This is a genomic window from Mycoplasma struthionis, assembly GCF_003855455.1.
In the GTDB taxonomy this organism is placed as follows: Bacteria; Bacillota_I; Bacilli_A; order Mycoplasmatales; family Metamycoplasmataceae; genus Metamycoplasma; species Metamycoplasma struthionis.
Genome location: NZ_CP034044.1, coordinates 403,701 through 461,371, shown reverse-complemented (window position 1 = coordinate 461,371; position 57,671 = coordinate 403,701). Strand labels below are relative to the sequence as shown.

The window sequence follows — 57,671 nt, the reverse complement described above, 5'->3', positions numbered from 1 at the left end:
AAAATAACTGGTTTTTTATCATTTGTAGTTTTTAAATCAATATTCATAATTACCTCTTTTTATTTTCTTTTTAAATTCTTTTCTCTTTTTTTCTTTAATATAACCATTATTGTAATGTATAAAATTATTCCACCAATTGCAACAGTCGGAACAACATAACCTAAAATTTTAAAGACTTTTTTATATGTTGTTTCTGGAGTATTATATTCAGTATTAAACTGTTCTAATAAAAGTTCATTATATTTTGTAGCATAAAACTTAAAGTTAAAATATTCAATATTATCAAGTTCATTAACTCTTTTTGCTTCTGATTTAGGAATTAAAAATAGAAATAAAACTATTCTTAATTGTCTATATGCTGTTCTTAATCTAATTTCAAAATTTTCATTAAAAAACTCATATAAATTTTGTTTTTTTAATTCACCTATAAATTTTGAATTAGGATCTAAAAACTCAATTTTGTCTATTTTCTTAGCATCACTTATGTCTTTAAAATTCTCATCAAAGTATCATTTTTCAGCAAACTTTTTATAATAATCTTCTTGATGGTAATGTTCTAAATCTTTTGGAAATAAATTAGAAGAAAAATCATTAAAGTTTATTTTTGAAAATAGTGATTTTATAGCTTGAGATTTAGCTAAATTTCCATCTTTAGGTAATGGAATTTGATTTTCATTTAGTTCTTTTAATTCTTTATTACATGAAATTGCAACAGTAGGAATTGTTGCAATTGGTAATAAAGTGGAAGTTAATAATAATTTTTTTAATTTCATAATTAATTAAATTTTACTAAATTTAATCAAAAAAAATTATTTAAAAAACTATCATATATAATACAAACAGGAGGAAAAATAATGACTACAATATTTGCAGTTTTATTAGCTTTAATTGCTTTGCTTTTAGTTTCTTTAATTGTTTTTGTTACATTTAGCTTTATTTATTTTAAGAATAAAAGCAATAATTTAAATGAAACATTAACAAAAAAATTATTAGAAGTGCAAGAGTTAAAACATGCTGATTTATTGCGTGAAATTGAAGCTAAGATATTAAAAATTGAAAATTTAATAGACAAACAATACACACATTTAGATAATAAACTAAATAATGAGTGAAAAGATAAAATAAGTGAAAATCTTAAGATTAATTTAAAAGAAAATAATGAAATTATTTCAAATAACTTTTCTAATATAGTAAACCAAATTAAAACTCAAACTTTTAGTATTGAAAAGCTTAAAGAAAAGATTATAAAAACTATAAATGAAGAGTTTGAAAAGATAACTCAAAAAAATACTGAAACTCTTTTAAGAATAAAAAATGAAATAGATGAACATTTAAAAACTGAGTTAATTAAAAAATTAGAAAACGATTTAAACAAAATTTCAAGTGATATACAACAAGTTTATGATAAAGCCTCAAAAATTGATAACGTTCAAAGTGATATGACTTTAATGAATAAAATATTTATTGAAAATAAATCAAGAGGAAACTGAGGAGAAAGACAACTTAAAGGAATTTTAGATAGTTATTTTAGAGACACAGGAATTATTTGAAAAGAACAAATTGACTTAAAAAGTTCTGAAATGATTGAGAATCTAAGTGATTTAAGTGAAGAAGAAAAAGAAAAGAGAAAAATTGTAGATTTTGCTATAAAAATTGAAGCTGATAAAGAATTAGAAAGTGATATTTGACTTCCAATAGATTCAAAATTCGTTTTAGGTTCATTAATTGGGTCACTTGATAAAATAGATGATGAAAAAGTATATAGTGAAGAGATTAAAAAAATAGTTGATGCTGTTGTAAAACAAGCAAAAGATATACAAAAAAAATATATTATTCCTGGTTTAACAACTGATTATGCTATTTTATATATTCCAAGTCAAAAATTATTTAATGAAGTAATTAAGGATGAAAGATTTGAAAATGGAAAATTAGACAAAGTTTGAATAACAAGTCCTTTATCTATAATGCCATTTTTAGAATTAATAAGATCAAATGCTGCTATTATAAAAATTACCAAAAATGTTAATATTATTAAAAATTTATTTATAAATGTATTTGAAAACTATCAAATTATAAATGATAAATTTACTTCAGCTGGTAAACAAATGGATAAAGCCCGTGATAGTGTAAGAATAGCTCAAAACAAATTAAATTCAACAATAAAAGTATTAAATGATAAAGCTAAAAGAATTGGACTTAATAAAAAAATAGTAATACAAAAAAGTGAAGAAGAATTATCAGATTTAGCAGATATTGAAGAAGTAACTCCAGACTCTATAGAAGAAAATGAATAGAAAAAATATTGCAACAATAAATTGCAATATTTTTTTATGAGTATGAGTTTGCTTTTTTTTATTTGTTTAAAATTGGTTAAAATTCAATTATTTAATAATTTTAATAACTGAACCAGCCCCAACAGTTCTACCACCTTCACGGATAGAGAATTTTGTTCCTTCTTCAACAGCGATTGGTGAAATTAAAGTAACTTTTAATTCTACGTTATCTCCAGGCATAACCATTTCACGTCCTTCGTGGAATTCAACACCACCTGTAACGTCTGTAGTTCTGAAGTAGAATTGAGGTTTGTAGTTTTTAAAGAATGGAGTGTGACGTCCACCTTCTTCTTTTTTAAGAACGTAAACTGCAGCTTCGAATTCTGTGTGAGGAACGATTGATTTAGGTTTAGCTAAAACTTGTCCACGTTCGATATCATCTCTGTCAACACCACGTAGTAATAAACCAGCGTTATCTCCAGCTTGAGCTTCTTTTAAGTTCTTTCTGAACATTTCAATTCCAGTAACAACTGTTTTTTTGGTTTCTTTTAAACCAACGATTTCAACTTCTTCGTTTAATTGTAGAACACCACGTTCAACTCTACCTGTTGCAACAGTTCCACGTCCTGTAATTGTGAAAACGTCTTCGATAGCCATTAAGAATGGTTTATCTGTTTCACGTTTAGGTTCATCGATGTATGAATCAACTGCATCCATTAATTGCATAACGTTTTCTTCATAAACTGGATCACCTTGTAAAGCTTTTAAAGCTGAACCAGCGATAACAGGAGCGTTGTCACCATCAAAACCGTATTCTGATAGTAATCCACGAACGTCCATTTCTACTAATCCAACCATTTCTTCTCTTTCGTCATCTTTAAACATGTCAATTTTGTTTAAGAAAACAACGATTTTAGGAACACCAACTTGTTTTGCTAAAAGAATGTGTTCACGTGTTTGAGGCATAGGACCATCTGTTGCAGCAACAACTAAGATAGCACCATCCATTTGTGCAGCACCTGTAATCATGTTTTTAACATAGTCAGCGTGACCTGGACAGTCAACGTGTGCATAGTGACGTTTTTCTGTTTGATATTCAATGTGTGATGTATTAATAGTAATACCACGTGCTTTTTCTTCTGGTGCGTTATCGATAGAAGCGTAATCACGAGCTTCTGATAAACCTTTTTTAGATAAAACTGTAGCAATAGCAGCAGTTAATGTTGTTTTACCGTGGTCAACGTGACCAATTGTACCAATATTTACGTGTGGTTTTGAACGGTCAAAATCTAATTTTGCCATTTTAAATCCTTTCTTAAAAATAAAAATTTTATTATATTTTTTTATATGTTTGATTAAACGCGTTTAACCTACCTAAGCATAGCCTTGCATCTATGTCCTGTCCAAAAGCATTTTATATTTAAATATTTTAACAAAAATAAGAGTTTTATTTTAAAAAATATTAATATTATCTTTTGACTAAAATAATTAATTTCTTAATTAAATTTTTATATGTTAAAATTAAACTATATTTATTTTAGGAGCAATATGAAAATTAAACTTAAAACTGTGTTTTTATTAGCAATGCCCACATTAGTGCCTTTTGTTGCACTTTCTTGTATAAAAAATAAAGATAAAGAATTAAAAAAGGATTTAGAAAATAAAGAAATACAAAACAAAAGTGATTTTCTAGAAAAAGAAAATAAAGAAAATAAAGAAACTTTAACTTTTGAAAAATTTAGAGATGAAAAATTAAAACCAGTTTTTATTAAACTTAACAAATTAGTTCATATTTTTAATGAACATCCTGACGGAATTTTTATTCAAAATAAAAAAGATGGACAAATTGAATTTACATTTATATATAAACAAAACCAAGATCTTCCATTAGAACTATTTAATAAAGTAAAAGAAGTTTTAAGAGAATTAAAAGAAGCAGAAGAAAATGAAAATTTTGGAATTTATAAAGAACTAAAAAAAGCTATTTTTGAAGACAATACAGCCGAAAGAGTTCAACTATATCATACAAATACAATTGATGAAGTTTCAAGTGGTTCAAGAGAAATTGAAAGATATTATAGAGAACTAAGTTTAGATGAATATACTTTAGTAGAACAAATATTAAATAATGAAAAAACATCTTTAACAAGAAATGATTTAGCCAATATTTATATTTGATATATTAAAGCAAATAAAAAACTTAGAGAAAATAATAGCGACTGATTATTTGAAAATTTAGCTTAAAAAATTATTTAAATTATCCTTTAAAATTGTTTGAAAATACAATTTTAAAGGATTTTTAATTATTCATAATTAATAAAGTTACAAGTATAAAAAAATTAAGTAATTATTATGTAAAACAAACATAAATTAACTTATAAAACTTAATATAAAAGAATTAAAAAATGTAGCATAGAATTTTACAAACCATTACTTATTTAGTTAAAACAAATTAAAAAGTTTAAAAAAATATTTACTATTTTATTACTTTTATTTTTAGAGGTTGTTTTAATTAAATTTAATTAAATAAATACCTTATAAAAATAAAAAAGTTAAGAAATATTAATTTTATTTTAGATTTGTTTATAACAACATTAATATTTTTAATCTTTTTTAGTTGTTTATTAATTATTAATTGTTATAAAATAATGCAATCTTTTGTATTCAAATATATATTTATGTATTTTTAAATAGTATTTAAATTGTATTAGCCTTAATGTACATTTTTAAAACATCTTATACATTAAAAATAATAAAAGATACAGAAAATATTTAGTTACTTTTTTAGCTTTTATTTATATAAAAAAAGATTAAAAAAATATAACTTACGTAAAGTGAGTTATATTTTTAATCGTTTTCTTTAAATATTGCACCTAATGTTTCTTGTAAATTATCTAATAAAATAGGAGTAAAAATTCCACCTTTAGCAATAGTTATTCCACCATTTTCTTCGCTGACTACAATTGTAGTTGCATCACAAATTTCTGAAATTCCCATTGCAGCTCTATGTCTAGCACCATAACGGTTATCAATAGATTTTTTTGTTATTTTATAATATGTAGCTGCATAATATAATTTATTATTTCTTATTATTATTGCCCCATCATGTAAAGGCGAGTGTTTATTAAATATTGAAATTATTAAAGAAGATGATATATTTGCATCAATAATAATTCCATCAGTTCTTAACATGTCTAAATTATCTTTGTTTTCAATTGTAATAATAGCTCCAGTTTTTGTTTTAGCTAAAAATTTAATAGCTTCTTTTAATTGATAAACTATTCTCAACTTAGTTGATTCACCTAATGATCTTTTGGCAGATTTATTAACTTTTAAATCACGTCCCCATTTAATAGAATAATTAACCACCATTAAAATAGTGATTATTAAAACAATTGATAAGATGATATATAAAAGAATGTCTTGCATATTTTTTTCCTATAAGTATTTATTAAGTGCGATAATAAAAATTAACATAAGAATAATTATTGTTACTGAAATTGCTAAAATAGCTATTTTTCATATCATTGGTAATGGTCTAGTTTTTTGTGCCTGTGGAGAATCAGATCATTTTTCGTATTCAATGTAGCTATCATATTTTATTTTTAATTTATTTTGACGATTTGTTGATTCTAAAACAACATTTTCATTTTTTTCGTCCATTGTTTTCATTCAACGAATTTCTTTAAAATATGAAAAAACTTCTATTTCTGAATAATCTTTATAAAAATGGGCATCTTTTTTATAATGTTGAAATTCAGCTATAACTCTTGAAAGATTATCCTTTTCTGGGTCATATTTTAAAGTTCGTGTATCTTTTTGCTTTTGTGCATGTAAAATTTTAGCCATAATTTTTCTCCCATACATATTTTATAGAAAATATTATAATATTTTATTTAATAGAGTTTAAAATATATATGTAATTTTATAAGGAGAGAAGTTAAAATTATGAAAAAAACTATTAAAGATCTTAATTTAGCAAATAAAAAAGTTATTTTAAGAGTAGATTTCAATGTTCCTATTGCTGATGGCAAAGTAATGGATACAAAAAGAATTGATGCCGCTTTACCTACAATTAACTATTTATTAGAAAACGGAGCAGGAGTTATTTTACTTTCACATTTAGGAAGAGTTAAAGTAGAAGAAGATAAAGCAACTAAAACCTTAGCTCCAGTTGCTAAAAAATTAGCTGAAATTATGAATAGAGAAGTTAAATTCATAGCTCAAACCAGAGGTGATTTAGTAAATGAAGCTGCTAAAAACTTAAAACCTGGTGATCTTGTAATGCTAGAAAACACACGTTTTGAAGATTTAAATGATAAAGCTGAATCATCAAACAATGAAGAGTTAGCAAAATACTGAGCTTCATTAGCTGATATTTATGTAAATGACGCTTTTGGTACAGCTCATAGAGCTCACGCTTCAACTTATGGAATTCCAAGCTTTATTAAAGAATCTGCATTAGGATTTTTAATGCATGATGAAGTAAGTCATTTATCAAGATTAATGAATGATGTTAAAAGACCTTATGTTGCAATAATTGGTGGAGCTAAAGTAAGTGATAAAATTAAAGTTCTAGTTAAATTATTTGAAGTTGCTGATAAAGTATTAGTTGTTGGTGGAATGGCTTATACATTTAGAAAAGCTCTAGGCTATGAAATTGGTACAAGTATTTTTGAAGAAGATAAAGTTGAAATGGCTAAAGAATATTTAGAAAAATATGGTGATAAAATTGTTTTACCAGTTGACAATGCTTATACTAAAGATTTCGCTGATAATAAACCAGAATATACAACTTCAAAAAACCCTAACATTCCAGAAGGTTACATGGGATTAGACATTGGTCCTGAATCAGTTAAAGTATTTGAAGAAATCATTAAAGATGCAAAAACAATTTTCTGAAATGGGCCTGCCGGTGTTACTGAATTTTCAAACTATGAAGCTGGAACAAAAGGCATTGCTATTGCAATTGCAAATAATGAAGAAGCATATTCAGTAGTTGGTGGAGGAGACTCTGTTTCAGCTATTAATAAATTAGGTTTCCAATCTAAATTTAGTTTTATTTCAACAGGTGGTGGAGCATCAATAGAATTTGTTCAAGGAAATAAATTACCTGGCATTGAATTATAAATGATAAATAAAATATTAATTAAAATTAAAAATTTCATTCTGATTTAGAATGAAATTTTATTTTGGCAATTTAAGTTCTTTTAAAAGATTGAATCTAGAATTTAAATAATAAATTTTATCAAAACTTTTATTATTTAAATAGTAATAAAAAAGACCATATCCAAATAGTTGTGCTTTTGCTGTCGATCTTAAAAGAGGAGCATTTAAATTTTTAAAATCTATTAAACAGTTATTAATTAATAAATCACTATCTGCTAAAAGGTAAAAATTAATTTCTTCAAAAACTATATTCATTATAGGATGAGTATTAATAGTTTTAATTTCTTTAAATTCTTTATAAATTAAATTCAAGGAAATTTTTGACAAATATATTGCTTTTTTTAAAATTATTTCTTTATGGTCTAAAATTTCTTGAGTATATTTTTTTCCACATCTTCCAAGTAAAATAATATTATAAGTTTCAAATGCTAAATTAGCAAAAAAATTAAAATTAGTCTCTGCTTCTTTATATTGAATTTTATTATCAAAATTCTAAAAAAGGACGTTTTTTGTTAATTCTTCAACTATGCCTCCCAAAACTATGACATGCTCTTCTTTAAGAACATCAATATAAAAATCATGATTTAATCTTTTTTCTTCAATTAATGCATTTTTAAAAAGAAATTTTCTTAGTTTATCTACTACTTCATTCTTTTATTAAAAATAGAACATAATGAATAATAAAACTTATTTTCTTTAAAAAGATCTAATAATAAAAATACTAATTCTTTTGATTTAGATTTTCAAAACTCATTTTTATCCATAATTTAATTATATTTTAAAACTCATAATAAATATTTAATATATTTGCTAAAATTAATTACATGTATAAAAAAGATTATTTAGATTTAAAACAAACTCAATATGCAATTGAAAAGTTAAAAGATTTTTTTTCTCATAATTTAAGAAGAAAACTAAATTTAGTTAGAGTATCAGCTCCTTTATTTGTTAGAACTAAAAGCGGATTAAATGATGGATTAAACGGTGAAGAACCAGTTAGATTTAAAGCTAAAAATATAGAAGATAATTTAGAAATAGTTCACTCACTTGCAAAATGAAAAAGAGATGCATTATATCGTTATGGATTTAATGTTTATGAAGGTTTGTATACTGATATGAATGCTATAAGACGTGAAGAAGATTTAGATTATAAACATTCATTTTATGTAGATCAATGAGATTGAGAATTAGTAATAAATAAAAAAGATAGAAACATAAGATTTTTAAAAAGAATAGTAAATAAAATTTATTCAGCTTTAAAAATAACAGAAAAAAAGATTAATCATATTTATCCTTTTTTAAAAAATAAATTACCTGAAAAATTAGTATTTATTTCTTCTGAAGAGTTATATGAATTATATCCAAATGTAAATGCAGAACAAAGAGAGAATAAATTTATAAAAGAAAATAAAGCTGCTTTTATTTATAGAATAGGATATCCTTTAAAAGATGGAGAACCTCATTCAAAAAGAGCTAAAGATTATGATGATTGAGAATTAAATGGCGATTTAATTGTTTATGATGAACAAAACGACAAAGCTTTAGAATTAAGTTCAATGGGAATTAGAGTTGATTCAGTTGCTTTAAAAAAACAATATAAACTTTCAAATGAAGAAATTGAAAAAATCAGCCCTTTTCATAAACAACTAATAAATGAAGTTTTACCATTTACAATTGGTGGTGGTCTTGGCCAAAGTAGAATAGCAATGTTTTTATTAGAAAAAAAACATATTGGTGAAGTTCAAGTTAGTGTATGAGACAATGAAACTTTAGAAATTGCAAAAGAAAATCAAACAAAAATCTTATAGTTTGGTTATAATATATATTATTATTTATAATACATAGAGAGTTGCTGAGCCTAGCGGCGTTGAAGCATGCCAACCTGCATAAAAGTAAGGTGGATAGTGAGGGATTTATCTAACATGTATATTGTTAAATTTAAAACCTTTCTCTATGTAAGAAAGGTTTTTATTTTTATGAAAAAATTACTTACATCAGAAAGCGTCGGAGCAGGACACCCTGATAAAATTTGTGATCAAATTAGTGACGCAGTATTAGACGCTTTATTAAAACATGACCCACATGCTAGAGTTGCTTGTGATGTTTTAGCTAACAACAATATTATCTATATTGGAGGTCAAATTACAACTAAATCTTATGTAGACACAGTTAAAGAGGCTTGAAAAGTTTTAAAACCATTAGGTTATAGTGAAACTGATTTTACAATTATGAATGGAATTATTCCTCAAAGTAATGATATAGCTTTAGGTGTCAATAAATCAGAAGAACATGAATTAGGTGCTGGTGATCAAGGTATTTTATTTGGTTATGCAACTGATGAAAATAAATATTTTATGCCTTGAAGTATTGTTTTAGCTCATGAACTTGTAAAAAGGGCAGAAACTTTACGTCTATCACATAAATTTCTATATGCAAAAAGCGATATGAAAAGCCAAGTAACAATTGAATATGATGATGAAACAAATAAATTTGAAGTTAAAAAAGTATTAATGAGTATTCAACATGATAACAATTATGATGAGAAAAAATTTAAAGAATTTATTAAAAAAGAAATAATTGAGTATGTTTTAAAAGCTCATAAATTTAATAATGATTATGAAATTTTAATTAATCCAACAGGACGTTTTGTAATTGGAGGCCCAGTTGGAGATACTGGTTTAACTGGAAGAAAAATTATAGTTGATACTTATGGTGGTTTTGCTCATCACGGTGGCGGAGCATTTTCAGGAAAAGATGCAACAAAAATAGATCGTTCAGCAGCATATATGGCTAGATATATTGCTAAAAATATAGTAGCTGCAAAAATAGCAAAAAAATGTGAAATACAGCTTTCATATGCAATAGGTTTACCTCGTCCTCAATCAATTTATGTTGATACGTTTAATAGTTCAAAATATTCTGAAAAAGAAATTATTGATATGATTTATTCTGTCTTTGATTTAAGTGTTGAAGGTATAATTAAAACATTAGATTTATTAAGACCTATTTATTTACAAACTGCTTCATTTGGGCATTTTGGTAGATTAGATCTTAATTTACCTTGAGAAGAATTAAATGCTATAAACAAAATACAAGATTATTTTAAAAAATAGGAGATTATATGTCACAACTAATTAATAAAGAATTCCCTCAATTTGAGTTAGTATCTTTTTATGAAAATAAAATTAATAGAAGTTTTAAAAATGATGATTTAAAAGGGAAATGAACAGTGTTATGCTATTATCCTGCTGATTTTTCAGGAGTTTGTCCTTTTGAATTAATTGAACTTCAACAAAATTATGAAGAATTTAGAAAAGAAGGTGCTCAAATTTTAGTAGTTTCAAACGACAGCGTTTATACACATAAAGCATGACATGATTTTGATAAAGAAATTAATAAAGTAGAATATCCTATGTTAGCTGATAAAAATGCTAAATTATCTAAAGAATTAGGGATTTACATTGAAGAAAAAGGTATAAGTTATAGAGCTTCATATATTATAAATCCAGAAGGAATTATTAAAGCATTAGAGGTTAGCGATACACCAATTATTAGAGATAGTTTTGAATTAATTAGAAAATTAAGAGCTGCTAAATATGTTTCAGAAAACCATAATGCATGTTTAAATAACAACTTAATTAGAGTGAAAAATAATGCTTAAGTGCATTATTTTTTTAACTTAAAATTAATAAATTTTGCAAATTTTTTAAAAGCAAAAAAATTAAAACATTCTTAAAATTAGACAAAAAACTTTTTGTATAATAAAAATGATTACTACAATCAAAATTAAAATTTTATAAGGACTGATATGAAAAAATCTGCAAAATATTTATTATCTTTATCTACTCTAGGTATAGCTTTAACTACACCATTAATTGCCTTGTCATGCAAAAAAGAAACTAAAACAAAAATGCAAGAAAATAAAGAAGAAAAAGACGTGTTAGAATCATTAAAAAATAAAGATTCTATTACAGTTTTAAAAGAAATGTTTAAAGACAGCACTGAACAAATATTAGCAAATCAAAAACCTGAAGTAATTAATAAACTAAATGAATTATCATCTCAGGCAACCAGACCATATTTATACACTAAAAAAGTAAAAAATGAAACTGGAAACAATATTTACACTATTAAATTTTCATTAGATTCTAAATCTATTGATAAGGGTGATGAAAATCAAGTTTTAAACATTAATTTTAAAAACTCTAAATTAAACGAAAAATTATTAGAACCTTTATTTAACTCTATGTTAAATGTTGATAATCAAAAAGAAAATGTTGAAAGACCAAAAGTTAAATTTGCGGCTATCAAATGAGAAGAAGCAAATGGTTCAAAAAGATATTATTTACACGTTAAATTTGCTGGCGACGGAACAGTTGACGTAACAACTTTAACTGGTTCTGATGTTCCAAAAGTAGATGGCGAATATAAAGTTTATATTAACTAATAAATATCTTGCTTTATTACCAACCTTTAGGTTGGTTTTTTATTTCTTTGTTGTATAATTTATAAGATTATCTTTAGAAAAAAAGGAGCAAAAATGTTAGATGTATGTGGAATTAGTAAAATATTTCCTGATAAAAAATTATTTAGCAATGTTAATTTAAAATTTTTACCTGGGAATGTTTATGGAATAATTGGAGCTAATGGTGTTGGAAAATCAACTTTTTTAAAAATTTTAAGTGGCGAAGTTGAAGCTAGTGAAGGTCAAATTGTAAAAGAAAAAAATGCTAGAATGAGTGTTTTATCACAAAATCAAAACGAATATGATGCTTATAATGTTACTGACGTTGTAATCATGGGAAATAAAGAACTTTATGAATTAAATATAGAAAAAATAAAATTTATGAAAATCCTGAAGCAACAATGGAAGATTATGAAAGAGCTAGTCATTTAGAAGAAAAATTTGGTGAAATGGGTGGTTGAAATGCTGAAAATGATGCCCAAACACTTTTATCAAATTTAGGAATTGAACCTGAAAAATGAAATGTTCAAATGTCTGAACTTAAAGCAAATGAAAAAGTTAAAGTTTTATTAGCTAAAGCATTATTTGGAAATCCAGATATTTTAATAATGGACGAACCAACTAACAGACTAGATTTAAAAACAATTAAATGACTTGAAAACTTTTTAATGGATTACCCTAATATTGTTATTGTAGTTTCTCACGATAGTGACTTTTTAGATGCTATTTGTACAAATATTATTGATATTGATTATTCAGAAGCAAAAATGTTTGTTGGGAACTATTCATTTTGAAAACAATCAAGCCAGTTATTAATCGAAATGCAACAAAAACAAAATTTAAGAAAAGAAGAACAAGCTCAAAAACTTAAAGAATTTATTGCTCGTTTCTCTGCTAATGCTTCAAAATCAAAACAAGCAACAAGTAGAAAAAAATTATTAGACAAAATTGTGATTGATGAACTTAAACCTTCTTCAAGAAAATACCCATATATAAATTTTGAATTAAATAGAGCACCTGGAAAACAAATTTTATCAGTTGAAAATCTAACCTATGTAAATGATGCTGGTGAAACATTATTTGAAAACGTAAGTTTTACAATTAGACCTGGTGATAAAATGGTTATTATAGGAAATGATGACATTGCAAAAACTAGATTATTAGAAATAATAATGGGCAAAAGAAAACCAACTTCTGGAACAGTTAACTGAGGTATTACAATCAAACCTAATTACTTTCCAAACAATAACTCAGAATACTTTTTAGAATCTCAAACAATTTTAGAATGAATTAGTAAATGACCATTAAACAACTCAACTCAAGAAACTAAAGATAATAGTGATTCAAGAATGAGAGCCTTTTTAGGAAGAATGCTTTTCTCAAATGACAGTGTTTTTAAAAATGTAACAGTTACAAGTGGTGGTGAAAAAGTTAGATTAATGATGTCTAAACTTATGTTAGAAGAAAGCAACTTTTTAGTATTTGACCAACCATTAGATCATTTAGATTCAGAATCTATTGATAGTTTAATTGAAGCTGTAAAAAATTACAAAAGTTCATGTATTTTTACAACATATAATAGAGCCATGATAAAAGAATGTGCATCAGTTATTTTAGAAATTAAACCAAAACAAAGCTTTTTATTTTATGGTTCACTTGAAGAATATGAAGAAGCTATGGGATATTAAAAGCGAGGTTATTACAACCTCACTTTTTTTATAATAATTTTTTTGCTTTTTCAGTAGTTTTAAAAGATATTTTTGCAACTAAAGCAAGTTTAGATTCACCGTGTAACTTAATAAACTCAGCTGCTTGTTTATCAACTTCTAAAGAAGCACCTAATTTAAAGTTAAAGTTATATAGTTCATTTTGCCTTTTCATATGTTCAAGCAATAAATATCTTGCAATAATGGATGCACAAGCTACTGCTAAGCATTTGCTTTCACCTTTTGTTTCTAAATAAAGTTTAGAAACTGGGTTTGAAAAATTTAATCAGTCAATATTTTTGAGTTTAATAAAATGTTTTTCCAAGATATCTCAAGATACAACATATTGATCTATTAAAACTGGTATGTTTTCTAAATTATTTTTAGCTACTAATTGATTCAAGGAATTGCTATGAATTAAAGTCTTTATTTCATTGTTATTAATTTTTGAATTAATTAATTTGTTATATCCTCTTTGTGTTAATAGTGTTTTTGAATAATGAACTTTGTTTTTTAAAAAATCATAAAGTTCAATTATTTTTTTAGTAGAAAGTTTTTTACTATCTTTTACTTCTGAATTTAAAATTTCATTATAAAATTCAGGTTTTATATAACACGCTACAGAAACAACGGGTGTAAAATAATCTCCTACTCCAGTTTCATCTATACCAATAAAATTTTTATATTTTTCTTCGATACTTGTCATAATTATTTTTTTCTTTAGTGATTTTATTTTTTAGAATAAAAGTTTTCTGCTCCAACTGTTTTAACTTGGTTAGTTTTTAATTTCTTTTCGATTCCCATTTGAATGTATTTTTCAGGGTCATCTAAAAACGCATTAATAAAATGTCCTACTGCACCTTCTTTATTTGTTTGAGGCATAACAACTGTTGACATTTCTTTTATTTCATTAACTGCGTTTGCAGGTGCAACACCTATATTTCCAATACTATACATACTTAAGTCGTTATATGAATCTCCCATAACAACTGTATCATTTATATCTATATTGTAATATCTCATCATTAATGAAATAACTTTTCCTTTATCAACACCAATAGAAGTAATGTCAAATACAGGGCTTAATCCTTCACCTTTTGATCAAGATGAAAATTCTCCTAAATCTCCATATCTTCTTTTTAAATAAGTTAATAATTCTAAAACGTTTGTAGTTGGTTTAGCATCAAAAACAATTCCAGTTGGTTTAAGAGGTAATTTTTCTAAGTTAATACTTTCCCTAAATTTTGTTGCTTGATTAAAACCGAAAACTTTTTCTAAATGAGGGTCTCTGTGCATAAGTTGAACTCAGTCAGGACCTTCAATTGCATAGTTTGAAATTTCTTGTTTTACTTTTTGATCCCCTAATATGTATAAAACTTCATTTAAGTCTAAATAAGATATTGTGGGAATAAAAAATGGATCTGCAGGGTTGTGTATGTGTGCTCCATTATAATTACCAACAATAGCATTTAAACCTAATTTTTCATAAATAGGCATAGTACTACGTCATGGACGACCAGTAATTATTGAAACAATATGACCTTCTGCTACGGCTCTTCTAATTGCTTTTTCAGTTTCAGGATGAATTGTTCCTAAACCAGAATCAGCTAAAAGAGTTCCATCTAAATCAAGAGCAAATAAGAATCTTCTTTGATTTGAGTCTTTATTAAAAGCCATTTTTTCTCCTTAAAATAATTTATTTCATTAAAAATTGTACTATTTTTTAGTGCTTTTTTAACTTTTTTAAGTTTTAGAAAAGAAAAGAAGAAAGTTTTTTTCTTCTTTTTTTGAACTTTTAATATTTGTTTGAGTTATCGGTTCTGCCTTCCATAATCGCAACTGATTTAGAAGTACCTAAACGATTGGCACCAAGTTCGATCATTTTTAAAGCATCTTCTTTATTTTTAATTCCGCCTGATGCCTTAATAAATAATTTATCACCACATACTGATTTCATGATTTCAACATCTTCAAAAGATGCTCCTCGATATGAAAATCCTGTTGAAGTTTTTATAAAATCAGCTCCTGATTGCATTACTAACTCTGTAGCTTTTTTAATTTCATCTTTTGTTAATAAAGCTGTTTCTACAATAACTTTTAAGATTTTATCTCCACAAACATCTTTTATCGCTTTAATTTCATTTAATACATATTCGTATTGTTTATCTTTAAAACGACCTATGTTTATAACCATGTCAATTTCATCTGCACCATGTTCTAGAGCAATTTTAGTTTCAAAAACTTTTACCTGTGTTGTATTGTATCCTAATGGGAATCCAATAACTGTACATACTAAAACATCTGTGTTTTTTAATGCTTCTTTAGCATATTTGATGTATGAAGGAGCTATACAAATTGATTTAAAATCAAATTTTTTTGCTTCTTCAATAATTTTATCAATATCTTTATGAACAGACTGTGCAGAAAGCAAAGTGTGATCAATATATTTATTTAAATCCATATATCCTCGAGTAATTTTTAATTAATAATATTTATGATAATTTGGCGAAAACTTCTTTAATTTCGTGTATTTCTTTGCTAAATTCTATTGCATTTAGCAATTCGCCTTCTAATGATTTGTCAATTGGGTTTGATGAATAAAGAGTGAAAAGTACATCGCCTTTGTTCACAAAATCATTTGAAGCTTTATTTAAATAAATTCCAGCTTCATAATCTATGCCATCTTCTTTTTTAGCACGACCAGCTCCTAATTTCATAGCAACTAATCCAAAATCAATGGCTGACTTAATTTTTAAATATCCTTCTTTTTGTGAAACAATTTCATATTTATATGCAGGATTAAATCAATTTTCTTTTTCAATTAATTCTGCTTTTCCACCTTGTGATTTAATTCATTCAACAAATTTTTCATAAGCTCTACCGCTTGAGATGCTTTCATCTATTAATTTTCTAGCTTCTTCTTCGTTTTTAGCTTTATCTGCTAAAACTAATAAAGTTGAACCTGATGAATAAACTATTTCAGCAAAATCCTTAGGTCCTTTACCTTTTAAGGTTTCCACTGCTTCTAGAACTTCAATTTTATTTCCTATGCTACGTCCTAATGGTTGTTCCATATTGGTAATTTCAACAGCAATTTTTCTGCCTAATTTTTTACCAATTTCAATCATTAAAACTCCTAATTTTTTAGCTTGTTCTATGTCTTTCATAAAGGCACCGTTACCACATTTAACATCTAATAAAATGCAGTTAGAACCAGTAGCTAATTTTTTAGACATAATAGAAGAAGCTATTAAAGGAATTGATTGAACTGTTCCGGTAACATCTCTTAATGCGTACATTTTTTTATCAGCAGGTACTAATTTTTCATTTTGACCTACTAATGCTAAATTATGCTCTCTAACAGTTTCTTTAAATTGTTCGTCTGTTAAAGAAAAGTTGTAACCTTCGATTGATTCTAATTTGTCTAATGTTCCACCTGTATGACCCAGACCACGTCCAGACATTTTGGCTACCGTTAGACCTAATGATGCAAGAATAGGACATAATGCAATACTTACTTTATCTCCTACACCACCTGTTGAATGTTTATCAACAATGGTTTTGCCTAAAAAAGATCAATCTAATACATCTCCTGAATACATCATTGCATTTGTTAAATAAGCTGTTTCTAAATCGCTTAATCCGTTTAATCTAATAGCCATTAAAAATGCAGATGCTTGATAATCAGGAATTTCATTATTTACATAACCATTAATAAAGAAATCGATTTCTTCTTTAGTTAAAGGTAAATTTTCAACTTTTTTTGTAATTACATCTATTGCTCTCATTAAAAAATCCTATTGGAAATCTTCTGCAAGAGCAAGAGCTAGTTTCATCATTTCGTTAAATGAATTTTGTCTTTCTTCACTAGTTGTATATTCGTGAGTTACTAGGTTATCTGAAATTGTTAATAAACAAGCTGCTTTTTTGTTTAATCTTTCAGCTACTGAAAATAGTCCGTAAGCTTCCATTTCAACACATAGAGCATCTCCAGCTTGTTTTGCTCTATCTAATGCTGGTGTAATTGAGTAGAATGCATCTTCTGACATAATTCTACCTTCATTAATTTTCATTCCTAATTTGTCAGCATGTTTTCTAATTAAATCGTTTAATTTATTGTCAGGATATGCAACTGTTTCTTTTGCTCCTGCAATCATGTTTGATCTAAATGCTGTACTTTCACTGTAAGCTGAATCTGCTAAAACTATTTCGTAGTTTTTTAATTCTGCTCTAAATGAACCAGCTGATCCAATTCTAACGATTGCTTCAACGCCATATTGACTAAATAATTCGTATGAATAAATACCAATTGAAGGAACACCCATACCTGAAGCACAAACAGAAACTTTGTGTCCTTGGTATGTTCCTGTATACATGAATACGTTTCTAACATTTGAAACTAATTCAACATTTTCTAAATAATTGTCTGCAATGTATTTTGCCCGAAGTGGGTCTCCTGGCATTAATACTAATTTCGCAAAAGCACCATCTTTTGCATTTATATGTGGGGTCATTGATTCTCCTTAAATTTTTATTTTATTTACATACAATTTTAATTTTACTCTAATTTTTATTAAAAATTAATTTAATTTACAATTTTAAGGCGTCTTGAAAATTATTAATTAATTCTGCTCCAGAATTTATTAAATAAATATTATTGTCGTTTTTTTCATCTTTACTAATAAAAAAACATGCAATATTTTTACCAAGATCTAAAAACTGTTCTACTAAGGGATTATTTTTGTTTTCCTTAGTAGCAACTAAAACTAATTTTTCAGATAAAGCACTAGTTACTCTTTGCCTTGTAAAAATGCTTTTTTTAGTTGGATGATAAAAATTAGGATATTCAGTAATAATTAATACATTTGGATGATTAAATAAATGTGGTTCTAATAATTTGCTTTTAGCATAATCAAGACCACATGAAACAATAATGATTACCTTTCCTTTTTTATTAATTAATTCATTAACTAATTTTTTATCATACCCGCTTCAATATTCACTTATAAAAACAACATCTTCTTTTATTTCAGGTATATTATTTAAAAACTCTAAAGTATGTTCATTTTCTAAATTTCCTGTTAAACATATTTTGTTTGGATTTTCAAGAATTTTTAAATCACCTGAATAATAAAAAACAAAAGGTGGTTTTTTAAGAACAGAAAGACTTTTTGGATAATTTTCATCTAAAATTGAAAAAAATTTAACGTTAATAATATCATTTTTTTCTAAAAATTCTTTCATCTGTTCTTTTGGAATTATTTCTTTATTTCTAAAAGCGTTATAGATATTGTCTCAATCACCTTTGTATTTGTAATTAAAAAATAATATAAATTCATTCATTTTTTTGCTCCCGAAATTAGTTTATAAATAAAAAAAGTTAAAAAAGTAAAGTTAAGAAAAAGTAAAGAAAAAAGAGAGAAAACTCTCTTTTTTTGCATTATAAACCGCTTTCTGTACTAATTTCTTAGCGCTAACTATTTATCTAAGTATAAAAAATACCTTCGGACTTTCGTTTGATTCCTAATATCCGATTCCCCTACCAAAATTTGGGTTTCTAACTCATGGAGTTTACATCGTTTCATCTTAACTAAATAAGCTCGTCTCTGTTGCACTAGTCGTCAACTATAAGTTGCCTAAACTTCTTAGGTTTAGCATGAACACTACATACATCGCAGTATGTGTTAGAGCGGATTTTCCTCTATATTTCTATAGCAGTTAGCCATGCTATTTTATTTTATCATTAAAATTAATTAAATATCTTTTTTTATGTTAAAATAATAGTGTTAATGGCGTTCGTGGCGAAGTGGTTAACGCTCCGGGTTGTGGCTCCGGCATACGAGGGTTCGATCCCCTTCGAACGCCCCATTTTTTTTATTCTTTTTTTAATTAAAATAATGAAAAAAAAGCAGATTAATCTGCTTTTTTCATCCCCTTAACATGACATTTTCTACAACGCACTTCATATTCATCTTGATCACCTAATAAATGTTGTGAATTGTCTTTTATTTTTCTAAAACTTGTTGAAGCAGCATGTTGACATTTAACACAAATTGCAGCTAGTTTTGTAACTCTTTCAGCTATTGCTAATAAATTAGGAATAGGACCAAAAGGTTGTCTTAAATAATCTTGATCTAATCCTGCTACTATAATTAAATAGCCTTTATTAGCTAAATCATCGGCAACTTTTACTAAATCTTGATTAAAAAAGTGAGCTTCATCAATAACAACAGCTTTAATTTCTGGATCTTTTTTTAATAATAAATAAAGATCATTAATATCTTCAAGCACATGAGTTTCATGACTTACTCCTGATCTACTAATAATTTTTTCAGATGAAAATCTTGTGTCAAATTTGGGTTTAATTACAAGTGGTTTTAATTTAGCATATTCTAATGTTCTTAATCTTCTTAGAAGTTCTTCACTTTTACCACTAAACATAGGACCAGTGATAACTTCTATCATTCCTTCGTTAAATATTTTGTACATTTTTATCCATTTCTATAACCTTATTTTATCTAATATTTTTTTAAATTTTTGATAAATAAAATTATTTTTTATTTGTAAAATTTTTTATTTTTTTAGTTAAAATATGCATCTTAAATTTTGAATTTTTGATAAAATAAATAAAGTTAAAAATCTAAATAAATAAGAGGTGAATTATGTCTTTAAAAGCTGGTATAGTAGGATTACCTAATGTTGGAAAAAGTACTCTTTTTTCAGCTTTGACTTTAAATGAGGCTGAATCTGCAAATTATGCTTTTACAACAATTGAACCTAATGTTGCAATAGTTAATTTAGAAGATAAAAGATTATATAACTTAGCTAAATTAGTTAATGCTAAAAAAGTTGTTCCCGCTACTTTTCAATTTGTTGATATAGCTGGGTTAGTAGAAGGTGCTTCTAAAGGTGAAGGACTTGGAAATAAATTTTTAGCAAACATAAGAGAAGTAGATGCAATTGTTCATGTAATAAGATGTTTTGAAAATAATGACATAATGCATGTTAAAAATGCAATTAATCCTCTTGATGATTTAAAAGTTATTAATTTAGAATTAATCTTATCTGATTTACAAACTGTTGAAAACATTCTTTCAAGAATTTCAAAAAGAGCTCAAAATAGTAATGATAAAGAACTAAAATTTGAATATGAAACTTTATTAAAAATTAAAAAGGCTTTAGAAAATGAAAAATTAATAAGACTTCTTGATTTAGATGAAGAAGAAAAAAAAGTTGTGAAATTTTATCAACTTTTAACTGATAAACCAACTATTTACGTTGCTAATTTAGATACTGAAAGTTTTAAAGATTTAGAAAATGCTAAACATTATCAAACTTTAAAAACATATTTAGAAAAAGAAAATGAATTATTGATTCCTATATCAATCAAAATTGAATATGAAGTATCAAAATTCGATTTTGAAGAAAAACAAATGTTTTTAGCTGAATATAATATTTCTGAATCAGGTATTGATAAAATAATTAAAGAAAGTTTTTATTTACTAAATCAAGCTACATATTTTACAGCTGGAGAAATTGAAGCAAGAGCATGAGTATTTAAAAAAGGTATGAATGCTGCAGAATGTGCCGGTATCATTCACACAGATTTTGAAAAGAAATTTGTAAAAGCCGAAGTAATAAAATATGAAGATTATATTGCTTATCAAGGCGAAAAAGGTGCAAAAGAAGCTGGAAAAATGCGTTTAGAAGGTAAAAACTATATAATGGAAGACGGAGACGTTTGTTATTTCAAAGTTGCTAAATAAAGCAACTTATTTAGGGGATTAGTTTAAAGGTAGAACAGAGGACTCCAAACCCTCTTGTACGGGTTCGATTCCTGTATCCCCTGCCATATAAAAAAAGTTGGGACACGCCCAACTTTTTTTCATTATTATTAGTTAATGTAAATTTTTAGAATTTTGTTTGAAGCAGGAGAAACACCTTTTGTTTTTAGTATGTCATCGCTACCGTCGCCTGACAATCTAACATGTAAATAAAATCTTCTTGCTGTTGCTTCCCCTTCTCATTTTATTGGTACAAATTTTGATTTCTTTTCTGGCGCACCATCAACACCATTGTCGCCATGTACCATTGAATTAAATAAAATAGTTGATAGTTGTTGGTGATTTTCAACATCATCTTTTAAAGCAATTATTAACTGTTGATCTGCTCCCGCAGTTTGAGTATCCTTGTTTGCTTTACCAAATTTAAGAGTGTTATTGTCTCCTTTTATAGTATAAAGTCTCTCTTTACTTGCAACTCCTACTAATTCATTTAGCTTAGCTATAATATTTTCAGCTTGTGGTTTTAATTGAACTTCAGTAGAATCTGAAAATAGTTTTTCTAATTTTAAAATATTTTCATTATTATTTACAACTGCTGGTGTAGCAACAGTTTCTTCTCTTCGATCAGCTGTTTCTGCAGCAGGTTGGTTACTTCTTTCAGCAGGTGCGGGTGCTGATGCTGGTGCTGGCACAGCGCCTTCTCTTCTTTCTGCAGCTGGTTGAGTTTGTGCATCGGTACCAGTTGTTCCAGCGTTAGCATCATCGCCTTGAGGTCTATTTACTACATTTGGTTGTGAATCACCTGAACTTGTTGTTCCAGATGGTTGACTAGATTCTTTAGGAGCGGCTGGTGTTTTAGGAGTTTTTGGTTTTTTAGGGGTTTTTGGTTTCGGTGCAACAGGATCTGGTTGAGCATTTAAATCTACTTGAGGATCTGTTGCTGGGTCATTAATATAAATCTTGAATTTTCCTTCTGAAAGTGGAATTTTTCTAGCATCACTTATGTTTGAAGATCCATCACCTGCGAATCTTACATATAAATAAAATCTTTTTTTACCATTTTCTGCATCTTCTCATTTAATTGGAATATATTTTGCATTATTTGATGGACCATTGTATGGATTTATAATAGTATTGTATAAATAAGTATTCAACTGTTCTTTTTCAAGAATTTCATCTTTAAACTCTAAAACAAGCCCTTTTGATTCATCAGCATTTGCATTATTTCTATTAACACCGATTTTTAATTTATTGCTTCTTTTTGATCCATAAATATATTCTTGTCTTGCAACATCTTGATTTTTAATAAGTTTGTAAAGTTCTTGTAAAACTTCTTGACTTTGAGGTTTTAATTTTACTTCTTCATTTGTTAATACTGCTTTTAATTTTTTAACAGCTGCACTGTCTTCAGGAATTTCAGGTTCAGCTGGTGTTTTATTTTCTGAATTTTCACCAGAATTAGAAGCTCCTGAATTGCCGTTCCCGGCTGCTCCTGTGTTTGGAGTTCCGTTATTTGCATTTCCGTCGCTAGGATTTTCTTTGTTTGAAGCACCATCATTTGTATTTGCTGGTTCTTCTTTACTGTTTTCTGTAGTTTTAGTATCAATTTTTTTAACTTCTTTATCACATGAAGCTGCTATCATACCTAATGTAAATAAAGGTAAAGGTGTTGTCAATAATAACAACATTTTTTTAGTTTTTTTCATTTATTTTTTCCTTTTATTTAATTCAAATTACTATAAAATTTTTGTCTTTTATAACTTAATTATACAAATGCAAAAAGAGTGAAATTTTTAAAATAAATTTATTTAAACAATTTTTTTTAATTAAATTACATAAAAAATATCAAAATATACTATTAACCTTGACAAACCTTTATTTTTATGTTAAAATATTAATTGTAATTTTTTATTTATATTCAAATCACTTTTGTTATAATTAAATATATATGCATCCTTAGCTCAGTTGGCAGAGCAAGGGACTCTTAATCCCTGGGTCGTGGGTTCGAGCCCCACAGGATGTACCATATCTTAAAAAAGCTTGTAAAATCAAGCTTTTTTTGTTCTTTAAAATCAAAAAAAGGACTTAATAAAAGTCCTTTTAATTTAGTTATTTATAATAAAATCTACATATTTTCCGTTATATAAAATTTGAACATTATCGTCTTCTTTTAATTTTCCATCTATTATTTCTAAAGCTAATTTTGTTTCAATATTCTTTTGAATAAATCTTTTTATAGGTCTAGCTCCAAACATTTCGTCATATGAAAATCTAGTTACATAGTCAATTATTGAATTATCAAAATTTAAAATAATCTTTTTATTAATAAATAAACGTTCTTTTAATTTATTTAATTCTAAAGCTACTATTTGTTTATAAAGATCAACTTCTAAAGCATTAAAGCGAACTATTTCATCTATTCTATTAATAAATTCAGGTCTAAAATGTTTTAATAAAAGTTTTTGTAATTTTTCATCATCTAATTTATTTTCAAGAATTTCTAAAGCTCCAATATTTGAAGTCATTATTATAATAGTATTTCTAAAATTAATTTTCTTACCTTTTGAATCATTAATATATCCATTATCTAAAATTTGAAGTAATATATTTAAAACATCACTATGTGCTTTTTCAATTTCATCAAATAAAACTATTGAATAAGGATGTTGTCTAATTTTTTCAGTTAATTGACCTCCATTATCATAACCAATATATCCTGGAGGCGAACCTATTAATTTAGAAACTGAATGCTTTTCTAAATATTCTGACATATCAATTCTAATTAAAGCATTTTCATTATCAAACAATAAATCAGCTAATGATTTAGCTAATTCAGTTTTACCTACGCCAGTTGGACCTAAAAATAGAAATGAACCAATTGGTCTATTAGGATCGTTTATATTTGCTTTAGATCTTCTTATAGCTTCTGAAACTAATTCAATTGCTTTATTTTGACCTATAATTCTTGATTCTAAATGTTTTTCTAAATTTAAAAGTTTATTTTTTTGATTTTCAAGCAATTTTGAAACAGGAATTTTAGTTCATTTTGAAACAACATTTGCTATTTCTTCAGCATCTACTATTTCTTTAATTAATGGATTTTTTCTTTGTTGAATTTTTTCTTCTAATGCTTGTTGTTTTTGTTTTAAATCAGGAATCAAAACATATAAAATTTTTGAAACTTCAACATAATTTCCATCACTTTGTAAAAGAGGTAATTGTCTATTTAATTCTTCTAAATTTTCTTTAATTGAAGATAATTTTTGAAGATCAGATTTTTCTTCTTTTCATAATAAATTCAATTCGTTTTGTTTTTGTTTTAAAGTCTTAAGTTCATTTTCTATTTCTAAAATTCTTTGTTTAGTTTTTTCTTGATTTTTATCTTCATTTTTTAAAGCTGCTTTTTCAATTTCTAATTTTGCTATATCATGATTTATATTTTCTAAAGGTTCAGGAATATAATTCATTTCAGTTTTAATATTAGCAGCTGCTTCATCAACTAAATCAATTGCTTTATCAGGTAAAAAACGATCTGAAATATATCTAGCTGATAAATTAGCGGCAGCTACTAAAGCTTCATCATCTATTTTAACTTCATGATAAGTTTCAAAACGTTCTTTAATTCCTCTTAATATAGTAATAGTATCATTTACTGATGGTTCATCAATAATTACTTTTTGCATTCTTCTTTCTAAAGCTGCATCTTTTTCTATATATTTACGATATTCATCTAAAGTAGTTGCTCCTATTAAATGAAGCTGACCACGGGCCATCATAGGTTTTAAAATATTAGCAGCATCCATATTACCTTCACCAGCTGCACCGGCTCCAACTAGCATATGAATTTCATCAATAAAAACAATTATTTGACCATTTGATTCTTCTATTTTTTTAATTACATTTTTTAATCTTTCTTCAAATTGACCACGGTATTGAGTTCCTGCTAATAATGAAGCTAAATCAAGTTCAATTAATTCTTTATTTTTTAAATTTTCAGGCACTTGATTTTCAATTATTTTTCTAGCTAGTCCTTCTACAATAGCTGTTTTTCCAGTTCCTGGTTCTCCTACTAAAACAGGATTATTTTTTGTTTTTCTTGATAATATTCTTACTAAAGATCTTATTTCTTCATCTCTGTTAATTACTGCTTCTAATTTATTTTTTTTAGCAAGTTCAGTTAAATTACGTCCATATTCTTTTAATGGATCTTTATTTTCTTCATTTGGTGTTCATGATGCGTTCATTTTAACCTCCTTAATTATTTATATTTAAATTATACCATATTTTTTAGCACTCAAATAAAAAGAGTGCTAAATTTTTAGTTTTTTTTATTGGATTTTGAAGATAATATATAAATTTTTATTTAAAAATATCTATAAAAATTAAAAATTTTTAATTTTATTTATTAAACAACAACAAAAATTTTTTTTGTTCTATAATGTTAAAAGGTTATTTTGATATAACCTAAACGAGTTAAAATGAAAGAAATTATTAACAAAAATTTTTGAACCATAAATTTTGTATTAAACATTATTATCTTTTTGGGCTATTTAGCCTTTTCATTTATAAGATTTGACCTTTTTTTAGGTCATATTTTTGGAATGATAACTTTTGTTAATCATATAGCTTCAATATATCTGATTACAAATTACATGTTTAATAAAACAAGTTCTATTAAAAAAAATAAAGCACTGTCAGTTTTAGTTTTTTTAGCTATGGGACTAGTAAATTTATTTATTATTGGTTTAGCAATTGGACTAAATTTAATTTATTCAAGAGAACATGAATTGAATTTATTTAGTTTTAAACCAGTAAACATTTTAACCATTATGACCCCTTACGTACTACTTGTTTTACATTTAGTCGCAATCGGTTTTATATCTTTAATCAAAGTAAAAAAATTAAAAACTATTGCTAAAAAGGAGGACAATGGATCGACTATTTCGTCTTAACTGATTCGGTGGACCTACAGATAAAATCTTTAAACCTACAGTTAATGAAAACCATATCTTCAGTCTAGCTGCTTTAATAGTAATTGTTTTGATTTTATCAGTACTAATTTATTTAGCTGTTAAAAGACAAAGCGTTCAAAAAAGTACTAGTGGTGGTCTTTTATTAGTTGAGGTTATGATTGATGGTTCAGATCAATTTATAAGCGAAATTCATGAAAGTAAATTTGATAAAATGAATCCATATTTTATATCAATATTTGTTTTCTTTTTATTTGGAAATTTACTTTCTTTAATAGGACTGACACCAATTGCAACAAATATATCGATTATATTTGCAGCCACTTTTATAACTTGAGTGGGAACAATGGTTGTCGGTTTGGTATTTAATAAATTTGCCTATCTATTTGAAAAAATGCTAAATCCTTTAGAATTAGTTTCAAACGTTTCACCTTTAATTTCTTTAACATTCCGTATGTTCGGAAACATTATTGGAGGAACTGTTCTAGTTACTTTAGGAACGCTATTTTTCAATTACATTTGATCAAAAATTATCGGCGTTTCATCAGATTCAGTAGCAGCACAAATAAATCCTTTAGGTGTGCTACTAATTCCTGCCTTTAATTTGTATTTTGATTTATTTGACAGCTTTATTCAAGCCACAGTCTTTATAATTTTATCAATTTCATATTGGAGTCAAGCGGCAAGTGGTGAAGAAAAAGAAAATCACAAAAAACACATTAGAGCATGAAAAAAAGAAGTTATTAAAAATAAACATAAAAAAGAGTTACAAAACTCTGATTTACAAACTAATAGTATTCAAACAGTTTAAGGAGAAAAAATGATTGATAATCTATCAAACTTAGCAGTTAATGCTTATAATAGTACAAAAATTGGAAATGGTAACCAATTAGCATATGGTTTAACTATGTTAGGTGCTGGTTTAGCTATTGCCGGTGCAGGTTTCGTTTCAGTTGGTCAAGGTATTGCCGTTGGTAAAGCCTGTGAAGCTGTTGGAAGAAATCCAGAAGCATTATCAAAAATTCGTACTTTATTAATTCTAGGTCTAGCTATTGTTGAAACTGCAGCTATTTATTGCTTTATTATTTCACTTTTATTATTCTTCGTTTAATTTCAAAAAATTATGCAATACGCAATTAATTTAGAAGAAGTTAGCCAAGCAAAGCCAACAATAAGTGATGAACTTGGTAAGGCATTTGACGGTTTAACTTTCAGTTGACCTTTCTTTGTATTTTCACTTTTAACTTTAGTTTTATTAACTTTAATAATTACTTTTTTAGTATATAAACCTATTAAAAAAATGCTAAAAAATCGTCAAAAATTTATTCAAGATAATATTGATGAATCTATTAAAGTTAAAGAAGAAGCTTTAAAAGCGCGTGAAGAAAATGATAAAAAAATTCTTGATGCTGCAAGTCAAGCTGCTACTATTATTAATAAAGCAAGAGTAGAAAGCGAAAGAATAATCCAAAGCGGTGCAGATGCTGCCAAGAAAAAAGCAGATATGATTTTAGAAACAGCTACTGTTTTAACAAACAAAAAAGCTGCTGAATTCGAAAAAAATCAAAAGAAAATAATAATGGAAAATGCTATCGATATTGCCAAAAAAATTATTGGTAGAGAAATTAAAGATAAAGATAATTTAAAACTTATTAAACAAGTTCTAGAAGAACAAGAATAATTTTATGAACTTTGGTGATTTAATTTACAATTGAGCTTTTGCTTTGTATGATTTATCTCGTTCAAGTAAAAAATTGAAAGAAATAACAGATGAAGCAGCTGAAATTGTAAGAGTTTTGAAAAAAAATAAAAATTATCTAGAAATTTTAAATTCTTATAATATTGATGACAAAATCAAAAATGATTTAGTTGACGAAGCTTTTAGTGGATACAATATTTATATTGTTAACACAATAAAATTAGCTATTAAACAACACTATATTAAATATATTATTTTTATATTAAATAAATTTGTTGAACTTTCAGATAACAAATTAAATATAAAATATGGAACAATTTTTACAACTAAAGAATTAAACCAAGAAGAAATTAAAAAATTTGAATTAAAACTATCAAAAGAATTAAATTCAGAAGTTCACTTAATTAATGAAATTGACGAATCATTAATCGGTGGAATCAAAATTAAAGTAGAGGATTACTTAATTGATAATTCTATTGATGGGCATTTAAGAAGATTAGTAAAAACAATTAAATAACGAAAGGAGGAATTATGTCTTTAAAACCTGTTGATTTATCAGCAATAATAAAATCACAAATCAAAAACTTTAATCAAACAGTTTCAACAGAAGAAGTTGGTAGAGTTATTACCGTTGGTGATGGGATTGCTTTAGTAAGTGGTCTAACAAACGTTGAATATGGTGAACTTGTTAAATTTGATTGTGGTATTTATGGAATGGCTTTAAATTTAGAAGAAGATTTAGTCGGTGTCGTTGTTATGGGTAATGACCGTAACATTGTTGAAGAAAGTATTGTAACAAGAACTAAACAAGTTATTTCTGTTCCTGTTGGAGACAAATTATTAGGTAGAGTAGTTGATGCTTTAGCAAACCCAATTGATGGAAAAGGTAAAATTGATTTTGATGTTACAAGACCTATTTTTAAAATAGCACCTGGAGTTATGACTCGTAAAGAAGTTAATGAACCTTTACAAACTGGTATTTTAGCAATTGACGCCATGATTCCTATCGGAAGAGGACAACGTGAATTAATTATCGGTGATAGACAAACCGGTAAAACTGCAATAGCAATCGATACAATAATTAACCAAAAAGGTAAAAATGTAAACTGTATCTATGTTGCAATTGGACAAAAAAATTCAACTATAACTCAAATAGTTGATCAATTAGATAAACACGGCGCTTTAGCTTATACAACAGTTGTTGCATCTTCTGCATCTGAAAGTGCTCCTTTACAATATATAGCACCATATTCAGGAGTTACAATTGCCGAAGAATGAATGGCTAAAGGAAAAGATGTTTTAATAGTTTATGATGACTTATCAAAACATGCTGTTGCTTATAGAACACTATCTTTATTATTAAGAAGACCACCTGGACGTGAAGCTTATCCTGGAGACGTTTTCTATTTACACTCTCAACTTTTAGAAAGAGCTGCTAGATTAAATTCAGATAATGGTGGTGGTTCAATTACTGATTTACCTATTATTGAAACTCAAGCAGAAGATATTGCTGCATATATACCTACAAACGTAATTTCAATTACAGACGGTCAAATTTTTACAAAAGAAGCCTTATTTAATTCAGGACAAAGACCTGCAATCGATATAGGTTATTCAGTTAGCCGGGTAGGTTCAGCCGCTCAAACAAAACTAATTAAAAAAGCTGTTTCAAGTTTAAAACTAGAATTAGCTCAATATAATGAAATGCTTGCTTTTGCACAATTTGGTAGTGATTTAGATGCTGCTACAAGAACAGTTCTAGAACACGGTGCTAAGGTTTATGAATTAGTAAAACAACCTCAATATTCACCATATTCACCTATTCAAGAAGCAATTCTACTATTTTGTACAAAATATCGTTTAATAAACGTTATTCCAAAAACATCTATTATTAATTACAAAAATGAAATTTTAACTTATTTTGCAACTGAAGCAGAAGCATTTGAAGTAGCAAGATTAATTTCTGAAAAACAAGATTGAAGTGAAGAATTAATCGAAATGCTTTATGATAAAATAATGAAATTTAATGAATCATTTGTAAAAACTATTCCACTTTACAACCCAGATTCATATCAACCAGTTCCAGAGTTGCCATGGAGAGCTTACAAAAAATAAAAAATAGAATTAATTCAATTAATTCAACTAAAAAAATCACAAAAGCAATGCAACTTGTTGCAACTGCTAAATTTGCAAAAATAAAAAATAAATATGAGAATATTGAAAACTATTACAAAAGCGTTCAAAGAGTTTTTATTAATTTAATTAAAAGCTCTGAACAAAATATTGATAAATTATTAAACTCACATTCTTGACATTTCAAAGCTAAAAGAAACTTATATATAGTTTTTGGAAGCGACTTGGGTCTTTGCGGATCTTATAATTCTGAAATGTTAAAAACTATTAATAAAGAAATAACTGGCGAAGATATTGTTATAGTAATTGGTTCAAAATTATTAAGTTTAATATCAAGAAATAAAAAATATCAAATTATTCAAACACTAACTCAAATAGGAGATAATCCTAGTTATGAATTAGCCCAAATAATATCTAAAAAAATCTATGATGTTATGCAAATTTCTTTATTAAAATCAGTGCGTTTAATTTATACACATTATGTAAATCCAATTAAAGCTGATCCTGTTATTAAAGAGATTTTCCCTATTTCAAAAGAAACAATTTCTCAAATACAGCAAGAAAACACATCAGCTGACATAATTGATCCAGATTCATTTGAACCTGATGCTGATACCATTTTGCAAAACTTCTTTGAAATCTTTTTTGAGGCATCTATTTATAGTGCTTTAACAAGTGCTAAATTAGCTGAAACGAGTCAAAGAAGAACCGCAATGGAACAAGCAAGTGATAATGCTGAAGATTTAATTGGAAAATTAAAAGTTCAATATAACTCATCACGTCAAGCTAAAATAACACAAGAATTAACCGAAATAATAAATGGTTCTAATTCTTAGAAAGGGAAAGTATGGAAAAAGAAGTTAAAAAAACAACTAGAAAAACTACTAAAAAACAACAACCTGCTTCTCCTGACACAAACATGGAAACAAAAAAAGAAATTAGTAATAATGTCGGTGTAATAACTCAAATTTTAGGAGCTGTTATTGACGTTAGATTTGAAGAAGGTAAAGCACCTAAAATGCTTAACGCTTTAAAAGTTTTAGACGTAACAAATGAACATGGCGGTGACCAAATTCTTGAAGTTGCTCAACATATAGGAAATGATACCGTTAGAACAATTGCCATGAACTTAACAATTGGATTAAGAAGAGGAATGAAAGTTTTAGACTTAGAAAATCCAATTATGGCTCCTGTTGGTAAAAAAATTCTTTCAAGAATGTTTAATGTTTTAGGTGAACCAATTGACTTAGATACAAATAAAACATTTGAAGAAAAATTACCAATTCACCGTGCTGCTCCAAGTTATGAAGAACAAAAATCAACAATGGAAATTTTTGAAACTGGAATTAAAGTTATCGACTTATTAATTCCATATATCAAAGGTGGAAAAATTGGTTTATTTGGTGGTGCCGGAGTTGGTAAAACAGTTTTAATTCAAGAACTTATTAATAACATTGCTAAACAACACGGTGGTTTATCAGTTTTTGCTGGAGTTGGTGAAAGAACTCGTGAAGGAAATGACCTTTACTATGAAATGAAAGCTAGTGGTGTTTTAGATAAAACTGCTTTAGTTTTCGGACAAATGAACGAACCTCCTGGAGCCAGAATGAGAGCACCTTTTACTGCTTTAACTATGGCCGAGTATTTCCGTGATAGCATGGGACAAGATGTTTTATTATTTATTGATAACATCTTCAGATTTACTCAAGCAGGTTCTGAAGTTTCAGCTCTATTAGGACGTATGCCTTCTGCTGTTGGTTATCAACCTACATTAGCTGTAGAAATGGGACAATTACAAGAAAGAATTACTTCAACTAATAAAGGTTCTATTACATCAGTTCAAGCAGTTTATGTTCCTGCCGATGACTTAACTGACCCTGCTCCTGCTACAACATTTACTCACCTAGATGCTAAAACAGTTCTAGACCGTGACATAGCCGCTTTAGGTATCTATCCAGCTATCGATCCTTTAGGTTCTAATTCAAGAATGATGGACCCAAATGTTATTGGTTTAGAACATTATAATACTGCTAGAGAAGTTCAAAACATCTTACAAAGATTTAAAGAATTACAAGACATTATCGCTATTTTAGGTATGCATGAACTTTCAGAACAAGATAAAAAAGTTGTTGCTAGAGCAAGAAGAATAAGAAACTTTTTATCACAACCATTTTTCGTTGCTGAAAAATTCTCTGGAATCAATGGTCAATATATTAAATTAGAAGACACTATAAGATCATTTAAAGAAATTTTAAGTGGTAAATATGATGAATTACCTGAAGAAGCTTTCTTATATGTCGGAACAATTGAAGATGTGGTTGAAAAAGCAAAAAAATTAGGAGCTGAAATTAAAGAATAATGGCTCAAGAAAAATTAATTCATGTCATAATCAGCACACCTTTAGGTAATTATTATGATGATTATGTAAGAATTTGTACTTTTCAAACAACAGAGGGAGAAATAGGATTAATGGCTGACGCCACATCATTTACTGGTTCTATTGTTCCTTCAAAAATATTATTAACAAAAGAAAATCATGAGCAAAAAACTTTTTATGTAAATACTGGTGTTGCTCAATTTCAAAATAATACTCTTTCATTTATAGTTTCTAAAATAGATGAAAAACCTCTTGATTTAGAAACTCAATTCGTTAAGGAAGATCAAAAGAAATACACAATTATTGAAGAAGTGGTATTAAAAAAGAAAATTCTTGACAAAAAATAATCTGGCATATCGCCAGATTTTATTTTTTTTTAAAAAATATATTAAAATTAAGATATATATAAACAAAATAAGGAATAAAATGAAGAAAAAAGTCAAAATTTTATATACATTATCTTTTTTAGCTTTTGCTATGCCTGCAACTGCAATATCTTGTATAAAAACAGATAAAAAAGAAGAGATTAGTAAAGATTTAAATGAAAAATTAGATAAAACTAATTTTATATATGAAAATAAAAATAATGTAGACGTTTTAAATAGTAATGAAGACGCAATAAAAATTGAAAACAATGATGAAGATTTAAGTTTTAAGATATCTAATTTTAAAAAACAACCAAAACTTAATTCAGTTTCTTTTGATGTCTATATTAAAAAAGACAACAAAATATCAGAAACAAGAAAAATGGTCATTAATGATTTTGCAATTACAGAAAATTATTTAAATGCATTATTAGATGACACTAAAACAACTTTAAAGTTAGGTGATGCTTCAAATGATGGTTCAGAAGAAACAGTAAAACAATTAAACGTTTGACATTTAGTAGAAGGTCAAGGAGCAATTCAAATTAATATAAAAAATCCAGATATGTACATTCCAGAAAATTTGGATTTAATAGTTGATTATAGCCCATTTGATGATTCAACTGAAGTTAATTCAAAATTTAATGGTACAGTTGATCTCGAAGTTCAACTTAATTATGAAAAAGAAAATAAAAAAGTTTCGTCAAAGAAAAAAATGATTAAATTTGAAAATCAACTTCAACCAGGTTTTTCTGTTGATTATTTAACTAAATTTAAAAAATTAACTTTTACATTTGATAATTTAGAAAACATATCAGTTTCACAAATTCAAGAAGGAAATTTATCAGATGAATTGAAAAGTCATTTAAAACCAGCTTTTGATGGCAATTTAGAAGCTGCAAAAGCATTTTTTGATAAACACAATATAACTTTTGAAAATATTAGAGTTGATGGAGTTTTAGCAGAAGAAAGAAAAATTAATTTATTAATTGATCTAAAAATGCCTAATACAGATGAAGAATGAGGAAAAGACACTCAATTTGAATTAACTGGATTAAAAGAAGTTCAAAAAGCTACAAATGAACAATTAGCCGAATTTGTTAAAAAATTAACTCATGGTGATTTTTATTTTGGTTCACTTTTAAATGAAAATAATAATGAAATACCATTAAGATATTCAGATAATAATAATATTACTCAAGAAAGTCCTATTTTAGATCAAGAACTTTTAAGTTTAAAAGGAATTACTGACTTTAATGTTGAGGAGTTAAACAAAGCTAAATATGATCAAAGCTCTCATAAATTAATTACTACTTTACATTTAAATGGTCAAGAATATACAATTGAAACCACTTTATCAAAACCAACTGTAGATATGGGTGTTTGAGCTAACGAAGTTGGTGACCAATTAACAGCTAAAGCAAACACAATAAATGCTATTTCATTAAATGTAACAAATTTAAATTTAAAAATTAAATTAAATAATAATTTAAGCAGTTTACCATTTATTAAAATTATTAGCATTACTAGAAAAAAAGGACCTGAAGTTGAAGCTGAACTTCAAAAAGGAACTGCAACATTAGTTTATACATTTAGAAATGAATTTTCAAATCAAATGTATAAATATGAAAAACAATTTACAGGTTTATTAGTAATAAATGATGAAACTATTAAACAAAAAATTAAAAGCAAACAAATAGTAAATGGAACCTTATCTGCTGATACAATTAATAAAATAAAAGCTTTACAAACAAAGAAAAATACCGAAACTCCTTTTGGAAGAGTTGAAGTAAAAAACAAAGTTTTAAAATTTGGAAAATCAGCTAAAACAGTTAAAAATGAATTTACAGGTTTAACTTTTGATAACGATTTTTTAGAGTTTGTTAACACTGATAGATTAATTAGCAATTCAGGAAAATTTTTAACTTTTAAAATTAAAAACAATAAATTATATTTACATTTTTACTTTGCAAGTGATACAAGCAAAACCTCATATGACGTTGAAGTTGCTAGTTTATAATGCTAAACAAAAAATCTCGCATTTGCGAGATTTTGTTTTTAAAAGAAATCATCTGGGTTGTGATGGTTTGCTAAACCACTTCAAACAGAAGAACCACCTTTTCTATTTAATTTCATAAAGCGACCATATCCACCTTCTTTTAAGGTCATCATTATATAATCTTTTTTAGAAACTCTTTTAGATTTGTTATTTTCATCAACTGCATATTTAAATTGAGTGTTTCTACTGGTTGTTTCATTTTTATTATAACCACTTGATTGAATTATGTATATTATTGATTCTGGCGTGTAATTGTTTTCATCATAGTAATAATATCTAGCACCTAAACCAAAGAAACCACCATATCAGTCTCTTATATAATTAGTAAATTCTCTTCTTCTTCAATCTGAAGTAAAATATGTGGCCATACCTGAGAACTTAGCAGCTATGCCAGGAATGAATTTTAGGTTTGTTCCTTCTTGTAATTCTCATAAAATAGATCTTGTACCACTATATAAAGCTAAAGTAGGTCCTTTTTCTCTATCTTTTACAAGACTTTCACGACCAAACATTTCAAAAATTATTCAGTCAACTGCAACATTTAAACGATAAACAGCCTTTCATTCTGGTTGAGCAGCTCTTACTTTAAATGACCCATTTTCTGTTAATTTCTTTTTATTAATTTCTTTAGCCAAAATTCTATATATTGTATTAAAAGTTGCTAAAGGATCAAAATCAACAGTTATATTGTCAGGATCATTATTAGTTCCTCTTTTAGATTTAAAAGCTGAACTAATTGCATCTGAAACGAAATTATTTAAAGTTCTCATGTTTGTTCTTGCAGAAAGATTAGAATCATTGTTTAGATTTCTTAAAGCATTATACAATAGTGAGTCAGATAATTTACTTTTGCCAAACAATAAATTGATTAATTTTACAAGGTTAGGACCATTAATTACATTGTCTTCGCCAATGAATTGAGCTAAAACAGCCATATCACCCATACTAAATACTTTGGTAATTTCATCTATTGCTTCAGTTATTCATTTAGTTGGTTCTGCTAGTGTAAAATCTTTTGCTTTTTTAGATAAAACAGTTAATCCACGATTTAATAATTTTCTTTGGAAAAGAGGAGTTGTAACTAATTTTGGTAATAGTTGTTTTATTAAATTTTTAGCAAAATCTTTGTCAGCTTGGTCTGTATTCTCTAACTTCATGTAGTTAAATATATCCCCAACTACCGCTGTAAGTACTTCATCATCGGCCAAGGCTTTTTTAAGAAAATTAGTAAAATTATTCTTTAAATTTTCTTTGATTCTATCGATTGTTTTTGAAAGCATATCTCCAAGACTCGTGCTCGTTATTCTATCACCAGCCAAAAAGTCATTTACTACAGATTTTATAATATCCCTCACTTCGGGATAATCAATAAATTTAGTTGTAATTCATTGCAATCTTTTTTGAGGTATAACTTTTTGTTTTAATGATGATCAATCAATCTTTTTAACTTGATCTTTTAAAACAGTGTATAAGAAGTTGGTTAAACCTTCTTTTCCATTATTATTGCTTCTGTTAATAGAGTTATTTAATCCTGAAAGTATATTAAATAATAATGATTCTAGATTCTTTAAAAATTCTTGTTTAGCTTCAGCAGAAGCATTTTCAGTTGGAGCTGCTAAGTTATTTGCAGCCGCTGATTCTTTTGCTACAGTAATATTTTGAAGTTTGTCTTTATTAGCAACAAAATATTTATATGTGCTTGTTAATTGGTTTTCAATTTGTTGTTTAGTCAAACCGTCGTCTAAAACAGTAGATAAAACTTCTCTAATATTGCTTGATGTAATATAATCGGCATATTTAATTGATCTTAAAGCAGAAATGAATTTTTGTTGTAATTTTTCTTTATCAAAATGACCCTGAGCATCTAAGATTCTAAAATTATCTGCCATTAAATCTACAAATTTTGTTAATAATTGTTCAACAACATTTAATTGGTTAAATTTAACTAAAACTCTTGTAAAGAAATTGTACACATCTTCCATTTGAATACCGGTACTTGTAAAGTTATAACTTTTATTTAAAATACCAAAAGTAAATTTAACAGCTTCTTTTACAAATTCTTGATCTGTTAAAATATCTTTCATTAAACTTCTAATTAAAGATTTTATACCTTCTTTATTTTTTGAAACTAATGTCGCAATTAAATCATCAAAGTTATTTATATTCTTAAATGCAGCCTCATCTAAGTCTAATAATGAATCAATTAAAGGTCTAATAAATTTTTCTGTTCCATCAGATTTAAAAATAATTCTTACTAATAAATCAACCACTTGATTTGCAAATTTAGTTGCATCAGGATTTGCTTTTAAAATAGCTTCTCTAACAACTCCTAGATTATTTCTTACATATGAATGAAGTTTTGTATCTGTTTTCATTCAATCTATTAAAGTCCCTAAAGCTTTTTGATTTCGTTTCTATCTTCAGTAGATTTTAAAATTGTAAAAGCTGCTTTAGCTAATTCAAAATAAACATTAATATTTTTAGTTAATTGACCATTTGCAAATACAACATTTCTATTTGCATTTGTTCTATTAGTTGAAGTTGATGAAGAACTTGTAGATGATGTTGAAGTTGTTTCTTCAGGCAAGATATTTGTAAATAATGGAGCATTTTTAATTAATATTAAAGCAAGGTTTTTAATTTCTTGAGATGTTAATGAATTTAAAAATTCTTTAATTTTGTCATAATTTAACCCATTTAAAATATCTATTATATTGATTGTATTATTAAAGTCATAATCATTGTAATCAAATGAATGAGTTCTTATATTATTTGCTAATTTTTCTAATGCTGGATTTAATAAATTATCCATAATATTAAAGCTTGGAATTGCTTTAATTAATTTGTTAATTGCACTTTTTAAAAGATCTTCTGAACCCGGTTCAAAACGAACATTTTTTAAATCTTGTTTCATTAATTCAACTAAAAATGAAGTTAATGAAGTTCTTACATTTTCATTGTCTTCTAAATATAACTTAAATAATTTTTTTGTTTTTTCTAATAACATTGATTTATTTAATTCAATAAATTTAGAAATTCATTCTGGAATTGAGTTAGCGTTTTCAACTGTTTTATCAGCAAATAGTGATTTAATCAATTCTTTTAACATTGGCAATAAATCACTTTGATATTTACTATCAACAAATGCGTTTGTGTAATTTATAAATTTTTGAAGTTCTGTTTTTGTAGCACCTTTAAATCTACCATTATTTAAATCAATATTAGCTAAGAATTTTTTAAATAATTCTTTTAAATTAATTTTTTCTATTATTCAATTTACAAAACTTTCTTTAGTTAATAAAACTTTTGCTACTTGAATTAATTCACCGTTTTGTAGATTTACACGGCCATCGTGAGTTGTATCAAAAAATAGTGCTTGAATATTGTTTATTAAAGTTTTATTACTCAAATCAAAGTAAGCTTTAACTGTGTTTAAGCTGAAGTCTTTTAAGCTTTCTAGATTTTGACCTGCAAAACCTTGTAATTGAGTTAAGAAATTATCTTTAAATTGTGTATATAAAGCTGAAGTTGGTAATTTATTCATTATTTGGTCATAATAATGTTTTAATTTTTTAGTTTCAGCTTCTGTAAATGTAGTTTTTGCTTCTACTTTTAAATAACTGATTAAGAATATAAACAAGTATTCTTTAGTTAAATTACTTTTTAAAATAGTATCTAACATTTTATTTAGTAATTCTTTTAATTTATTACCATTATTATTTTTTAGGATCTTAATTAATACTTTTTCAAATTTAGTTTCATCAAAAACTGTGTCTGAATTTAAAATCCCGTTTACAAATTCTTTAAAAATTCCAATAACTTCATCATTTAACACATTGTCAAATAATTCATTTATTACAGCTTTTGAAAATTCTTCATAATCATTTCCATTATTAGCAGCAACAAATTCATTTAAAACTGAATTATTTGTAGAAATTAATTTATTTGATATTCATCTTGCAAAAAATGATCTTAATTTTTCATTTTTTCTTGCTTTTTTAACTGCTTCAACAATAGCTTTTGAAACTTGCGTTTTTTGTGACCCATCTAATTTTTTAAGAATAGTTTTTATTAGTTTTAAAATATCGTCTTCATCTAATAAAAATGCTTCTTTTGTAGTTTGAACATTGTTTTGAATATCATTATTAATTTCATTTACAGTTTTTACTTTTGCTGGAATAACAAGTAAATTATTTATGAAATAATCAGCATTGTTAACTAAAACATCAATAATAGTTTTAATATCCTGACCACTGAATAGTGATTCTAATGATTCTGAATTAATAACGAATTTTGTTATGTTACTAATCAAAATATCTTTTAAAGTTCCACCATTAAAGTTTAATCCATTAGCTTCAATATGTTTACTTAATGTATCTGCAAAATTATCTACTAATTTTGAAGCCACATTATCAGATTTTATTCAATTTAAAATACTTGTAAATAGACGTTTTATTGACTCTCTTTGATTGTCTTCTATTACAAATCCATTTTTAGATTTTAAGACTCCATAAAATACGTTAACTAATAGGTTTTTATTTTCTTCTTTTAATAAAAATTCATTAACAAATAATTGAATAATCCCCTTAATTCCATCTTTATTTTTCTTTATTGCTTTAGATAAGAATTCTTTAGGACTTCGAGCATTAGCTAATTCAGTATTGTTTGAATTAAATGTATCCTTAATTAATTTTTTTATTTTATCTCTAACTTCGGTTTGTCAATTTGTATTGATAAATGATTTTACATTGTTAATTAATGTTCTTAAAGAACTTTTAGCTGATTGATCATCACTAAAATTATCTACATTAATACCATCTAATTTTTGAATAATACTATCTTTAAGATCTATTTTGTTAATTAATCAATCAACTGCTTGATCTTTGCTTAAAATGTCTTGAGCTACTTTTATTAATTCAGAAAAAGTTACAGCTTGTGTGTCGCCTGTTTTTGCTAATAATAAATCAAAAATATCATTTAAGAAATTTGGATTTTGAGTTGAAGAAAAGACATCTAATATATGGTTTTTAATTTCTTCAAATAATTGAGAAAATTCAGTTTGTTTTTTCACTTTTGATTGATTTGCACCAGCCACTAATTGATTAACTAGTTTGCTAAATAATGTGCTTTTATCAAATGCTAATAAAACCTTTTTTAAATAAGCTTTTAAACGATTTATTTCATCTGAACTGAAGTTTACTTTTAATTCATTTTGAATATAAACAATTCCAACATTTACAGCTTTAGTTAAAACTGAATCTTGATTTGTAAAGTGTGTAATTAATTTAGAAACTAAATCAATAAGCCCATTTTCTTTTGCGTTAATTAATAATGATCTAACAAATGCCATTGGACTTGAATAATCATAATTATCACTATGTAAAACAATATTTAATAAAACATCTCTTAATTTATTAATGATATTTTGATCGTTAAAAACAGTCATTATATCATTTCATATTCCACTTACATATTGTTCTATTGTTTGATCTTTTGGAAATAGATTTCTTAAATTACTTTCTTTAATTAATTTACTAATTGGTTGAGTGAAAACAAAGTTTCCTATTTGTTGTAAAGTTTGATTAATTAAACTTCCTTTAGCTAAACCTTCACTTATTAAATTACTTAAAATAATAGTAATTGTTTGTTTTCCTTCATTATTTAATTTATTGTTAGGATTTTTTAAAATATTGCTAAATAAATTAAATATATCATTTCTCTTTGATGCGTTTAGCAATGAACTAATGTTTTTTGCTTCTAAAACATTTGCAAATTTTGCAAGCGCTAAAGCAAGAGCTTGTTTTCCGGCTCTAAATTTAACAGCATTAGTTTCTGATTGAGGAACAAAAGATAATAAAGAGAATAATAAATCATGTTTTTTAGTTTCATCAAATTTATCTGAAACTATATCACTTATTAAGTTTTGCATTAAATTATCTTGATTACTATATCCATTTTCAATTAATTCTTGTAAAACAAAATCAATTAATTTATTGTAATCAGGCATTTCTGGAATATTGCTAATAAATGATGATAAAAAGTATTTAATGTCATCTTTTTTAGATGAATCAATTTTATATTTAGTCATTAAATTTTCAACTAAGCTATCTAAAACAGATCTAAAATATTCAGGGTTATTGTGTAATGCTTGAATTAATTTTTCAGCCACACCTCTAAAATCTTCTTTTAAATCTTTAACAATTAAACTAATAACTTCTTGATAATTGTCTGATTCAAAATATTTAGGTTCATCTAATAATTTATTGCTAATTGTTTCAAGTAAATTTTGAATAGCTATTTTTAAATCAGTATTTTCTAAAATTTTGTCAGTTAATGTTGAAGATGACAATGAAAAGATTGCTTTATAAGGTTTAGAAAGCAATAGATCTGAGACTAAAGGTTTAATATATTTTCTTAATTTTTCACGATTTGCAGCGTCTTTAAAATATGGATTTTGTAAGATTTCTTTTAAAAAGCTAAATAAATTTTGTAAATCAAAAACATTGCTTTGAATAGTTCCAACAATATCATTTAAATTAATAGCTTCATATGATTTTTGTCTAATTAATTCATTAATTTTGTAATTAATTTGGTTTATATTTCTATTTAAAACTTTTGAATCTAAAATGATATTTAAAAACTTAACAAAATCAGCTTTTTTATCAGGATCTTGTAAATCGGTTTTTAATAATAAAACTGATTTTTCAAAAAATGCTGAATCAATTCCAAAAAATGAAAGAATTCTATCGCCAAATCTTAATAGTTCTTCAGCACTGAAATTTTTACCATTATTTAAATAAGTTTTAAAATCTTTTAAATAATTAATTGTGTAATTATTTTCAAATTCAGAACTAATGCTTTCTCTAACTGCATCTAGAGATTCAAAAGAATATTCTTTAGTAAATGTATCAACATTAGCTCCACTTAAACCTAAAATATTAGATTTAATTTCTGAAGGTAAAGTTTCAAATTCAAAAACTTGTTCATAAGCTTTATAATCACTATCATTTACGTTTTTGCCTACTAAAGAATCATAATCTTTTTCACTTAAAGAAAGCTTCATAAATAAATCTTGACCTAATTTTTTATAGGCATTATTTGAAGGTAAATAATCAAAAACATTTAAAGCATATTTATCAACATCTTCTGATATTTCTTTTTCACCTGAAAACGAAGCATAATTAACAGTTTCAGAAAAAGCGACTGATCTAATTGTTGCATTTAATTGATTTGTAACTGCTTCTAAATAGTCTTGTCCATATTCATTTTTAATAATTTGAGCAAGTTTTAAATATGGTTTTAAATAACCAACTAATGTAATATTAACTTTAGGATTAATTTTTTTAATATCTTTGATCAATTGACGATAATTTTCTTCTAATAAAACCATCTTTCTATTAGAAGAAGCCACTCAATTTTCTAAAGTTTGTTTGATCTCTTCTTTGTTTTTATTAGAACCTAAAAGACTAATTAAATTATCAAATGAAAAATCATCTTTAAAAATGTCATTAAGACCTAAAGAAATAGTTATAAAATTTGCATCTTCAATTTTAGCTTGTAAAGTTGAGGCTCTTAAATTAAAAGGGAAACTTTCTTTTTTAGGTTCTTCATAATCTAAATTTTCATTATAAGCAATTAATCTTTGAGTTTTTGAACTGTCGCTATATAAATTTGGGTTTAATAAATAAAGTCAGTCTTCAACTGTAGCATTTATTAAAGCTTCATTTTCATATGTAACTAATTGAGTTTTATCATCTGAAATAGTTCTTAAGGCATTAGCAAAATATGAAGGATAAGAAATACCCTTAACAATACCTGTGTTTGTCTCAAATCTATTAAAGAATTTTCAGTTATCACTGTTGTTTTTACCAACAGCATAATCATCACCAATAGCGATGTAATTTACATCACCTTGAATTTTAGGTTGAAATTGTTTTTTCAAAGTAGGCTCTGACTTTTTTTGACAAGCCAAAGTTGTTATTGCACCAAAAGATGCTATTAAAGGTGTGCACAGTAAAAGTGACACTTTCTTAAACTTCTTTTGATTAATCATAATTAACTCCTATCCAATTGAAACGTCTTCATATATAAATTGATAACGTTCTGGAACAGTTCTTCATTTGCCTCAAATTTTAATTGTTTGAGGAATACCGAATTGGCCAATAATCATCATAATTATTAATAATATTTTTCCAACTACTCCGGTTTCTTTAGTAGCTCCGACACTTAAACCAGAATTACCGAAAGCTGAACATATTTCAAATAAAACATATGTCATTGGATATTCAAATTCACTTTTATTTGGAATATGGTTGTTTATATTAACAAAAGTAATTAAAGTAAAAACTGTTACCAAAAGCATTCCAATAGTTAAAACATTGGTTGCTTTAATTAATGTTTCTTTACCAATTTGTCTTTTAAAGGCATTTATTCTTTGACGTCCTGTGATCATAGTCATTACGCTTAAGAATATAACTGCTATAGTTGTGTTTCTAATTCCCCCAGCTGTTGAAACAGGTGAGAAACCTATAAACATTAAAATACCATGTAAAACGACTGTTGGTTGTGTAAAGTTTGTATAGTTAACTGTTGAAAATCCTGCTGATCTTGTTGACTTAGTTTGGAAATAAATTGCAAATATTTTATCTCAAGTGTTTCCATATTCTACTTGATTTCAAATAGTATTTGGATTACTTGAAGTTAATTCAAAAACATATGTTAATGCTAGAGCAATTGCAGTTGTAGCAAAATAAGTTACAAGAGTGAATTTAGTAAATAAACTAAAACGGTGTACTTTATTTTTTTTATTAGTACTTTTAATTTTTAGTCAAATATCATAGATTACTGGAAAACCAATTCCACCTATCATAAAGACAATAATAGTCATAATTTGAAGACCATAATCTTTATAATAAGGCTGTAAACTTTTATCTCCTATGATATCAAAACCAGCATTATTTATTGAACTTATAGAATGGAAAAATCCATATCTTAAAGACATAAAAATATTTCTATAAGGATTATATTTAGCTGCTAAATAAGGATTAAAACGGTTACCTGTAATTTCTAAAGCCTTAGTGTCATTAAAATAACCATAAGGATTAAAGTAAAACATAAGTGTAAAAATTATTGAGGAAATAATGGTTGCTAAAATTATAAAAGTAATAGACACTTTAATCATTTGTTTAGTTTCAAAGGCATTTTTTCCACCTCTTTCAGTTTGTGAAACTTGACTGCTTAAAACATCTGATTTTAAATTAAGAAGTGAGTGAAATACATAAACTTTAATAGTGAATATTCCAACTCCTCCAACAAAAATACAAAATGCAATTAAAGCCTGCCCAAATATATTAAATGTATCCGTGACCGTGACCGTCGTGAGCCCTGTATCGCTAAATGCAGAAGCCGCTATAAATAAAGCATCTAAATATTTTACTGTCACTTTTTTTCCATGTTCATCTGCATTATGCGAAATATTTCAAAATAGTAATAAAGACATAACAACAGTAAATAAAACATAAATAAAAAAGATATATCTTATTGTTCCGATTTTTTTGAAAATCTTCGTAAAAATACTTTTACTTTTAAAATTTGTCTTTTCCTTTTTCATAAGAGAGAATTATACACTAAAAATACTATAATATTATTAATATAATAATAAATATAGATATACGCACATTATTACTAATTTTTTAACTATTTAGTTGTAAATTTTTGCATTTTTAAGGCAAAAATTAATAATGCTATATAATTTTATTTAAACTATTAAAGAAAGGAATTTATGAGAAAATATTGAAATGCTGGACAAATTTGCATAATCGGTTTAGGTCGTTATGGTTCTGCAATTGCAAAGCAATTATTATCAGAAAGAGAAAATAATTTAAGATTAATTTTAGTTGATCAAGATGAAAAACATTTAACTCCATTTAGAGATGAAGTTGACATGATTTATGTAGCTGATTGTGCTGAACAAAAAACTTTAGAAGCAATTAATGTTATCGATTTTGACGTTGTTATAGTTGCGACTTCAGATAATATTGAAATTATTGCAGCATTAAAAGAAATGGGTGTAAACTCTATAATTGCAAGAGCCTCATCAAAAAGACATGCTCAAGTTTTAAGACAAATTGGTGTTAAATTAATTGTTTCACCAGAAGAAGAAGCTGGCAAAAAAACTGCTATGTTAGTTACATATCCAACTCTTACAGCTCATTCTGAATATTTTGTTGAATTGCAAGATGGGTTTGTTTCTACATCAGTAATTGTTAAAAATCCTAATATTTTTAACAAAAAAATTAGTGAACTACAATTTAGAAACAAATATGATGCATTAATAACAATGATAAAAAGAAATGGACAATCATATATTCCTGAAGGTGACTTCACAATTGAAGAAAATGATTTAGTTACATTTATCGGTCTTTTAGATAATGTAGCAATAGTTTCAGAATTCTGTGCAACTCAAAAAAAGCTTTAAAATAAGAACAATTTTAAAAAATATAAATATATATAATCGGAGATTTTATGAATAATATAGATGAAAAATTATTAGAAAAATTTGAAAAAAATTATGACTCAAAATTAGAAAATAAAGTAATTGAAAATGCTATTTTTAAAAATGGAATTAAGGCAACATCAACAGTTAATGAAGTAGTTAAAAAACACAATTACCAATTTTCAGTTGAAGTTAATACACCTTCTGTAACAAATCAAAAAAGTAGTGGACGTTGCTGAATATTTGCTGCTTTAAACTCAGTTAGAATTAAATTAATGAAAGAATTAAATCTTGAAGCTTTAGAACTTTCACAAAACTTTTTACACTTCTATGATAAATTAGAAAAAGCAAATGTTTATTTAACATGAATTTATGAAAAAGGTTTAGAGTTAGATAATGAAGATAGATTATTTAGACATTTTAATGCTAACCCTATTTCAGATGGTGGTTACTGAGAATTCTTTACTGGATTAATTAAAAAATATGGAATTGTCCCAAAAGGAATAATGAATGAATCATTCCACAGTGAAGCAACAAACGACATGGTTATTCAAATTAACTGAAGATTAAAAGCTTACACAATGAGAATGAGAGAAGAATTTTCAAAAAGTAAAGATCTTAAAAAAGTTGCTTTATTAAAAGAACAAGCTTTAGAAGATGTTTACAATATTTTAGTTAAAGCATTAGGAAAACCACCTAAAAAATTCGTATATGAATATACAGACAAAGACAAAAAATTTGTTAGATTAGATGAACAAAGTCCCAAAGAATTTTATGAGAAATACGTTGGTGATTTTATTGACAACAAAGTTGATTTAGTAGCTGATCCAAGACCTGCACAACCTAAAAATCGTTTAATTGTTTCAAAAGACACTAAAAACATGGTTAACGGTCAACCATTAGAAATGGTTAACGTTTCAATTGAAGATCTAAAAAAGGCAATGATTGAACAACTAAAAGCTGGAGAAAGTGTTTGATTTGGTTGTGATGTTAGCACATTTTTAGCTTCAAAAGAAGGAATTTTAGACCTTAAAGTATTCAACTATGATTTAACATTAACAAAAACTCCTGAATTTTCAAAAGAAGAAAAATTCTTATCAAGAGCATCAGTAATTAGTCATGCTATGAACATGGTTGGAGTTAATTTAGACAACAACGGAAAACCACTAAGCTGAAAAGTTGAAAATAGCTGAGGTGAAGATTTAGGTAAAAAAGGATTTTTCTCAATGAGCGATGAATGATTCACAGAATACAATTACATGGCTATTGTTGATAAAAAATACTTATCAAAAGAAATTTTAGAAGCTTATGATAAAGAAGTTATTGAAATTTCTCCATTTGACCCTCTATGTGAAGAATAATAAAAAGCCTGCTGGCTTTTTTATTTTGTAATAACAAAGTTATTTCAAAATTTAGTCTTTAGTATATAATTTAAAACGATTAGGACTAACATGATAGGAATTGATATAACAAAAATTAAGAGATTTAGAAACTTGAAAGCAAAAGTAATTGAAAAGATTTTGCATTTAGAAGAGTTTGAAGAATTTCAAAAACTACAAAAAAAAGACAAACCTCAATTTTTAGCAACTAGATGAGCTTTAAAAGAAGCAATATTTAAATGCGATAACAAATTTATTAACTTCAAAAAAGTTCGAATCAATAAAGACCCTTCAGGTCGCTACATTTTTGAAAATTTTAATTTGTCAACTAGCAACGACTGTGGATTAGTTGTAGCAGTGGCAGAAAAATAAGGAGTTTTATGACATTAAAAACTAGAGTATTTTTTAGAATGCTGCCTATTTTATCAAATATTTGATCTTTAGAAATTAAATCTAGAAGATTCAAAAAAATGCCTGATTACTATAAAGTTGAAGAAAGAAATCACTTTTTACAAAAGCATTCAGCAAAAATTTTAAAACATTTAAATATTGAATTAGACATTAAGGGTGTTGAAAATGTTCCAAACAGCCCATGTTTAATTATTCCAAACCACTCAACATATTTAGACCCATTTTTCTTATGATCAGCTTTATGAAACCATGGAGATGGAAATAAAAGAAGTAGAATAGTAAACTTTTTAGCAAGAAAAGAAACAAAAAATAAAAGATCAGTTAAATTAATTTCATATTTAGGTGATACATATTTTATTGACACTCAAAAGCCAAGAGAAGCGCTTGAAACTTTAACAGCTTTTGGACAATTTGTTAAAAGAAATAAATCTTGTGGTGTTATTTATCCCGAAGGAACTAGAACTAGAGATGGAAAATTAGGTAACTTTAATACCGGTGCTTTTAGAGTGGCTCAATCTACATTTTTACCAATTGTTCCAGTTACAATAAATAATGCTGCTAATTCATTAGATTGAAAAAGAATAGGTAAATTAGTTGTTGAAATTATATTCCACAACCAACTTAAACCTGTTCAGTTTCATACATTAGATCCAAAAGCCTTAACAGAAAGAGTTAAGGAAATTATTCAAAAAGATTATAAAGAACAAGTTATCACTTCTAAAGAAACATTAAAAAATAATTACACAAAAAGAGAAAACAAAAACTAATAAGGAAAAATGATGCTAGAAGAAATTAAAAAGCCTGAAGTTAGAGAAATCTCTATTGAACCAAATTTAACTGAAGAAAATGAAAATGAAGTCAAAAAAGACGATTTAAGAGAACACAATATTTTTCACTTAGAGAATTTTGATGGTCCTCTTGATTTATTATCTACTTTAATTCGAGAGAAAAAAATTGATATTTTTGAAGTTAACTTATTAGAATTAGCAAACCAATATTTAGAAATTATTAAAACAATGCAATCATATGAATTTGATATAGCTTCTGAATATTTAGTTATGGCGGCTTCATTATTGCAACTTAAAGCAAGAATGATTTTACAAGACCCTGAAGTAGAAGAAGAAGTTAAAGAGCAAAAGAAAAGATTACTTGAACAAATTGCTGAATATGAAAAGTTCAAAGAAATTTCTGAAGTTTTGAGAATTCAAGAAGAAAAAAGAGCTTTACTTTATGAAAAAGCAGCTGAAGATTCTGAAGATTTTATTAGAGAAATCGATAACAGTGTTTTAGATGGTCATTCTAATAGTTCAAAATTAGTAGCAACTATAAGAAGAATGTTTGAAAGAGTTCAAGCAAAATTCATTAGAAAAGTTACTATAAATACAATAGCAATTAGTCCTGAAGAACAAAAAAAACGTATTTTAAAACTATTTGAAAATAGAGAAGAAGTAGATTTTGAAGAAATATTTGATGTTCCAAGTAAAGGTCATTTCGTTATTACATTATTAGCTCTTCTTGATTTAGCAAGACAACAAAAAGTTGAAATTTACCAAGAAGAAAATGAAGGCCCAATAACTTTTAAAAGAGGAGTAGAATATGAAAAATAAGATTTTAGAAGCATTTTTATTTATGCAAGGTAGCGAAGGTGTTAGTTGTGAGCAAATTAAAGAAGTTTTTAAACTTAACACAATTAATGAAGCTAGAAAAATGTTAAGAGATTTTAAAGAAGAATTTAATAAACAAGAACATGGCTTTAAAGTACATGAGTTTAATGATATTTTTAAATTCTTAACAATCGAAGCTGTAAAAGATTATGTTTCAGATTTAGTAACAATTGCAAGAAAACAAAAATTATCAAATGCCGGAATAGAAGTTGCTGGTATAGTTGCATATAAACAACCTGTTACTCGTTCAATGATTTCAAACATTAGAGGTGTTGTTAGTGATGGAATTGTTTCAAGTTTACTAGAAAAAGGAATTATTGAAGAAGTTGGTATTGCTTCAACTCCTGGAAATCCAATTTTATATGGAATTACAAATAAATTCTATGACTATTTTAAAATTAAAACTTTAGCAGAATTACCTCCATTTCCTGAATTTAATCAATTTGAATTTGAAGAAAATGAAGAATATGAAAAAGACTTTAACCTTTTTGATTCACAAAGACAAGACACAGACAACAATGGTGTTTTAATGTCAACTGATGGTGGAGAAGATGATTAAACTTAGAGCAAAAAAAGACGATATTAATCGGATTTTATTTAAATATATAATCAAAATTTGTGACAATGTCCCTGTTTCAAGAATTGAACGGATTTTTCGTCAAAAAGATATTAAAGTAAATGGCAAAAGAATAAATGATAAACAATACAAAATTCAATTAGGTGATGAAATTGAAATATATGGAATAACTGAAGTTTCAAAACCTAAAGAACAAAATGTTTCAAAAATTAATTTTAAAGTTATTTTTGAAGATAAAAATTTATTAATAATTGATAAAGCAGTTAATATAGCTATGCATTCAGAAGAAAATAGTTTAGACAATCAAGTTCTAAAATATTTAAACTATAAAAAAACATCTTCATTTAGACCTGCTTCAATTGGAAGAATCGATAAAAAAACAAGTGGTCTAGTTGTTTATGCAAAAAATTATGCAACATTAGTAGAGTTTGAAAATAAACAAGCTGAATTTGAAAAAGTTTATCAATTTGTTTCTGATTTTAATGAAGAATTATTAGATATAACTGTAAGACTTAAAAAAGATATTAAAAATGAAAAAATGGTAGTAGACCCTAATTTTGGAGTCAAAGCGCATACAATTTTTTATAAAGAAGGCAATAGAAAATATGCCAAAATTTTAACAGGTAGAAAACACCAAATAAGAGCAACATTAGCATATTTAAGATACCCAATTTTAGGAGATCTAAAATATAATGGAAAATTCGCTAAAAGATTATATTTACATTCATATTCAGTAACTTTTCACGGTTTAAGTGAAGAGTTTAATGAATATAATGATCAAATGTTTATTTCACATCCAAAATGATAGGAGTTTTTTATGAATGATGAATATTTAAAAAACTTAGCTAAAAATTTATTGTTTGAGCCTAATGAAGAAGTTATTGCACTTGCTAAAAAATTATTAAAATCAATTGAAATTGGTTTAGATGAATTACATGAATTTAATTTAGACGACATAAAACCATTAGCAAGAATTAATGAAAAAGCACTTTCATTTGATGAACTAAGAGAAGATGAAATAGATAAAAGTTTTTATTTATCTAAAGAAACAATTTTAAAAAATGCTGCAAATAATAATGAAGACTTTGTTATTATGAAAAGAGTTGTAAATGAAAAATAAAGGTAATTTATCAAATGCAATTTTAGAACTTAAAAACGATAAAAATAATGCAATATGCCATGTTTTTGAAAATGTGAAATTAAAGAATGAAGGACTTTTAGCTAATACTGTTTTTACTGTTAAAGATAACTATGCTGATTTAAATGTTGAAGCAACAGGTTCAAGTTTATTATTAAAAAACTTTAAACCAAACTACGAAGCAACAATTTTAAAATTGTTAAGAAACGCAGGTGCAAGTTGTGTAGCTAGAACTAATTTAGATGAATTTGGGTTAGGTGGTTCTGGAGAATATTCAAGCGCTGGAATTATAAAAAATCCTTTAAATAATGATTATTTAGTTGGTGGTTCTTCTTCCGGAGCTGCTGCAAGTTTTAGCTCTAACATTTCTTTTGCAATTGGTTCTGATACAGGAGATTCAGTAAGAAAGCCAGCAAGTAACATTGGTGTAGTTGGTTTTAAACCTAGTTATGGTGCTATTAGCCGTTATGGTTTATATGCCTTTGCTTCATCATTAGACACAGTTGCTTACTTTAGTCATAATGTTTTAGATTCAGCTTATGTTACTTCTGTTTTATTCAAACAAGATTTAAAACACGATTTAACTTCACTTGATTTATCTTTTGATATTCAAGAAATAAAAGAAACAAAACCACAAAAAGTAGCTTATTTAGATTGTTTTAATTATGTTAGCGAAGCAATAAAAAACAGTTATCAAGAATTATTAAATAAATTAAAAAATGAAGGAGTTGAATTAGTCAAAATTGAAGTTAATGAAAGCCTTTTAAACGCTATTGATGTAGTTTATAAAGTTATTTCATTTTCAGAAGCTTCTTCAAATTTGGCAAATTTAACAGGTGTTGAATTTGGAAATAGACTTGAAGGTGAAAATTGAGAGCAAACTTATTTAAAAACAAGATCAGAACTTTTAGGAAAAATGGTTCAATCTAGATTAATTTTAGGAAGTTTATTTTTATCACAAGAAAATCAAATTAAATACTTTGTAAAAGCTAAAAAAATGCGTCGTTATTTATCAAACTATTTTACTGAAATTCATAAAAAAGCGGATATATTTATTTACCCAGCCGCTAATGATGTTGCACCTAAATTTAATGAACGTTATGAAGGAAACTTTATGGATTTCATTCTTACAAATGCTAATTTAACAGGAAATCCGTCTTTAACTTTAAAACTTGGAAATGATAAACAAAAAGATAATATGCCATTTAATTTAGCAATAGATGCTGAATTGTATCAAGACAAAAAATTATTAAATCATGCGTTATATATTGAAAAAATAATTGGAGATAAAAATGAATAAAGATTGAGAAATTATTATTGGAATTGAAATTCATATAGAACTAAACACTAAAACAAAAATGTTTTCTCCAGTAGCAAATGATTTTAATTTACAAGCAAACGAAGCAGTTTCAAATATAGATTTAGCTTATCCTGGTTCTTTACCATTAGTAAATAAAGAAGCTATTATAAAAGGAATAAAATTAGCCAAAGCTTTAAATATGACAATTGATAAACTTATTAGATTTGATAGAAAAAATTATTTTTATCCTGATTTAACAAAAGGTTATCAAATTACTCAACAATTTAACCCAATTGGGTCTAACGGAACTATTGAAATTAAATTAGATAATGAATGAAAAGATATTTCAATTCAAAGAATTCATTTAGAAGAAGACACTGCAAAATCACTTCATGAAGGTCCTTATACTTATTTAAATTACAATAGAGCAGGTGTTCCTTTAATTGAAATAGTTTCAGATCCCGTTATGAGATCAGCAAAAGAAGCAGTAGCCTATGTTGATGCCATTAGAAAAACTGCTTTACTATTAAATATTAGTGATGCGAAAATGAATGAGGGAAGTTTAAGAACTGATGTTAATATTTCAGTAAGAAAACTAGGTAGCGATGTATATAATACAAGAGTTGAAATTAAAAACCTAAATTCACTTTCAAATGTCGAAAAAGCTATTGAATATGAAGCGAATTGACAAATTCAAAAATATTTAAATAATGAAACATTTGAGCAAGAAACAAAAAGATTTGATGAGAGTTCACAAACTACTGTTTCAATGAGATCTAAAAGTTCAGCAATTGATTATAAATACTATCCTGAACCAAATATTCCCGCCATTTCATTAAGTGATGAATTAATAAATTCAGTAACCATTTCAGAAACTCCTTATGAAAAAGAAATGAGATATAAATCTTTAGATCTAAATGATGTTCAAATTTCACAATTAGTAAATAATATTGAATATGCTAATTATTTAGATAGTATAAAAGTTGATAACTTTAAAAAAGCAGCAAATATCTTTTTTTCAGATTTAGTTTCTTATTTAAATTTAAATTCAAAAAATATAACTGAACTTAAATTTGACAATAAAGATTTTGAAACATTATTATCTTTATTATTTAAAAATGAAATTGACAAAAAAAATATTCATAAAATAATTGAATTAAAAGAAACAAATTCTTCAAAAAATTTATTAGATTTAATTAAAGAAAATAATTTATATTTAGAAAAAAATGAAAAATCTTTAGAAGAAGTTTTTGAAGATATCTTAAAAGAAAATCCAAGTCTAGAAGCTGAATTTTCAAAAAATTATGATAGAGCTTCAAAATTTGCTTTAGGCCAATGTATGAAAAAAACAATGGGCAAGGCAAATGCTAAAGAATTAAATGAATTAATTGCAAAAAGGTTTCCAAGATAATGTTTAAACCAAGAAAAAACAAAATAAAAAGCGGTTGAGAAGCACAAAAAAAAGAACAAAAACAAGAAAACTTTGTTACAGTCGATTCTTCTCAAATTATTAAATCTAAAAAAAACAACAGCGTTTTTGAAAAAATAATTAAATGAATAATTTTTGCAATTTTATTTATAGCAATTCCAAGATATCTAAAAAGCTCAAGATTAAAAGGAAAAGAAATTGTTAATACAACATATGATAAATTAAATTCTAACGAGTTTGCTTTTGTGCCTGCTGGTTATGCTATGTATTTATTTTTATCATTTGTTCCTATAATATGTTTAGTTTTAGGAATAATTTCATCAATAAACATTAAATATGAAACTGTTTTAAAACTAATTATTTTAGGTCAAATTATACCCGGAATAGGTGAAATAATACCTTCAATTTCTACGCTTTGAAATACTGCTGGAGGTGCAATTGCTTTTCTATTATTTGCATTTTCAGTTTTATGACTTTCTTCAAAAGGATATGCAAAATTTATTGATTCTATTGATGCTTTATATGGATATAAATCACCTAATAGATTATGAAAAACAAGAATTAAAGGTTTTATAACAAGTTTAATATTAGCTTTTGGTTTAATGGTTTTATTATTAGGTTTAACTGCTTTTACAACATTTGTTATTGAAAATGCTAATTTAGGGGTCTTTTTAAAAGATCTATCTAAAATGACTTTAGCAGACTTTAAATTAGGATGGGAATTTTATTTAATTTTTTGATTTTCAATTATTATTTTATTACCCGTTTTAACTTATTTAACTTTTCTAGTTTACTTTAAATTTGCGCCAAGTTTTAAATTAAAATTTTCACATGTTAATTCAGGAGCATTAATTGCTTCAATTCCTACATCAATATTTATTTTAATTTTTGGTTCATTAGCATCTTTAATACCTTATAAAAAATTCGGTGTTGTTGCTACATTTATGTATGTAATATTACTATTATCAATTATGGGTTATTTTATATATGCTGGAGCCATAGTAAACTCAAGTTTTTATAACACTTTTATAAAATTACCAATAGCAGAAAAATCAAGTTGATTTAAAAATAAAAAGATTAGAATTTAAGAATATAATTTAAATATAAAATAAAGGAAAATTATGGACTATCGCTTACCAGGTGGATTAAAACATTATTTGCGTTGAGTTAGAACTCAAACAAATATTTCTTATAAAAAATGAAATTCAAAGAAAATCGCCTTCGTAGGTGTTTTAATTGCTATTTCAGTTGTATTTTTCTTAATTTCAGTCAGAATATTCCCAATTACTGCTTTACCAAGTTTTAAGTTTAGTTTTATTGGCTTACCTATTAAAATTACTGGCTTTATTTTTGGTCCTTTAGTTGGAGTCATTACTGGGGTCTTAGCTGATTTAATTTCTTTTGCTTTAGTTCCCACTTATTATAATTTTCTTTACACCTTAGCCGTCGCAACTGCAGGTTTTATACCTGGCTTAGCCGCTTATTATTTCTTTAATATGAATGAAATTTTCTTTTCAAGAAATTATCGTATCTATAAATTTAAAGAATATGTTGAATATTTTAAAATTCAATATGACAATGCTGTTGTTAGAGGTAATTCTGAAGATTTACAATATTTTTCAGAAAGAATCGCTTTTTATGAAGTAAAAATAATTTTATTAGAAGCTAGAAAAAAACCAACAGCAATGATTAACTTTTCATTTATTTCTACTGTTTTAATGTTAGCCTTACAAGTTTTAATTATTTTAGCAATATTCTCAAAATTAGATGCTTCGATATTTGAACTAAATAGATTTATAAAAAATAAAATTTTCTACATTATTTTAACTATTTCAGGTTATTGTGCAATGTTTATATTTGTTGTTTTTTATAGACTATTTTTAAAGAAAAATTATCAAACATTTATAGAAGTTATGGCTATTATTTCATTCTGTGCTGTATTAGAATTCATAAATGTTATCTTACTTTCATGAGCTGATACTTCTACTTTAAAAACTGATTTTTGAGTAAATATAACTGGTCAAACTCTTTTAAGTCCTGTAAAAATCTTTTTTAACTTAGCAATCATTTTAGCAACATATAAAATTATTGCAACCTTAATTAAATCAAAAGAGGGAGATCGTTTCTAATGAATAAAGATGGTCTTACCGCTTTTAGAGTTTGAAATTTAGGTGCTAATAATAAAAACAGTCTATACTCTGATAAAAATTGATTTAACTATTTAAATTTTAATTTATCATCAGGAGCAATTTTAGGAATTTTAGGTGAAGATGAAGAAACAAAAGAACTAATTTTTAAATATCTAACAGACACTAATATTAATCCTAAAAAATACCAAGGTTTAATTGAATTTCAATCAAATAATGATAAATTTGATTTAACTTATAAAAACAATATTTTTAGAAAAAACTTTGCGTATGGCTTTAATGAAGATATTTTTAGTAATGATAATCTATCTGATTTAACAGCTTATGAATATTTAAATTCATATTTTAAACAAAGTCAAGTTATTTCAGGTATAACTGACTACTATTTTAAAAATTGAAAAAATATATATGATGAATATCAATTAGCTTTACAAAAGCATTATTGAGTTAATCACCTTGAACTTCAAAAAGGTTTAGCGCAAACTTTAAAAACATTGCTTTTAGAAATTACTCAAATAGATAAAGATGAACTAAAATATCCTAATTTGGCTAAATTAAATCAAAAAATAACTGCTATTTCATCTCATACTTTTGAAGTTATTTCAACTTTTCAAACCCATGAAAATAAACTTCTAAACAATATTTCAGATATTTTTAATGACTATCAAAATAATGTTTGATTTTTAAATTATCGTGAATATATTGAAACTAAAAAAGCTTATGAAGAAAATTTAAAAAAATTAAATAAAAGAAAAGACACTTTTAAGCTTTGAAAATTTTTAACTCGTTTTTATAGTATTAATAAAATAAAACAACGTGAATTAACTGAAACTAGATTTTATTTTTCTAAATTGTTACTTGACTTAAAAAAAGAAAATGAAGTAACATTAAAAGAAATTAAAAAAACAAAAAACAATAATGATAAATATATTCATTTAATTAAAAAGTTTTATTTTAATAAAAGTTTTATAAGTTTTTTAAATAACTATAAAGAAGATTTTAAAAAGATGCATTATGCAACTTGAAGCAAATTAATTAATGAAATATTTGATTTAAAACCAAATATTATTAATGATATAAATATAATTGCTGATAGCAATAATAAGCTTGAATTTAAAAATAGAATTAAAAGTATTATTTCAAAAAACTTTAAGCTAGAAACTGGTATATTTTTAGAACACTTTGAGCTAGCTAGAAAAAACTTTGATTCTATAATTTCAGATTTAATAAAATCAAATAAAAACAAAAATAAACCAATTATTACAATTTATGAATCAATAGCTGAATTAGAAAAAAATAAAATAATTAGAAACAATTATTTAGAAGCTAAAAATGAATATTTATGAAATATTAAAACAAAAGGTTTATTACTTAAAAAAGAATCAGAAGAACTAAAAAAACAAGGTCAAGATTTAACTAGCAATAATTTAAAATTAATGCAAGATATTTCAAATAACTTTTCAGAAATCAAAATTGCATTAGCTAGATATCTAAATGTTTCTGAAGATTTTAAAGATATAGATAAAGAACACCCTAATATAACTTTTATTAAAAACATTGAAATTTTGATTTTTAACATTGGTTTAATTTATAGACTTCACAGCGAATTTAGTAATTATAATAAATTACTTTCTTCAGATAAAATTAATAGAAATATATTAGATAATCTAGTAATTAAATTAATGGTTTATAAAATAATCAATGCTTCTCAATTTTTATTGCAAGATTTACAACAAAAAATTCGTTTTATCGATTTAGAAAAAAGAATTCAAATTGAAATTCAAAAAATATTAATAAATAATCCTTCATTAATTATTTTAGGAAACTGCATAAGAAAATTAGAAGTTGAAAAAAGACATAAATTATTTACTTTATTTAACAAATATGTTTTTGATAATAACAAAATGGCTTTATATTTTTTAAATGATATAAACTTTGCATCCAAATATACAACCGATTTATATATTATCAATAACCACCAAATTATTGAAAAAGGTAAAACATCATTAATAATAGAAAATCCTGTCAACCCAGTTGTTAAAAAAATGTTGTCATATAATGATAAAGACACTGAAAGACAACTAAAAGATTTTCTAAAATCTAAAACATATGAAAATATGTTTAAATTCGA

The 57,671-nt window shown here is 25.9% G+C and carries 52 protein-coding genes, 3 tRNA genes and 1 other RNA gene (2 of these 56 cut by a window edge); 36 read left to right on the top strand and 20 right to left on the bottom strand.

What is annotated here, in order from left to right; all coding sequences use genetic code 4:
* Positions 1 to 47 carry the 5' portion of a Cof-type HAD-IIB family hydrolase gene (locus EGN60_RS01925; RefSeq protein ID WP_124724409.1) on the bottom strand. Its footprint begins 865 nt before the window's first position, so 47 of the gene's 912 nt are visible here — the first part of the coding sequence; it begins with the start codon at positions 45 to 47; its stop codon lies beyond the left edge, outside the window.
* Between the two features lie 12 nt (positions 48 to 59).
* Positions 60 to 773, bottom strand: coding sequence for a variable surface lipoprotein (locus tag EGN60_RS01920; RefSeq protein WP_124724408.1), 714 nt, complete (start codon positions 771 to 773; stop codon positions 60 to 62).
* Between the two features lie 81 nt (positions 774 to 854).
* Here EGN60_RS01920 and rmuC point away from each other — a divergent pair, with 81 nt between their 5' ends.
* Complete coding sequence (gene rmuC / locus EGN60_RS01915) at positions 855 to 2,294, top strand: DNA recombination protein RmuC (protein ID WP_124724407.1); 1,440 nt, start codon at positions 855 to 857, stop codon at positions 2,292 to 2,294.
* Between the two features lie 87 nt (positions 2,295 to 2,381).
* Here rmuC and tuf read toward each other — a convergent pair whose 3' ends face one another.
* The gene (gene tuf, locus EGN60_RS01910) at positions 2,382 to 3,575 is read right to left on the bottom strand and encodes an elongation factor Tu (RefSeq protein ID WP_124724406.1); all 1,194 of its coding nucleotides are present in this window, start codon (positions 3,573 to 3,575) and stop codon (positions 2,382 to 2,384) included.
* Positions 3,576 to 3,821: 246 nt separating this feature from the next.
* Between tuf and EGN60_RS01905 the strand changes: the two genes are divergently transcribed.
* Entirely contained in the window at positions 3,822 to 4,517 is a 696-nt protein-coding gene (locus EGN60_RS01905; RefSeq protein ID WP_124724405.1) for a hypothetical protein, read from the top strand.
* Positions 4,518 to 5,120: 603 nt separating this feature from the next.
* Here the strand turns inward: EGN60_RS01905 and EGN60_RS01900 are convergent.
* On the bottom strand, positions 5,121 to 5,702 hold the full coding sequence (locus EGN60_RS01900) for a diadenylate cyclase (RefSeq protein WP_124724404.1): 582 nt from the start codon (positions 5,700 to 5,702) through the stop codon (positions 5,121 to 5,123).
* 9 nt (positions 5,703 to 5,711) lie between these two features.
* Positions 5,712 to 6,122: a hypothetical protein gene (locus tag EGN60_RS01895; protein ID WP_124724403.1), complete on the bottom strand. Its 411-nt coding sequence runs from the start codon at positions 6,120 to 6,122 to the stop codon at positions 5,712 to 5,714.
* Positions 6,123 to 6,221: 99 nt separating this feature from the next.
* On the opposite strand from EGN60_RS01895, the gene EGN60_RS01890 reads away from it, so the two are divergent.
* The gene (locus EGN60_RS01890; RefSeq protein ID WP_124724402.1) at positions 6,222 to 7,403 is read left to right on the top strand and encodes a phosphoglycerate kinase; all 1,182 of its coding nucleotides are present in this window, start codon (positions 6,222 to 6,224) and stop codon (positions 7,401 to 7,403) included.
* Between the two features lie 57 nt (positions 7,404 to 7,460).
* Here EGN60_RS01890 and EGN60_RS01885 read toward each other — a convergent pair whose 3' ends face one another.
* Both EGN60_RS01885 and EGN60_RS03620 read right to left on the bottom strand, forming a co-directional pair.
* Positions 7,461 to 7,769, bottom strand: coding sequence for a hypothetical protein (locus tag EGN60_RS01885; RefSeq protein WP_124724401.1), 309 nt, complete (start codon positions 7,767 to 7,769; stop codon positions 7,461 to 7,463).
* Between the two features lie 314 nt (positions 7,770 to 8,083).
* Positions 8,084 to 8,206, bottom strand: coding sequence for a hypothetical protein (locus EGN60_RS03620; protein WP_281272058.1), 123 nt, complete (start codon positions 8,204 to 8,206; stop codon positions 8,084 to 8,086).
* A gap of 60 nt (positions 8,207 to 8,266) precedes the next feature.
* On the opposite strand from EGN60_RS03620, the gene asnA reads away from it, so the two are divergent.
* From asnA to EGN60_RS01860, 6 genes are all read left to right on the top strand, one after another.
* On the top strand, positions 8,267 to 9,250 hold the full coding sequence (asnA, locus tag EGN60_RS01880; RefSeq protein WP_124724400.1) for an aspartate--ammonia ligase: 984 nt from the start codon (positions 8,267 to 8,269) through the stop codon (positions 9,248 to 9,250).
* A gap of 168 nt (positions 9,251 to 9,418) precedes the next feature.
* Complete coding sequence (gene metK / locus EGN60_RS01875; RefSeq protein WP_124724399.1) at positions 9,419 to 10,555, top strand: methionine adenosyltransferase; 1,137 nt, start codon at positions 9,419 to 9,421, stop codon at positions 10,553 to 10,555.
* An 8-nt stretch (positions 10,556 to 10,563) separates the two neighbouring features.
* Positions 10,564 to 11,103 carry a peroxiredoxin gene (locus EGN60_RS01870; RefSeq protein WP_124724398.1) on the top strand — a complete coding sequence of 180 codons (540 nt, stop codon included), beginning with the start codon at positions 10,564 to 10,566 and terminating at the stop codon, positions 11,101 to 11,103.
* A gap of 147 nt (positions 11,104 to 11,250) precedes the next feature.
* The gene (locus EGN60_RS01865) at positions 11,251 to 11,889 is read left to right on the top strand and encodes a hypothetical protein (protein ID WP_124724397.1); all 639 of its coding nucleotides are present in this window, start codon (positions 11,251 to 11,253) and stop codon (positions 11,887 to 11,889) included.
* A 93-nt stretch (positions 11,890 to 11,982) separates the two neighbouring features.
* Positions 11,983 to 12,339: an ATP-binding cassette domain-containing protein gene (locus EGN60_RS03650; protein ID WP_334198899.1), complete on the top strand. Its 357-nt coding sequence runs from the start codon at positions 11,983 to 11,985 to the stop codon at positions 12,337 to 12,339.
* On the top strand, positions 12,309 to 13,595 hold the full coding sequence (locus EGN60_RS01860; protein ID WP_334198898.1) for an ABC-F family ATP-binding cassette domain-containing protein: 1,287 nt from the start codon (positions 12,309 to 12,311) through the stop codon (positions 13,593 to 13,595). The genes EGN60_RS03650 and EGN60_RS01860 overlap by 31 nt, the downstream gene beginning before the upstream one ends.
* Positions 13,596 to 13,623: 28 nt before the next feature.
* On the opposite strand, the gene EGN60_RS01855 is transcribed toward EGN60_RS01860, so the two are convergent.
* The 7 genes from EGN60_RS01855 to rnpB all read right to left on the bottom strand — a co-directional run bounded on the left by EGN60_RS01855 (position 13,624) and on the right by rnpB (position 19,343).
* Positions 13,624 to 14,319, bottom strand: coding sequence for a ribonuclease HIII (locus tag EGN60_RS01855; RefSeq protein WP_124724396.1), 696 nt, complete (start codon positions 14,317 to 14,319; stop codon positions 13,624 to 13,626).
* A 23-nt stretch (positions 14,320 to 14,342) separates the two neighbouring features.
* Positions 14,343 to 15,290, bottom strand: coding sequence for a Cof-type HAD-IIB family hydrolase (locus EGN60_RS01850; RefSeq protein WP_124724395.1), 948 nt, complete (start codon positions 15,288 to 15,290; stop codon positions 14,343 to 14,345).
* 118 nt (positions 15,291 to 15,408) lie between these two features.
* The gene (deoC, locus tag EGN60_RS01845) at positions 15,409 to 16,074 is read right to left on the bottom strand and encodes a deoxyribose-phosphate aldolase (protein WP_124724394.1); all 666 of its coding nucleotides are present in this window, start codon (positions 16,072 to 16,074) and stop codon (positions 15,409 to 15,411) included.
* Between the two features lie 31 nt (positions 16,075 to 16,105).
* Positions 16,106 to 17,401, bottom strand: coding sequence for a thymidine phosphorylase (locus EGN60_RS01840; RefSeq protein WP_124724393.1), 1,296 nt, complete (start codon positions 17,399 to 17,401; stop codon positions 16,106 to 16,108).
* A gap of 9 nt (positions 17,402 to 17,410) precedes the next feature.
* Positions 17,411 to 18,127 (bottom strand): purine-nucleoside phosphorylase, encoded by a 717-nt coding sequence (gene deoD, locus EGN60_RS01835; protein WP_124724392.1) that lies wholly within the window; start codon positions 18,125 to 18,127, stop codon positions 17,411 to 17,413.
* Positions 18,128 to 18,203: 76 nt separating this feature from the next.
* Positions 18,204 to 18,956, bottom strand: coding sequence for a DNA-processing protein DprA (locus EGN60_RS01830; RefSeq protein WP_124724391.1), 753 nt, complete (start codon positions 18,954 to 18,956; stop codon positions 18,204 to 18,206).
* A 95-nt stretch (positions 18,957 to 19,051) separates the two neighbouring features.
* Positions 19,052 to 19,343: RNase P RNA component class B (rnpB, locus tag EGN60_RS01825), an RNA gene on the bottom strand.
* A 62-nt stretch (positions 19,344 to 19,405) separates the two neighbouring features.
* Between rnpB and EGN60_RS01820 the strand changes: the two genes are divergently transcribed.
* Positions 19,406 to 19,481, top strand: a tRNA-His gene (locus EGN60_RS01820).
* Between the two features lie 45 nt (positions 19,482 to 19,526).
* Here EGN60_RS01820 and EGN60_RS01815 read toward each other — a convergent pair.
* Entirely contained in the window at positions 19,527 to 20,102 is a 576-nt protein-coding gene (locus EGN60_RS01815) for a thymidine kinase (RefSeq protein WP_124724390.1), read from the bottom strand.
* Positions 20,103 to 20,275: 173 nt separating this feature from the next.
* On the opposite strand from EGN60_RS01815, the gene ychF reads away from it, so the two are divergent.
* Both ychF and EGN60_RS01805 read left to right on the top strand, forming a co-directional pair.
* Positions 20,276 to 21,379 (top strand): redox-regulated ATPase YchF, encoded by a 1,104-nt coding sequence (gene ychF, locus EGN60_RS01810; RefSeq protein ID WP_124724389.1) that lies wholly within the window; start codon positions 20,276 to 20,278, stop codon positions 21,377 to 21,379.
* A gap of 12 nt (positions 21,380 to 21,391) precedes the next feature.
* A tRNA-Trp gene (locus tag EGN60_RS01805) sits at positions 21,392 to 21,465 on the top strand.
* 42 nt (positions 21,466 to 21,507) lie between these two features.
* Here the strand turns inward: EGN60_RS01805 and EGN60_RS01800 are convergent.
* Positions 21,508 to 23,103 carry a variable surface lipoprotein gene (locus tag EGN60_RS01800; RefSeq protein WP_124724388.1) on the bottom strand — a complete coding sequence of 532 codons (1,596 nt, stop codon included), beginning with the start codon at positions 23,101 to 23,103 and terminating at the stop codon, positions 21,508 to 21,510.
* A gap of 244 nt (positions 23,104 to 23,347) precedes the next feature.
* Here EGN60_RS01800 and EGN60_RS01795 point away from each other — a divergent pair.
* Positions 23,348 to 23,423, top strand: a tRNA-Lys gene (locus EGN60_RS01795).
* A gap of 79 nt (positions 23,424 to 23,502) precedes the next feature.
* Here EGN60_RS01795 and EGN60_RS01790 read toward each other — a convergent pair.
* Positions 23,503 to 25,641, bottom strand: coding sequence for an ATP-dependent Clp protease ATP-binding subunit (locus EGN60_RS01790; protein ID WP_124724387.1), 2,139 nt, complete (start codon positions 25,639 to 25,641; stop codon positions 23,503 to 23,505).
* A 357-nt stretch (positions 25,642 to 25,998) separates the two neighbouring features.
* Here EGN60_RS01790 and EGN60_RS01785 point away from each other — a divergent pair, with 357 nt between their 5' ends.
* The 10 genes from EGN60_RS01785 (at position 25,999) to EGN60_RS01740 (ending at position 34,961) form a co-directional block, all read left to right on the top strand.
* Entirely contained in the window at positions 25,999 to 26,349 is a 351-nt protein-coding gene (locus EGN60_RS01785) for a hypothetical protein (protein WP_124724386.1), read from the top strand.
* Positions 26,327 to 27,178, top strand: coding sequence for a F0F1 ATP synthase subunit A (locus EGN60_RS01780; protein WP_124724385.1), 852 nt, complete (start codon positions 26,327 to 26,329; stop codon positions 27,176 to 27,178). The genes EGN60_RS01785 and EGN60_RS01780 overlap by 23 nt, the downstream gene beginning before the upstream one ends.
* Positions 27,179 to 27,187: 9 nt before the next feature.
* The gene (atpE, locus tag EGN60_RS01775) at positions 27,188 to 27,478 is read left to right on the top strand and encodes an ATP synthase F0 subunit C (RefSeq protein WP_186390756.1); all 291 of its coding nucleotides are present in this window, start codon (positions 27,188 to 27,190) and stop codon (positions 27,476 to 27,478) included.
* Between the two features lie 12 nt (positions 27,479 to 27,490).
* Positions 27,491 to 28,048 carry a F0F1 ATP synthase subunit B family protein gene (locus tag EGN60_RS01770; RefSeq protein WP_124724384.1) on the top strand — a complete coding sequence of 186 codons (558 nt, stop codon included), beginning with the start codon at positions 27,491 to 27,493 and terminating at the stop codon, positions 28,046 to 28,048.
* Between the two features lie 4 nt (positions 28,049 to 28,052).
* Positions 28,053 to 28,583, top strand: a complete 531-nt coding sequence (locus tag EGN60_RS01765) for a F0F1 ATP synthase subunit delta (RefSeq protein WP_124724383.1) — start codon at positions 28,053 to 28,055, stop codon at positions 28,581 to 28,583.
* A 14-nt stretch (positions 28,584 to 28,597) separates the two neighbouring features.
* Positions 28,598 to 30,181, top strand: a complete 1,584-nt coding sequence (gene atpA / locus EGN60_RS01760; protein WP_124724382.1) for a F0F1 ATP synthase subunit alpha — start codon at positions 28,598 to 28,600, stop codon at positions 30,179 to 30,181.
* A complete protein-coding gene (gene atpG, locus EGN60_RS01755) occupies positions 30,160 to 31,035 on the top strand; it encodes an ATP synthase F1 subunit gamma (protein ID WP_124724381.1) in 876 nt (291 codons plus the stop codon). The genes atpA and atpG overlap by 22 nt, the downstream gene beginning before the upstream one ends.
* Before the next feature lie 83 nt (positions 31,036 to 31,118).
* Positions 31,119 to 32,558: a F0F1 ATP synthase subunit beta gene (gene atpD, locus EGN60_RS01750; protein ID WP_124724655.1), complete on the top strand. Its 1,440-nt coding sequence runs from the start codon at positions 31,119 to 31,121 to the stop codon at positions 32,556 to 32,558.
* A complete protein-coding gene (locus EGN60_RS01745) occupies positions 32,558 to 32,923 on the top strand; it encodes a F0F1 ATP synthase subunit epsilon (protein ID WP_124724380.1) in 366 nt (121 codons plus the stop codon). Before atpD ends, EGN60_RS01745 begins: the two co-directional genes overlap by 1 nt.
* A gap of 79 nt (positions 32,924 to 33,002) precedes the next feature.
* Positions 33,003 to 34,961 carry a hypothetical protein gene (locus EGN60_RS01740; RefSeq protein ID WP_124724379.1) on the top strand — a complete coding sequence of 653 codons (1,959 nt, stop codon included), beginning with the start codon at positions 33,003 to 33,005 and terminating at the stop codon, positions 34,959 to 34,961.
* 38 nt (positions 34,962 to 34,999) lie between these two features.
* Here EGN60_RS01740 and EGN60_RS01735 read toward each other — a convergent pair whose 3' ends face one another.
* Genes EGN60_RS01735 through EGN60_RS01725 form a run of 3 tightly spaced genes read right to left on the bottom strand, consistent with a single transcriptional unit; the run spans position 35,000 to position 44,610 of the window.
* A complete protein-coding gene (locus tag EGN60_RS01735; RefSeq protein ID WP_124724378.1) occupies positions 35,000 to 37,375 on the bottom strand; it encodes a hypothetical protein in 2,376 nt (791 codons plus the stop codon).
* A 17-nt stretch (positions 37,376 to 37,392) separates the two neighbouring features.
* A complete protein-coding gene (locus EGN60_RS01730; RefSeq protein WP_124724377.1) occupies positions 37,393 to 43,053 on the bottom strand; it encodes an SGNH/GDSL hydrolase family protein in 5,661 nt (1,886 codons plus the stop codon).
* Positions 43,054 to 43,062: 9 nt separating this feature from the next.
* Positions 43,063 to 44,610 (bottom strand): TrkH family potassium uptake protein, encoded by a 1,548-nt coding sequence (locus EGN60_RS01725; RefSeq protein WP_124724376.1) that lies wholly within the window; start codon positions 44,608 to 44,610, stop codon positions 43,063 to 43,065.
* A 171-nt stretch (positions 44,611 to 44,781) separates the two neighbouring features.
* On the opposite strand from EGN60_RS01725, the gene EGN60_RS01720 reads away from it, so the two are divergent.
* The 13 genes from EGN60_RS01720 to EGN60_RS01660 all read left to right on the top strand — a co-directional run.
* Positions 44,782 to 45,477, top strand: coding sequence for a potassium channel family protein (locus EGN60_RS01720; RefSeq protein ID WP_124724375.1), 696 nt, complete (start codon positions 44,782 to 44,784; stop codon positions 45,475 to 45,477).
* Between the two features lie 47 nt (positions 45,478 to 45,524).
* Positions 45,525 to 46,856 (top strand): C1 family peptidase, encoded by a 1,332-nt coding sequence (locus EGN60_RS01715; RefSeq protein WP_124724374.1) that lies wholly within the window; start codon positions 45,525 to 45,527, stop codon positions 46,854 to 46,856.
* 90 nt (positions 46,857 to 46,946) lie between these two features.
* Positions 46,947 to 47,246 (top strand): 4'-phosphopantetheinyl transferase superfamily protein, encoded by a 300-nt coding sequence (locus tag EGN60_RS01710; protein ID WP_124724373.1) that lies wholly within the window; start codon positions 46,947 to 46,949, stop codon positions 47,244 to 47,246.
* Between the two features lie 8 nt (positions 47,247 to 47,254).
* Positions 47,255 to 48,052, top strand: a complete 798-nt coding sequence (locus EGN60_RS01705; RefSeq protein WP_124724372.1) for a lysophospholipid acyltransferase family protein — start codon at positions 47,255 to 47,257, stop codon at positions 48,050 to 48,052.
* 9 nt (positions 48,053 to 48,061) lie between these two features.
* A complete protein-coding gene (locus tag EGN60_RS01700) occupies positions 48,062 to 48,892 on the top strand; it encodes a segregation/condensation protein A (RefSeq protein WP_245979628.1) in 831 nt (276 codons plus the stop codon).
* Positions 48,882 to 49,508, top strand: a complete 627-nt coding sequence (gene scpB / locus EGN60_RS01695) for an SMC-Scp complex subunit ScpB (protein WP_124724370.1) — start codon at positions 48,882 to 48,884, stop codon at positions 49,506 to 49,508. The genes EGN60_RS01700 and scpB overlap by 11 nt, the downstream gene beginning before the upstream one ends.
* A complete protein-coding gene (locus tag EGN60_RS01690; protein WP_124724369.1) occupies positions 49,501 to 50,334 on the top strand; it encodes an RluA family pseudouridine synthase in 834 nt (277 codons plus the stop codon). Before scpB ends, EGN60_RS01690 begins: the two co-directional genes overlap by 8 nt.
* 9 nt (positions 50,335 to 50,343) lie before the next feature.
* Complete coding sequence (locus EGN60_RS01685) at positions 50,344 to 50,646, top strand: glutamyl-tRNA amidotransferase (RefSeq protein ID WP_124724368.1); 303 nt, start codon at positions 50,344 to 50,346, stop codon at positions 50,644 to 50,646.
* Entirely contained in the window at positions 50,636 to 51,964 is a 1,329-nt protein-coding gene (locus EGN60_RS01680; RefSeq protein ID WP_124724367.1) for an amidase family protein, read from the top strand. The genes EGN60_RS01685 and EGN60_RS01680 overlap by 11 nt, the downstream gene beginning before the upstream one ends.
* Positions 51,957 to 53,375, top strand: coding sequence for an Asp-tRNA(Asn)/Glu-tRNA(Gln) amidotransferase subunit GatB (gatB, locus tag EGN60_RS01675; RefSeq protein WP_124724366.1), 1,419 nt, complete (start codon positions 51,957 to 51,959; stop codon positions 53,373 to 53,375). Before EGN60_RS01680 ends, gatB begins: the two co-directional genes overlap by 8 nt.
* On the top strand, positions 53,375 to 54,481 hold the full coding sequence (locus tag EGN60_RS01670; RefSeq protein WP_124724365.1) for a YhjD/YihY/BrkB family envelope integrity protein: 1,107 nt from the start codon (positions 53,375 to 53,377) through the stop codon (positions 54,479 to 54,481). The genes gatB and EGN60_RS01670 overlap by 1 nt, the downstream gene beginning before the upstream one ends.
* A gap of 33 nt (positions 54,482 to 54,514) precedes the next feature.
* Positions 54,515 to 55,522 (top strand): ECF transporter S component, encoded by a 1,008-nt coding sequence (locus EGN60_RS01665; RefSeq protein ID WP_124724364.1) that lies wholly within the window; start codon positions 54,515 to 54,517, stop codon positions 55,520 to 55,522.
* Positions 55,522 to 57,671: the 5' portion of a hypothetical protein gene (locus EGN60_RS01660; RefSeq protein WP_124724363.1), read on the top strand. The gene runs 148 nt beyond the window's last position; only the first 2,150 of its 2,298 coding nucleotides appear in the window; it begins with the start codon at positions 55,522 to 55,524; its stop codon lies beyond the right edge, outside the window. The genes EGN60_RS01665 and EGN60_RS01660 overlap by 1 nt, the downstream gene beginning before the upstream one ends.